This is a genomic window from Paenibacillus rhizophilus (assembly GCF_003854965.1).
Classification (GTDB): domain Bacteria; phylum Bacillota; class Bacilli; order Paenibacillales; family Paenibacillaceae; genus Paenibacillus_AQ; species Paenibacillus_AQ rhizophilus.
Genome location: NZ_RQPI01000004.1, coordinates 225,034 through 282,704 on the forward strand (window position 1 = coordinate 225,034; position 57,671 = coordinate 282,704).

The window sequence follows — 57,671 nt, forward strand, 5'->3', positions numbered from 1 at the left end:
TCCCATATCCGGAGGAGCGGCATCAGACATTAAGTATAGTGGTTCCCTGAGCGGGGTGAACGACAAGGATATTTTATTTAGGCAGCCCGGGACATACAGAGCTACGATTACCGTGGAAAATACGGCGGGCTATACGGGAACAAGTTCAACTACTTTTGTCATTGTTCCTGATGAAACTCCAACCGTCTTAATTTCCGTTCCGAGAGAATCCTACCGTGATCCTAGCAATGGAAACAAAGCGTCGTCCACAATAGACGATCTTTCATTTTCCCCGGACTATGACTATTTAGCTAGACGTTTGTGGGAATATCGATATGATTCCAATAACAATGGGAGTTTTGATGATGAGTCTTGGGTTATTTTAAGCAATGACAACGAAAACAGACTCACCTTTATGCCTACTCAGGTAGGCCGATACGAAATCAAGCTGACGGTATTTGAAGAATTCGGCCAGCCGACGATTAATGAATTTGTAACGGATGCGGACCGGAGATCCGCCGATTCCGGAACGCAAAACAGCATTGAAAAGATTATTACGGTCTATAACCGCGCTCCAGTTACGGATTGGACATGGTAGAGGGTGAAAAAAGATGAAGCATAGACGTACAAATAGAGGGCTTAAAATACTCCTTTGTTCCGTAATTCTGATGATGCCATTGCTGAATCAGTGGGGAGACAGAAAAGCTTTTGCCACAGATACTTCAATAGTTAATTATATGGATTATACAGTCCCAGCAACTGACGTGATGGGGCAATTAGCGGACATTGCTCCAGACCCGAATGATGAATCATGGTTGTTTGACTCTGCCCTTGCTGCAAAAAATGCAAAAATAAATCTTTATATTTCAAGAATGGAAGCTAAGAGCTACGTACATCGAGATGAATACAAAGTAACTAATATCCGGTTCAACCGAGTTACCCGCACTCTTACCTACGACACCAGTCCGTATGTCACAACGATTCGTTCTTACCGCACATACAAACCTGGAATGCCCACCGGATGGGCTGTAGCAGCGCCATCTCTAGGTGTGTTCTATTGGATAGAAGGTGATGTATGGGATAATCATGGAAATAACCTTCAAGATGATCAATTCCCTTTTTTGTTTGAAAATCGCATATATGTATTTGGTGAAAATTCTTATTATAGCAATGAATTTTCTTATACTGAGCGTACCGTAACCGTACCTGGGGGTAGTCATAGTTATTCTTTCGCCGATTATACAAATGCGGTTAATATAAGTTATACCATCAATGGTGACCCATCCAGCATAATAATTAATACTAAATGGGAGGATGAAATTTTTGGTGGTTCATTTGTATCCTATCCTGTAAACGATAAACAACAGATCCCGCTTGCTGTTAATTCACCACCCAGTCTTAATCTGATTAGCCCCAATAATGTCACTCTTTATAATGAGAATGGTCAAAACATTCTAAATATCGAAGGTTTTGCTCAAGACCCGGATAATGAAGATTTGGATGTAACGGTGGAAGTACCTAATGTCTTTTACCGCAAGACCAAAGTGTACGGAGCATTGACGGCGAAATATTTCTTGGTTCCAATTGATGTGATCGCCGATTCGGTCCCTCCGGGAGATTACCAGGTGAAAGTGTCGGTAGTTGACCGTTACAATTTTAAAGCAGAGTCGTACTTGAATTTTTCAGTTCGGAACCACTTGAAGAATAAAGCCTTTTATCTGATCAACAGTCCCGTAGAAATCAATAAAACATATGGAGACTACGAGAACGACCCCCAACACTCCGAGCGGTACAGGTACGATCAAGACCCAGACTTTTTTGATAACTCAATGGGGATGATTTGGGACTCCGGATTATGGCGATCCAGTAAGTATACTTCTTTCCCTTTTAGTGGAGCGTACACGGCCAGAGTACAGGTGCGGGACAACCCGCAGAATGATAATCGGTTCGATGCATTTCGGATGTGGAGCGGTGACAATCTTTCTTCGATGACTTTTTTGGTTCACCGGAAACCGATTGCGCTGTTCTCGGCCAAACTAGTGAACGGCAGCTTGCAGCTTTCCGACAGTTCATACGACCTAGACCACGTTTCAAGCCCCAATAAAGGCTTAATTAATCGGCAATGGCAATGGCGAAAAAGCGGGATGGAAGTATGGAACGATGGACAACCGCCATCGCCATTACCAACGAGTGACCCTTACGATATGCGGCTGCGGGTAAGGGATGTTGACGGGCCGAACGGAATCGGATTCTGGAGCGATTGGTTCCAGCAAACCGTTGGTAGTCCGGGTAATCTTCCTCCAGTGGCTTTGTTTACCGTCGATCCGAATAATGTCAGTTACCGGAAAGCTACCACGATTACAGATAAATCCTTCGACCCGGATAATGATTATCTGGATACTTACGAATGGAGAGTAGTCAAGGATGGCTGGCAGGAGGTTTGGTATTATTACGGTGGAGTGGCGACCCCGCCCAACATCGCCGGGTTCGGCACAGGCAGTTACCAGGTTACTCTCAAAGTGCATGATAACCGCGGGCTTTGGTCGGCTCCATATAGCCAAGCTGTACAAGTTTTGAATCACCCTCCGGTCGCTGATTTTAACATGCCGAATGAAGTGTACCGCGACACCGTAATCACGATGGAAAACCTAACTCCCGATCCGGACCAAGACGGTGATTGGCTTTCATATGAGTGGTATGGGCGATTAAACGGGGGTTCCTATTACTGGACAGGAAATAGTCGGAATCCGTCAATGACTATTAAAGGCTTAATTAATAGCAATGGCATTTCCGACAAGGACGCTATCTCTGATAATTGGGAAATGCGGCTTAATGTATCGGACGGCAGCCGGACATCCTATGCAACAGAAATGTTCGTAGTCAAAAATCATCCTCCAACCGCTGATATATCCGGGCCGTCTACTGTGTATCAGTACGATACGAGAACCTTTAATTCAGCGGATGAAGATCTGGACACCTCCGACCAGAGCAGCTTGCAATACTATTGGCGCGTTACGAACAGCGATGGGAAAATATCCGTGTACCGTACTCCCAACATCGATCTGACGTTTAACGAATTTGGCACCTACACCTTGGAACACTGGGCAATAGATCAAATCGGTGATAAGTCCAACATTGCCACCCTAAAAGTCAACGTCATCGAGAATTTGCCCCCATCCATGACGCTTACATCCCCTGCCGGAACCCCTGGCAATCCAACCATCATCGATGCCGAAAAAGACGGAGATCCGCTTATAAAATGGTCGTACGCCGATCCGGAGAGTGATGCACAGGAGAAGTACCGGTTGGAATTTTTCATGAAAGACGGGCTGCTTGCCAAAAGTGTAGAGAATACGGACAGCACGGGCGGCACACGTCAATTCAAGATGCAGGATCAATCCTTTGAGCGGTTCCTATTCTATTCCGTACAGGGCCGGGCCTTTTCGAAGAATAACTGGTCTGACATATCCAACGAAAAAGCCTTCATCATTGATAACCCGCCGGTTCCTGGTTTCTCTTTAGTAACAGACACCGGAAAGGATGCAAGCCTAACACCGATTTATCGGACAGATGTCTTACAAATTACAAGCACGGCTCATGACGACGATCAGCTGAAGGGTGACAGCCTGACCTATAAATATTATTTGAAACCGAGTGCGGGAATCGAAGGCTTAATAAGCGCATCCGATAGCTTTACAAAGCAATTCACGACCAACGATACGTTTACGATTCGTCAAGTAGTAACCGACTCGCTGGGTTTATGGCGGGAAGTCTCTCATGCGATCACTGTGAAAAACCGGCTTCCCGTGGTGAATCTCACCTTTCCGACCAGCGACACGGAAGCCAAGCCGACCATCGCCAGCACGATGACGCCGATTATGAAATGGAGCTATTCCGATGATGACGGCGATGAGCAGCAGCGTTACCGGGTGCGTATATTGGATGCAGCAACAGGGGGCATAGTGGTTCAGTCCGGGGATCAAGCGTCCAGTCAGAAGCAGTGGACCGTACCGGCAGGAGCCCTTGTGGAAAACCATAAATATGCAGTTGAGGTTGAAGCATATGATGGCTTTGATTGGAGCGCAGCCTCGGCGCGGAAATATTTTATGGTCAACCTGCTGAGCGTAAAGGGCGGCGTGAAGCACACCGCGGAGTGGAACGCTAACCGGCAGAGCTACAATCTAAAAATATCGGGAGACAAAGAGCAGCCGCGTAATTATAATGTATTTTGGGCCGGAGAGAAATTCATGCTTCAGGCTGACGCTACAGGGCTTCCGGATACGATTGACGTAACCATGGACGGCGGATTTACGGCGAAGCTTAGTCCTTCGGACAGCGACAAGACATTTTGGACGGGAGAACTCTACAATTCTTCTTTTGAGAATCTACCAAACGGGCCGGTGACCTTTACTTTCACAGCGAAGAACGAATATAATACGAAAATCGACAAGGTAACGGTTGTCATCTCGGAGAATTGGAGCCAATATTTCCGCAGCCATCGGGTGAAGTAGCAAGTAGGATTATGATCTGATGTCAGCCTGTATAGATTGTGTATAAAAATATTTCCAAGTTGCGAAACATAAAGGGCTGAAGCGCCTGGTTCGTAAAAACATTGGAAATGCTTCCACATTAGTGATACAATAATAGTCAAAATGACATTCTTGAGACTTAGAGGAGGACTATTTGAATGACTGAACAACAGGCAAAAGAGCAAGCGATCCAAAAGGATGAGAACTCAACGGTCGACAACCTGGCGATTACGACGATCCGCACTTTGTCCATCGACGCGATTGAAAAAGCCAAGTCCGGCCATCCGGGTATGCCGATGGGTTCCGCTCCGATGGGCTATCAACTCTTCGCAAAGACGATGAACCATAACCCTGAGCATCCGACCTGGGTCAACCGCGACCGGTTTGTCCTGTCCGCCGGCCACGGCTCCATGCTGCTGTACAGCCTGCTGCATCTTAGCGGTTATGATCTGCCGATGGAAGAACTGAAGCAGTTCCGTCAATGGGGCAGCCTCACGCCGGGCCACCCGGAATTCGGCCATACGGCGGGCGTCGACGCCACAACGGGTCCCCTCGGCCAAGGTATCGGCATGGCGGTCGGCATGGCGATCGCGGAAGCTCAACTCTCTGCCACGTACAATAAGGATCAGTTTAATGTGATCGATCACTATACTTACGCAATCTGCGGCGACGGCGACCTCATGGAAGGCATTTCTTCAGAAGCCGCTTCGCTTGCGGGTCATCTTAAGCTTGGCAAGTTAATCGTGCTGTATGATTCGAATGACATTTCGCTTGACGGCAAGTTGAATCTTTCTTTCTCCGAAAATGTTGCGAAACGCTTTGAAGCTTATGAATGGCATGTGCTGCGCGTGGAGGACGGCAACGATCTTCCGGCAATCGGCAAGGCCATCGCGGAAGCGCAGGCTGTCACGGACAAGCCTACGCTTATCGAAGTGAAGACCGTCATTGGCTATGGCAGCCCGAACAAGCAGGGCATAGGCGGGCACGGCGGCACGCACGGCTCCCCTCTCGGCTCCGAAGAAGCGAAGCTGACCAAGGAATTCTACAAATGGGTATATGAAGAAGACTTCTATGTGCCGGATGAAGTTCGCGCTCGTTTTGCTGAAGTGAAGGAAAAAGGCATCGCCGCAAACAACGAGTGGGACGAGAAGTTCGCAGCGTACAAGAAGGCTTATCCGGAGCTGGCTGCGCAGCTTGAAACCGTGCTGAGCGGCGACCTTCCTGAAGGCTGGGACGCTAAGCTGCCGTTATATAAAGCGGAAGATAAAGCTGTATCCACGCGCGTCGCTTCAGGGAATGCACTGAACGGATTGGTTGCTGGCGTACCTCAGCTGTTCGGCGGCTCAGCTGACCTGGAAAGCTCCACAATGACCCATCTGAACGGGCTGGCTTCCTTTACGCCGGAATCGTACGACGGCCGCAATATTTACTTCGGTGTCCGCGAATTCGGCATGGCTGCGGCTATGAACGGTATTGCGCTGCATAGCGGACTGAAAGTGTTCGGCGGCACATTCTTCGTCTTCACAGATTATCTGCGTCCAGCGGTCCGTTTGGCTTCCATTATGAAGCTGCCGGTCACTTACGTGCTTACTCATGACAGTATCGCTGTCGGCGAAGACGGACCTACGCATGAACCGATTGAACAGCTGGCTTCCCTGCGCATCATTCCGGGGCTGACCGTTATCCGCCCTGCCGATGCGAATGAAACCTCCGCCGCTTGGGCCTACGCGGTGGAGAACAAGGAGAATCCGGTGGCGCTCGTGCTTACTCGCCAAAACCTGCCGATCCTGTCCGGAACGGTGGACGGCGTGCGCGAGAACATCAAGCGCGGCGGCTACGTCGTATCCGATGCCAAGAACGGCAAACCTCAGGCGCAAATTATCGCAACGGGTTCCGAGGTGCAGTTGGCCGTCAAGGCTCAGACCGCACTCGCTGAAGAAGGCATTGATGTTCGCGTTATCAGCCTTCCAAGCTGGGATCTGTTCGAAAAGCAGGATAAAGCGTACCGCGATTCTGTCATCCTGCCGGATGTCAAGGCGCGTCTTGCGATCGAAATGGCTCAAACCTTCGGCTGGGAACGCTATGTCGGCGACCAAGGCGATATTCTCGGCATCACAACGTTTGGCGCTTCCGCACCTGGCGACACAGTCATCAGTGAATACGGCTTCACTGTGGGAAATGTCGTTAACCGCGTGAAGGCTTTGCTGTAGAATAATGTTGGGACAATCGGGAATTAAGGGGGAAGAAAAAAGAGATGAGTCAATTTAACAACGCGACAATTCAAAAAGAAGCTAATGTTTACTATGATGGGAAGGTAACCAGCCGTGCGGTGATTTTGGAAGACGGCCTCAAGGTTACGCTTGGCATCATGCTTCCGGGTGTGTATGAGTTCGGCACAGACGGCCCGGAAACCATGGAAATTCTGTCCGGAAAGCTTAAAGTACTGCTGCCCGGTTCGGAAGTATGGCAGGAAATTGACGGGGCGGAGACCTTCCATGTGCCCGGCAATTCGAAATTTTCGCTTGAAGTATTTACAGTGACGGATTACTGCTGTTCTTACCCGGCGACTTTGTAATTCGTGAACAACGAGTATCGCAATGGAGAGAGCATCCTAGCCTAAAGCAGGCGAAGGATGCTTTTCTTCATTTACTGGCGTTCAAACAAAGCGGACGCATTTTTATCATTTCGAAAAACTGTTTGTGAAGGCCGTTCTCCTCCGTTCCTCGCGATCAGATTCATACATCGATCTAAGGGGCTGGAAGCGCTGAAACTAACGCCGTATAAGTCAATCTATAAGCACATGGCTGCGGGTCGCTTTAGGAGAAGGGCAATGGTGGATTGACGGCCGTGAAGCGGTTCTACGGTGGCCTGTGAAATCCACAGGGATGGACAATACGGAGGAGGGAGCCGCCGCTGCCCCTGAAAGCGCCGAACCAGATGGCGCGGCACCGGATAAAACCAAACCGGATAGCCCATCACCGGAGTTGACGCCGGCCCCCTAGTCTGCCGCTGCAGAGCCGCTTTGCGCTAGGCGCCGACGATGGCACACCGTAGATATGCCCCGGCACACAGCTCTTCCGCCGCCGAACCGAAATATAACCCAAACAGCCTGCCCTCATGCAGATACGAATACTGCATAGAGGCAGGCTGTTCTTGTACCTTATTGAAAATTCGGCGACCTTATTCGCCTATCTTGCGGCCGATCCAGGCTTCGTAGGTTTTCACGACAGCGGAAAGGTCTTCCTCGCTGCTGCCGCTGTTATATCCCGCTTGGAACAGACTCTTGGCGAGTTCCAAGGCCGGTGTAGGTACGCCGCTCGCGTCGCTCAGCGCGGATGCAAGTTTCAGATCCTTCAGCATCAGCCCCAGCGAGAACTGGTTACTGAAGTCGCCTTCGATAATTTTGCGGCCCTTCAGTTCAACCTGTTTGCTGCCGGCCGAACCGTTCCGCACCAGTTCCAGAAATTTGTCGGCAGGCACGCCGGACTTCACAGCGATGGAAAAGCCTTCGGCAAGCGCGATATTATGAATGCCGACCATCGCGTTGTGCGCCAGCTTCGCCGCGGCGCCGCTGCCATTCTCGCCCATGTGAAGCAGCAGCTTGCCCATCGCGTCGAACAGGTCGCGGTTTGCTTCAATAATATCGGCGCTGCCGCCGACCATGAATACGAGTGTTCCTTCCACAGCGCCCGGCTTGCTGCCGGTCACCGGAGCGTCGAGGAAATGCCCGCCCTTGCTTTCGACGGCGGACGCGATTTCCTTCACCAGTCCCGGTGAGATCGTGCTGGAATCGATCACAACCGCTCCCGGCTTCAGAGCTTCCAGAATCCCAGCCGGGCCGTAAAAGATTTCCCGGATCGAATCATCGTTGCTGACCATGGTAATAATAACGTCCTTGCCTTCTGAGGCGGCCTGCGGAGTAGCGGCGGTTGTAGCGCCTTCTTTTACCAGCGGATCGCCTTTCGAAGCCGTGCGGTTGTACACTGTCACCTGAAACCCTGCGCGCAGCAGGTTGGAGGCCATAGGCGCCCCCATCGTTCCGAGTCCGATAAATCCGATTTGTTTCATAAAATTTCACACCTTTGCTATGAGGTAACTGAAGAACGGAAAAAACGCCGGAAAAAGGGTTTGCCTATTCCAAAAGTAGTGTTTATCCCCAGACTTCCAGCCTAATCTTTTATAATTCTAGCACGAGCCGAAAGGAGGTTCCACCTTACTAAAGCCGCATCTGACAAAGGAAACGCTTCCGAAACATTCCTGAATTATCCCAATTGATACTTTTGCCTGTGTCATAGGACCTTGCCAGCCCAGTGAAATTAAAGTATCCTATTATAAAGTTGTTACAATTCGTGTCAAATCGATAGCTAAATAGGAGGGTTCCATTACCGATGTCCAAAAAAATCAGTTTTGATTACAGCAAAGCCCTGTCCTTCATTAACCAGCACGAAATCGACTATTTTGCAGCGCCAATTAAACTAGCCCATGAGCAATTGCATACCAAAACTGGCACGGGTTCCGACTATACCGGATGGATCGATCTTCCCCACAACTACGATAAAGAAGAATTCGCCCGCATTCAGGCGGCCGCGAAGAAAATTCAAAGCGACTCCGATGTGCTGATCGTTATCGGCATCGGCGGTTCTTACCTGGGAGCCCGCGCAGCGATTGAATCGCTGACACATTCCTTCTACAACAATCTGGAGAAGGGCAAGCGGAAGACGCCCGAAATTTATTTTGCGGGGAACAATATCAGCTCGACTTATCTTACCCATTTGATTCAGCTTATTGAAGGCAAGGACTTCTCGGTTAACGTTATCTCCAAGTCCGGAACGACGACCGAACCTGCGATTGCTTTCCGGGTGTTCCGCGCCGAGCTTGAGAAGAAATACGGCAAGGAAGAAGCTCGCAAGCGTATCTACGCCACAACCGACAAGGCAAGAGGCGCGCTCAAGACACTGGCTAACGAAGAGGGCTATGAGTCGTTTATTATTCCGGACGATGTGGGTGGACGCTATTCCGTACTGACCCCGGTTGGCCTGCTGCCGATTGCCGCTGCCGGCATCGATATCGAAGAAATGATGAAAGGGGCCGCAGCCGCAGCTGACGAGTTCAACAACCCGGATGTGGCGACGAACCAAAGTTACCAATATGCAGCCGTCCGCAACGCGCTTTACCGCAAAGGCAAAACGACGGAAATCCTCGTAAACTACGAGCCGTCGCTCCATTACGTATCGGAATGGTGGAAGCAGCTGTTCGGCGAGAGCGAAGGCAAGGACTTCAAAGGCATCTACCCTTCCTCCGTGGATTTCTCGACGGACCTGCACTCGATGGGACAATTCATCCAGGAGGGCAACCGCAACATTTTTGAAACGGTTATCCAAGTGGATCAAGTTCGGGAACATATTACAATTGAGAGCGATCCGGACGATCTGGACGGACTCAACTTCCTGGCCGGACAGACCGTGGACTTCGTGAACAAGAAGGCGTTCCAAGGCACGCTGCTTGCGCATACCGACGGGCAAGTTCCGAACCTGGTTGTCACGATCCCGGATCAAACGGCTTACAGCTTTGGTTATCTCGTATACTTCTTTGAAAAAGCCTGCGGTATCAGCGGATATCTGCTTGGCGTCAACCCGTTCGACCAACCGGGCGTAGAAGCGTACAAGAAGAACATGTTCGCGCTGCTCGGCAAGCCGGGATATGAAAAAGAAAAAGCGGAGCTTGAGGCCAGACTTACCGAATAGATTATCGTTTCTCACCTCATATCACACTACAGTAATTCACCAGGGAGCAGTCCATAGGTAATCCAATACCGCGGGCTGCTCCTCGTATATATCAAGATCACAGCGAATAAGGAATGAATGAACAATGCTGGAACAATACCGGACGGTGCGGTCTTCCGGTTCCAAGGAAATCGTTATCCGCAAGTCACGTTTTATCGGACATGTCATGCCGGTGGAGACGGAAGAAGAAGCGGTTCAATTTATTGAAGACGTTAAGAAGAAGCATTGGAATGCCACGCATAACTGTTCCGCGTATATGATTGGGGAACGGGACGAAATTCAGAAGCAGTCCGACGACGGGGAACCGAGCGGTACCGCGGGAAAGCCGATTCTGGAAGTCATTCGCAGCCAAGGCATCAAAAATGCGGCTATAGTCGTTACACGTTACTTCGGAGGAATTTTGCTTGGGGCGGGAGGCCTGATTCGGGCCTACACGGACGGCGCCGTACTGGCGCTTGAAGCCGGCGAAGTCATCACCCGCGTTCTGCGCCGTGAAGTGTTTGTGGAATTGGACTATACCTGGCTCGGCAAGGTCGAGAATGAACTGAGGGGCCGGGGGACTAAAGCCGGCGAAACGGAGTTCACCGACAAGGTCAAGCTGACATGCCTGCCGCGGAATGAAGAAGCCGATGCCTTCAAGGCTTGGATAACGGATTTGACCCAGGGACAAGCGGTTGTAACGGAGGGAAGACAGCTTTACTATAGCGAAGGGGAATAAAAATTATGGCTAGAAGAGCAGTGGAACAGGAGTTGTCGAGGGAAAGGATTCTGGAGGCGGCAAGGCACCTTTTCATTACAAAGGGTTATCGGGCCATCTCCATGCGCAGCATAGGTCAACATTTGGGATACAGCCATGGATCCCTCTATTATCACTTTAAGGAAAAAGCAGAGCTGTTTTATGCCATTGTGGTAGAAGATTTCAACCGTGTGGCAGAATTGTTGGATGAGACGATGAACAGACCTCCGGAAGAAGGAGTAAGCAAGGTGGAACAGCTGATGCTGGAGTTTATCCGCTTCGGGCTTGATCATCCGTATCAGTACGAAATTATGTTCATGATCCGGGATGAGGAGCTGCTGGCTTACTGTAGAGCGGAACAAGGGAAATGTTTTGATTTGTTCTCCGGTATGGTGCGCCGCCACTTAAAAGAAGAAGGCTATGTGCCGGAAGACTGGCAGAGTGTGCCGCTTACGTTGTTCCTGTCTGCTCACGGCTTTATCTCATACTACATCCAGGACAAGATCAAGTTCGACGATGTGAAATCGGCAGCGCAGGCGCATGTCAGGGTGTTATGCCGCAGTTTGTAGGCGGATATTTTTTCATCCTTTTACGCTTTATGGCTGTAAATTGGTAATCAGGTGCTCCTCTGCCACGTAAAAGTGGAAAGGCGCAGCAAGTAAAAGGCCGATTCGGCGTTTTGTTCCGAAAGCGGCCTTTTACTTGTGTCCTGCTGCTACCCTTCAATGATTTTTACATAATACTGCCGGCGTCTGGGGCCGTCGAATTCGCAAAAATAAATTCCCTGCCACCGTCCCAGCAGCAGTTCGCCTTCGTGGATAATAATGCTCTGGGATGGCCCCGCCGTTATCGATTTGAGATGCGATGCCGTATTGCCTTCCGCATGGCGATACTTTGGATGCTCCCAAGGATACACCTCGTCCAGACGCATCAGCACATCATGCTTCACATCGGGATCGGCGTTTTCGTTGATCGCGATGCCGGCTGTTGTGTGGGGGCAATATACAACTGCTATTCCGTTCCGGACGCCGCTTTTTCTCAGATAAGAAATAACCTCTCTGGTAATATCCCGCAGCTCATCCCGCTTGCTCGTAGCAATCTCGACCGTATGCAGCACTAACGGATTCCCCTTCTTTAGTCGATTTCCACCCTTTCACAAACTATTTTACCCTAAAATGATTCGAAAGTAATTGACGATGGCAAGAGGAGGGTGGTAAAGTAGTAATAATTATTAAACCCAGTATGTTAATAGGAATTAAAGATCGCCAAATTGCTAGTATACCGACCCGTCAGCCGGAGGTAGGAGGATATATCTGTTGAATTCGCTGCTAAGACACAAAGGATGGACCTGGGGATTCCGAACCACGATTCTGCTTTACTTCGTCGTATTGATCGTGCTTCCGATTCTCGGCGTCTATTACAACTCATTTTCACTCGGCTTCAAAAATTTTGTCGAAAGTATATCTGATCCCATTGCCTGGAAATCAGTACTGCTCACGCTCCGGCTTGCGCTCATTGCGACTATTATTAATGTCGCTCTGGGAACTATGATCGCCTGGGTGCTGGTCCGCTACAAATTCCCCGGAAGGTCGCTGCTCAACAGTCTGGTCGACCTGCCATTCGCTCTGCCGACGGCGGTCGGGGGACTGATGATTTTGCTGCTGCTCGGTCCGGGAAGCCTGATCGGCGGAGCGGCGGAAGCGCTCGGGCTGGAAATCGTCTTTCATCAGCCGGCCATTGTCATCGCGATGGTCTTTGTAACCTTTCCGTTTGTCATCCGGGCGGTACAGCCGCTGCTGGAAGAGCTTGACCCTTCCGAGGAAGAAGCGGCCTACACGATGGGAGCCGCGGGCAGCCGGGTGTTCCGGAAGGTTATTCTACCGTCCATGGCGCCCGGCATGATCGGTGGAGGTATGCTTGCCTTCTCCCGGGCGCTTGCCGAATTCGGGGCCGTCGTATTGGTGGCGGGCAATATTCCTGGGCGAACGCTTGTCTCGTCGGTATTTATATATGGCGAGGTGGAGAGCGACAATCCGACTGGCGCCGCGGCCGTCTCCATTATTTTGCTGACTCTCTCCTTCTTGATCCTCTGGCTGATCAATATGGCGCAGATGAGGGGGAGAAGATCATGAGAAGGCTGTGGATTGGACTCACCTATATCGTTTTCTTTCTGCTGATAGCCGCTCCCCTGGGTAAAATAATCTCCAATGCCTTCAGTCAAGGTCTTCCCGGATTCCGGGATGCCCTGACAAGACCGGAGGCGCTGCACGCGCTGATGATGACGGCGCTGGTCGTCGTAACGGTGACGGTGCTGAACACAGTGTTCGGGATAATGACGGCCCTTTATCTGGTTCGAGCCGAGTGGCTCAGCTCCCGGCTGAAGAACCTGCTCAACAGTATCGTCGATCTTCCATACGCGGTGTCACCTGTCATCGGCGGATTGATGATTGTCCTGCTGCTTGGACCGGACAGCGCGCTTGGGGCGGTGTTTGAACATATCGGCTTCAATATCGTTTATGCTTTTCCAGGGATGGTCATCGCCACCCTGTTCGTAACATTCCCGCTGATGGTCAGGGAAGTGATGCCCGTTCTGCAGGAAATCGGCGGGCAGCAGGAGGAGGCCGCTTCGACGCTCGGAGCGTACGGGTGGAAGACCTTCTGGAAGGTAACCTGGCCTTCGATTCAATGGGCGGTGACCTATGGCGTCATTCTTACGGTCGCCCGCTCGCTGGGTGAATTCGGGGCCGTGCTTGTTGTATCAGGCAACATTATGAACAAGACTCAGACGGCGACGACGCTGGTCTACCAGGATGTCGAGAACTTTAATGTAACGGCGGCGGGCGGCGTCGCGCTCGTATTGGCCGCTTTTTCGGTAGGACTTCTGCTGCTCATGGAATGGAGCAAGAAAAGAAAGGAAGTGCGTTGACATGCATGTGGAAGTACGCGGACTTAACAAGCATTTTGGCAATTTTCATGCGGTGAAGGATGTCAGCTTTGAAATCACAAAAGGTCATCTGATCGGCCTGCTCGGCCCGAGCGGAGGCGGCAAAACGTCCATCCTGCGGATGCTGGCGGGTCTCGAAACGCCGGATGCCGGCGAAATTGTCTTCCATGGGCAGGTGGTCAATAATCTTCCGCCGCAGGAACGCGGCATCGGCTTTGTGTTCCAGAACTATGCGCTGTTCAAGCATATGACGGTATATGATAACATTGCCTTCGGGCTTAAAGTGAAAAAAGCGAACAAAAGCTTCATTCGCGACCGTGTGATGGAATTGGTGGAACTGACGGGGCTTAAAGGCTTCGAGAAACGGTATCCGCAGCAGTTGTCCGGCGGACAGCGCCAGCGGGTGGCGTTCGCCCGGGCGCTTGCGCCAGAGCCGCAGCTGCTACTGCTCGACGAGCCGTTCGCCGCGATCGACGCCAAGATCCGCCAAGAGCTGCGCTCCTGGCTGCGTGAACTTATTGAGCGCGTCGGAATCACATCCATTTTCGTAACGCATGACCAGGATGAGGCGATTGAAGTTGCGGATGAAATCATGATTATTAACCAGGGCCGTCTGGAACAGAAAGGCACGCCGTGGGATATTTACAAGGAGCCGAAGACGACATTCGTAGCGACCTTTATCGGCGAATCGACGTTGATCGAGAACGCCGCCGAGCTGAAAGGATTCAAGCCGGCTGAAGACAGCAGGTCGACTAAAGCACTGATCCGCCCCGAATACATCGAAGTAGGCGACCGCCAAGAGTTCAAAATGGCTTCGGCAACCGAGAAAGGTATTGTCAAGCATCTGCAATTCCGAGGCAGTGAATGGCTGGTCGAGGTGGAAGTGAACGGTCACAAGCTGGTTACCTACCGTTCGCTGGAGAAGGAAACGCTGCAGGTGGGTCAGGAAATTGCCGTGCTGGTACACCGCGCCTACCTGTTCAACGACGAGCGCAGCTGGATTCAGGAGAACAGCCTGAAGGAAGATCCGATGCCGGTTTACATTTAAGACCAGTTCCCCGCAAAGTAATCGGAATAGACATCGGAGCTTGAACTTCACTTTGCGGGGTGTTTTAGATGAGTATGGGGGCCCCGCAAAGTAATCGGAACAGGCATCGGAGCTTGGACTTCACTTTGCGGGGATTTTTTACTTGGGAAGGAATGAGGCTTGGGAATGAAGCTTTTCAGAAGGAGCAGACAACTGCACGGATGGCTGGCCGTATTGCTGCTGGCGCTGACACTCACCGCCTGCGGGACGGAACAGAAAGGCACGGCGGCTAATGCAGCGGCAAAAGGCGATGTAACCTTGGTTATTGGCGCGTACAGCGTGGCTAAGGATGCGATGGCGGATATTTTGCCGCTGTTTGCGGAGAAGTGGAAGGCTGAAACCGGACAAACGATAACGTTTCAGCAGTCGTACGAGGCTTCGGGGACTCAGGCCCGCGCGATTGCCGGCGGGTTCGAGGCCGATGTGACGCTTCTGGCGATGGAGGGCGATGTGGGCAAGCTCGTCAACGCGGGGCTTGTGGACCCCTCATGGAAGGAACGGAGCGAGAACGGCATGGTGACGCGTTCGATCGTCGTGATGGGCACGCGCGAAGGCAACCCGAAGGGGATTAAGGATTTTACCGATTTGACGAAGCCCGGTGTTAAGGTTCTGTACCCCAATCCGAAGACCTCGGGCGGCGCCCAGTGGGATATCAACGCGATCTATGGCGCTGGACTGAAGCGGTCGGAGGAGAAGGAAGGGCATAAGGAACCGGAGGCGGCCAAAGCCTTCCTGGCTAACGTCCACGCCAATGTGGAGTCGCTGGACAAGAGCGGACGCGCATCGATGGCTGCGTTCGAGTATGGTGTCGGAGATGTGATCGTAACCTATGAGAATGAACTGCTGGCGCGGATTGCCCAGGGCGTGAAATATGAGGTGGTCATTCCCAAGGATACGATTCTGATCGAGAATCCGGCGGCGGTGGTCGATAAATACGTCGATAAGCATGGCACCCGGAAGGCGGCCGAGGCCTTCGTCGATTTCCTGGTGACGCCTCAGGTACAGGAGATTTTCGCCGAGCATGGTTTCCGGCCTGTTGACCGGCAGGTGTACGAGGCAAATAAGAGCCGTTTCCCTGTCCCCTCGGGGTTATTCGATATCGGCTATTTGGGTGGATGGGACAAGGTACGCAGCACGCTGTACTCGAAACGGGGCATATGGTATCAGGTGCTTGCGGGAATTTAACATTTGTTCAAGAGGCAGACAATCCTTAAAGGGCGGTCTGCTTTTTTAATGCTCCGCAAAAACTGTGCATAAGCTGTGCGCTTAGCGCTTCTTCTTTTACCCGGAGAATAAACTTCTGTCACATTAGGCAGACAGCGCTTTCCTATTTTATAATAGTAGACAGACTGAACTTTCCGAGCGAGATTAGAAGGGGGAGTAGAGAATGGATACATTGATGTTCCTGGGTACGGGCGACGCCATGGGTACGCCGAGGGTCTACTGCGATTGTCCGGTATGCGAAGAAGCGAGAACAAGCGGAACGAACGCGCGGCTGCGGTCCTCCGTACTGGTCGAGAGCGGGGACGATTTCTTCGTGATCGACTGTGGGCCGGACTGGCGGCGGCAGATGGAGAACCTTGGCATCCGCGTTATGCGCAGACTGCTGGTAACCCACGCCCACTTTGACCATATCGGCGGCCTGCCGGAATGGGCGGATGCCTGCCGCTGGGTAGGGATCAAGGGTGAACTGTATGCGCCGGCGGAGGTCATTCCGGTCATTTTGCGGCAGTATCCCTGGCTAGGAAGCCATATCGAGCTGATGCCTCTTGATGAAGGGATAATGCTGGACGGATGGCAAATCGCCGCCTGGAGGGTAAACCACGGCAAGAACGGCTACTCTTACGCTTTTCGGCTGGAAAAGGAAGGCTACGCTTGGGTATACTGCCCGGATTCGATCTCCCTGGGAGACGAGGAGACCCGGTTAATGCGGGAAGCCGATCTGCTCGTCCTGGGCACAAGCTTTTATAATGAGGAAGCCGAACTGTCGACCCGTTCCGTCTATGATATGACCGAGGCGGCGGAGCTTCTTGAGGACATACAGCCGCGTCGGGCCGTTTATACGCATATGTCGCATGATGTGGATCTGCGGAAGACTTATGACCTGCCTGGGAATGTGGAGCTGGGGTATGCCGGGAAGACAGTGCCGCTTGGGCACCGTAACGAAGAATGAAATTGGCGCTGGAGTTCCGCCGATTTGGGGTAAGATAGGATGACCGACTTCCATCGGATAATGGACAGGCATTACGTTTTGCATTCGTAAGACGAAACAAAAGTTTAACAAGAGCCGTCACATTTGTGTGACGGTTTTTATGCGTTTTTTCGAGTAATTATCCATATACCACCAAGGATTCTAGTTAAATCATTTACATTGTTAATTACGCAAAATTTAAATAATAGCCTTTTGACAGACTGTCTAGTGTTCCTGGAATTGAAACAATGCTAAGGTGTGATTAATTCTGACAAGCCTAATAATGTGCGTCATTTTAACTGACATGACGGAAGTGAGGGGTCAGCATATTTATACAAAGAGAGGGGGACATGTCGGATACGGTCGCAATCGTCGTTGCTTGCTGAACTATGAATATAAGGAGGCATTTAATGAAGATCAAATGGGCGAAAACAATCGGGACAGGCATGCTAGTGGCTGCGATGGTCGCAGTTTTATCGGCTTGCGGACAGTCTAAAAGTACGGACAACGCCTCCGGCCAATCGGGCCAAGCGGAGAAAGAGCCGACTGTACTTTCCTTTATGACGACGTGGTCGGAGACAGATCCTTTTACAGGCGTTTATTATAAAAATGCAATGGCTTTCCAGGAAGCCAATCCGGATATTAAGCTGGACATTGAAACGATACCTTATAATGATTACCCGGTAAAATTAAGTACGACCGCGGCTGCGGGCAAATTGCCGGATTTGATTCTAATGATCGACGGAAGCGCTACGTTCCAGCAGATCGCCCGCTCGGGCGCGTTGATGCCGATTGACGATATGATGGGCCACTGGAAGGAAGACTTCCTGCCGTCCTCCAAGATTCAGGAATACAACGTGGACGGCAAGCAGTATGGCATTCCGGGCGAGATTTCCTATACGACAGTCATCTATTACAACAAAAAAATACTTAGAGACGCGGGCTATACCGAGTTTCCGAAGACCTATGAAGCATTTAAAGCGATGGTCAAAGATTTGAAGTCGAAAAAGATTACACCGATTTCCTATGGCAATAAAGTAGGCACCGTCGTGCAGGCGTCGCTTCTGTCTCCTGTGAACGAAAGAATTTCGGGCTCCGGTCTGTATGAGGAGATCAAGTCGGGCAAACAGAAGTTTACTGACCCGGAATTTATGTCCGCTCTGAAGGAAGTCAAGGAACTTTCCGATCTGGGGGCGTTCAATGTCGACCTTAACAGTATCGACAATGTGCAGGCGACCAATCTGTTCCTCTCCGGCAATTCCGCCATGTATGTAGACGGCAGCTGGGGCGCCAAGCAAATTTCCAAAGACAAATCCCCGGACTTTGAACTGGGCTTCGCCATGTTCCCCGAGTTTGAGGGTGGCAAGGGCAGCTTGTCCACGACGATCGGCTCGACGAATCAGGGGGTTTCCCTGAGCGCGAAGCTGGATGACGCCAAGAAGGCGGCAGCCGAGAAGTTCCTGCAGTTCATGTACAGCAAAGAATCCTACCAGAATATTATGCGGGACGGCAACATGGTGCCAGCCAATGTAGAAGCGCCTGCCGATGTTAATCCGTTGTTCAAAGAGATGATTAATGAATTCGCCGGTGTAAAAGAGGTGATTCCGCCATTTAACATTGTGATGCCCGCTAACGTGACAACTGTGGCCAAAAACGGGCTTCAGGGACTGACTACGCCAGGCGGAAGCGCTCCGGAAGCGGTAGCGGAGGAACTGCAGAAGGAACTGGGCCAATAATGTTCTTCTGGCGGAGAGCAGGCTTTGGAGCTCTCCGCCTTCACTTCTATCGGAGGTAGTGCACATGCAGATTTTTCTTCGCCGTAAATGGATTATAGCCGCCGGACTCCTTCCGGCCGTGCTGATCTATACCATGTTCTCGATCTATCCGATTCTCAGCTCCGTCTATTACTCGTTGTTCAAGTGGGACGGTTTCTCCCCAAAACAGTGGCATGGGCTTCAGAATTACGTCAATTTGATCGGCGACGGCGTGTTTTGGCAGTCCATCCGGAATAATCTTTATTTCGTGCTCTTCTCCGTACTTGGAGAAATCCCGCTTGGCTTGTATCTCGCTATCATGCTGAACGGAAAGCTATTCAGAAGAAACGGCATTTTCCGAACGGTCTTCTTCATGCCTGTCGTCATATCCACGATCGTTGTCTCCCTGATCTGGAATATGTTTTACAACTATCAATTTGGCCTCGTCAATACGGCGCTTCGGGCTTTCGGTCTGGAGCATTGGGCGCAGAACTGGCTTGGCAATCCCAAGCTGGCGATCTTTGTACTGTGTATTGTCGTGGTCTGGCAGTATACCGGGCTGTATATGGTGATCTTTCTGGCCGCGCTGCAAAATGTGCCGTCGGAGGTGCTGGAAGCGGCGGAGCTGGATGGCGCCGTCGGTCTAAAACGGACGTGGAATATTGTGGTGCCGATTATCGCAGATACCATTTTTGCTTCAGTAGTCTTGTGTATCAGCGGTGCGCTCCGCGCATTCGACTTGATCTATATCATGACGAACGGAGGACCGAGCCATTCCACGGAAGTGGGGGCCACCTATATGTTTACGCAGACATTCAACTCGACGAAGTACGGTTACGGAAGCGCGATTTCCACGGCTATCATCATCATCAGCTTCGGCTTGATTATGATAAGCCAGTTCATTATGCGATCTCTGAAGAGGTGAATAATTCCATGATGCAACAACTGCAGACGAAGCGTTCCCTTTCGGCTTATATGGTGCAGCGGCCGCGAACGAAACGTCCCTTTTCGGCTCATATCCACCGCCTTGTCCTCTTGCTGCTGCTCGTTATTAACATTTATCCACTTCTGTGGATGATTCTCAATTCGCTGAAAACCGAGCAGGAGCTGTCCTTGAATCCGTTCGGAGTAGCCCGCAAGCCCATGTGGAGCAACTATATTGAAGCTTGGAAAGTGGCAAAGCTGGGTCCGTATCTTGTCAACAGTATTACGGTTACCCTGGCCTCGGTCGTTCTCACGCTGCTGGTCGGAGCTTTGGCCGCATTCTTTTTAAGCCGGTTTGAGTTCAAAGCGAAAAGCTTCATGCTTGTCTATTTCACCTTCGGCATGCTGATTCCGATCCACGCCACACTCGTTCCTTTGTTCATTGAAATGCGCACTTTGAATCTGATGGATAATCGGCTGACCCTGCTGCTGCCCTATACGGCCTTCAATCTGCCGATTACGATATTTATTCTGGCCGGCTTCATGAATGCCTTTCCGAAAGAAGTGGAAGAGGCCGGAATTGTGGATGGCTGCAGCGTTATGGGTATTTTTGGAAGGTTGATTCTTCCGATGCTGACGCCTGCGCTGGCGACGGCATTCATCATTAATTTCCTGAATAACTGGAATGAATTCTCCTTCGCGCTGGTACTGATCAGCGATAGCGCGCTAAAGACGCTTCCGCTGGGTCTCGCCAATTTTGCTGGTCAGTATAACCGCAGCTACACGCTGCAAATGGCGGGGTTGACTATTGTACTGGTCCCCACGCTTCTCTTCTATCTCTCGGTACAAAAATATCTGACCGCCGGTATGACCGCGGGAGCGGTTAAAGGATAGCATCGTCCGGTTCCCGGCCAGGCTTGGAGTGAAAAAAATAATGAAACGAAAGATAATTATCGATTGCGATCCCGGTCATGACGACGCGATTGCCATCCTGGTTGCCGCTGCTCATCCCGGCCTCGATCTTATGGCCATTACCACGGTAGCCGGGAACGCGGAACTGGAACAGACAACCCTCAATGCGCTAAAAGTATGCGAAATCGCCGGCATTGGCGAAGTGCCGGTCGCTCCGGGCGCCGGGCGTCCCCTGGTGAGAAACCGGGAGGCGGCGCCGGCCATCCACGGCAGCTCCGGCATGGACGGGCCCGTACTGCCCGAACCTTCTCTTAGAGCGGCCGAGGAGCATGCCGCCGATCTGATGATCCGCAAGCTTATGGAGTCCGAGGGCGATATTACTTTGGTTCCGGTAGGCCCGCTGACTAATATTGCCCTGGCGATCCGCCGGGAGCCCCGCATTGTGCCGAAAATTCAGGAAATCGTCCTGATGGGAGGCGGAACGTTCGGCAATTGGACGCCGGCTGCGGAATTTAATATATGGGCCGATGCGGAGGCCGCGCAGATCGTATTCGAAAGCGGAGCTCCGGTAACGATGATCGGACTGGACGCCACCCACCAGGCGCTGGCAACTCCCGAGATTAATGAGCGGATATGGGCACTCGGCAACCGCGTGAGCGACTTTGTCGGAGAGCTGCTTCTGTACTTCGGCCGGACGTACAAGCAGTTTTTCAATTTTGACCATCCGCCCGTACATGATGTATGCAGCGTGGTGTACTGTATCGATCCGGTGATCTTTGACTGCAGGTTCTTGAACGTCGCAGTCGAGACCAAAGGCGAATTAAGCTACGGTATGACCTTGGTGGACATTCACGGCGTCACGGGCCGTCCGCCCAATATGACAGCTGCGCTCGGCCTCGATCATGGGAAGCTGTGGGACGTCATTATCGGCACGTTGAGCCGGTATGGAGAAGGGGAGGGTTAACGAGTGATATAATGGCATTACTTTGGAATTCTGGAGGGACTGCCATGACTCATTCTGTTGATCCTATTATGCTTTCCATTCCCGAAAGGTTAGAGACCGATCGGCTGCTGATCCGCGCTCCCCTATGGGGTGACGGGGCCGTGATAAACGAGGCGATCCTGGAAAGTCTGGAGGAGCTGCGGCCGTGGATGCCTTTTGCCCGAACAGCCCCCACACAGGAGGAATCCGAAAAGCATATACGGCTGGCCAGGCTGGAGTTTCTGAAGCACTCGGAGCTGCACATGAATATTTTCAATAAACTCACGGGAGAATTTATCGGGTGCAGCGGCTTGCACCGGATCGACTGGGATATCCGCAGCTTTGAGATCGGCTACTGGATCAGAACCTCCTGTTCAGGGAAGGGGTATATCACGGAGGCGGTGAACGGAATTACCGATTTCGCAATCCGCGAGCTTGAGGCGAACCGGATCGAGATTCGTTGCAATGCGAAGAACGTCAAAAGCGCGGCGGTTGCGGAGCGTGCGGGCTTTAAACTGGAAGGCATTTTCCGAAACAACCGGCGAGCGGAAAGCGGAGAGTTAGGCGACACTAAAGTGTATGCCAAAGTGAGGGGCATCGAATACGAATAGGTTCATGCCAGACAACCGGAGCCTGCTGCCGTTCTCCGGATCGTGAAATACCGGAAACGCAGCAGTAGAGCGAAAGGTGAATGGTCGGAACGGGCGCCGCAAACCGATGTCATCAGCTGAAAAAAAAGAGCGAACAGACCGCATGCCGCGGAAGATTCGCTCCTTTTTTTGCGTTCAAATATAAGACTTTATAAGCCGGGCGCTTATCATTTTGACTTATATTTCTACGAGAATCGGTGCCGTCCCTAAAAGGACGCCGAAGCCGTTTCTTCTTGCATTACGTACTACCCGTACCGCATCACGCTTCGCCTAATTCATGGTCATGCCGCCTGTCACATTGATCGCCTGTCCGGTCATGTATGACGCAAGGTGGCTGGCCAGGAAAAGCACGACATTCGCAACATCCTCCGGCTGCGCCGTCCGGCCCAGCGGCACCTGCGAACAGTCCTCGGCCAGAATGTCCTCCGGCGTCATGCCGCGCAGCTGCGCCCCTTCGACGCGTTCGCGCCGCTTCATGTCCGTTTCGACTATGCCCGGACAGACCGCGTTCACCAGGATTTGCTTGCGGGCAAGCTCCAGGGCCATAACCTTCGTAAATCCGAGCACGGCATGCTTGGAGGCGACGTAGCTTCCCATACAGCGATATCCGTTCTTGCCGGCCTGCGAGGCGATATTGATGATCCGTCCGCCGCCGCCCTGCCGCAGCATTTGCGCTGCGCCTGCCTTGGAGACGAGAAAGACGCCCTTGGCGTTGACGTCCATCACCTTGTCCCAGTCGCTTTCCTTGATATCCACCGCATAATCCATCGTTGATATTCCGCTGTTGTTCACCACGAAATCGATTCTTCCGAATGTCCTTACGGCAAAGTCGATCAGTTTATCGGCGTCTTCCTCCCGGGTAACATCGCAGCGGATAACCGCCAGCCGTTCCCCCCGCCGCTCCTCACCTTCACAGGCGATATCTCCGATAACGACATTGGCTCCGGCTACCAGAAACAGATCCGCGATACCTTTGCCGATTCCGGACAGACCTCCGGTTATGACCAGCGTCCTGCCGGTCAAATTGATCGTCAGCATACTTTTTCCGCTCCTTGCTTAACGCGTGAAGGGATCGTCGCTGATGCCCGCCTCAAGTACGAGCTTCGCATATTCCTTCGCTCCGAAGAGGGAATGGTCCTTGTAGTTGCCGCATTCCAGCGCGCTGACCGCCGGTACGATCTCCGTCTCCAGAACCTTGCGCAGAACTTTGGTCAGCGCCGCCGCGACTGCAGCCGGCTCATGCTCGTCCCAGATGATCAAATAGAAGCCGGTGCGGCATCCCATGGGCGAAATATCGATAATTCCGGGCAGCTCATCGCGAAGATAGGTTGCCAGGAGATGCTCCAGCGTATGAAGGGCCGCAGTCGGCAGCGCGTCGGTATTCGGCTGCAGCAGTCTCAAATCATATTTTTGCAGGACGGCGCCTGTTCCGTTTCGTTCTGTTCCGGCAACGCGTACATAAGGAGCTTTAACTTTCGTATGATCCAATTGAAAACTTTCGACTTTAGCCATAGGTCTCTTCCTTTCACATGTTGATTCTATGATTCTATGAGTCGTACTCTTATTTCAAAGTAACATACTCGGAATTTAATGTAAACCAGCAATTCATACTTATTCGATAGAATTAATAAACACAGCTAAAACCGCAGTTTCTGACGTATTGACAGTAATAAAGATGCATACTATGATATAAAAAAATTAAAATCCGATTAATTTAATGGGAAAAGTTATAAAATCGGACAATCTATCAAAGTAGATATTTAAGGGGGAAACTGGAATGAAAAAAAGAAAGATTCAATGGATGTCGCCGTTATTCGTAATTATGGCTGTTGCACTTCTAATATCGGGCTGCGGTGAAAGCTCCAATGCCGCTTCGTCAGGAAACGGTTCGGAGCAGGAAGCCAAAACGCTTCGCATCAGCTTTAATCCGGGGCCTTACAGCGATCAATTCAAGAACGGCGTTGCGCCTTACCTTGAGAAAAAGGGCTACAAGATCACCTATAAGGAGTTCACGGACGGCATTCAACCGAATGTGGCCGTAGCGAACGGGGAGATTGACGCCAATGTGTTTCAACATTCCCTTTACCTTGAATCGATCAACAAAAGAGAAGGCATCAGCCTGATTGGCGCAGTTCAGGTTCCGACGCCTCCGATGGGCCTGTATTCCAAGAAGCACAAGAGTCTGGATGAAATCACCGACGGCGCCCAGGTCAATCTGCCGAACGAACCGGTCAACATGCTGCGGGCGTTGACGATTCTGAAAGAAGTAGGCTGGATTACGCTGAAGGATAATATTGATCCGCTGCAAACCTCGCTTAACGACGTAACTTACAATCCGCATAACATTGAATTTGTGGCGACGGAGCCCGCGCAGGGTCCCCAGGCGCTTCAGGATGTGGATTTTGCCGCCATTCAGGGCAACTTCGCCATAGCGAATAACATCAAACTCACTACGGCGCTGAAGCTTGAAAATATGACGGACCCGTTCACCAACATCGTCGCTGTGGACGGCAAAAATAAAGACAAGCCGTTCGTGAAGGATATCATCGAGGGATATCATTCACAGGAATTCAAGGACTACATCAAATCCAATCCGGCTTATGAAGGCTACAAATTGCCGGCCTATTTCAACGAATAAAGATTAGGAGGAGGTGTCATCATGGCGAATTTTAAACCTTCGGCAGTCATCGGCCGGCTTCCCGAGCACTATTTCAGGGCACTCAAGGAAAAAGTGGCCGACTATCGCAGCAGAGGAATAGATATTATCGATCTGTCCAGCGGCAATCCGGATCAGCCGACCCCGGAGCATATTGTCCGCAGCTTGAAGGAAGCGGCCGACAGGCCGGAGAACCATGGATACCCTCCTTTTTACGGGAAAAAGAGTACCCTTGAAGCCATCGCCGCCTTTTACAAGCGTGAGTATGACGTTGATCTGGACCCGGAAACGGAAATCGCCGTATTTCACGGGTCGAGCACTGGAATTATGGGGATTGCACAAACATTGCTCGGAACCGGCGATGTTCTGCTGACGGCCAACCCGGCCTATCCTCCTTATTATGCGGCCGCCGCGCTGGCCGGGGCGGAGGTGCACGTGATTCCGGTATACGAGAAGGACGGATTTCTTCCGGATTACCGCACGGTTCCCGAAGAAATCGTTCGCCGCGTCAAACTTCTGCTGCTCAATTACCCGAACAATCCTACCGGAGCAGTAGCGACGCGGGCATTCTTTGAGCAGTCCATCGCCTTGGCTGCCGAGCATCATTTTCCGGTGGTGAACGATTTTGCATACGGCGCGTTCGGTTTCGACGGGCATAAGCCGATTAGTCTTCTGCAGATCCCCGGGGGCAAGGAGTACGGCGTGGAGATCAATACGCTATCCAAGACCTACAATATGGCGGGATGGCGGTTCGGGTTCGCCGTCGGTAACGCTTCGGTCATCGCCGCTCTTAAGTTGTATCACACCCATGCGTACAGCACGATATTCGGAGCAGTGCAGGATGCGGCAGCAGCCGCTCTGCTTGGGCCTCAGGGCAATGTGAAGCAGCTGGTCGATTGCTATGAACGCAGGCGCGATTCTTTAGTATCGAAGCTGCGCAGCATTGGATGGGACGTTTCCGCTCCTAAAGGAACCTTTTTCGCCTGGTTTAAAGTGCCGGAAGGCTATCGTTCGCGGGAATTTGCCGAGAAACTGCTGGAAGAGGCCCATGTGGCGGTCGCTCCGGGCGAGGGATTCGGCTCGCAGGGCGATTCCTATGTGCGGATCGGACTGGTCAATAGCGAGGAACAGCTTCTGGAAGCCGCCGAGCGGATCGCCAAGACGGGAATCTTCCACAGGTCTGCCGTTCAGTCAAGCGAAGGGAGCCGACGAGGATGATCGAATTACAGGACATTCACAAAACGTTTAAACGCAAAGGACAGACGATCGAAGCGCTGAAAGGCGTAAACTTACGGGTGAATAAAGGCGATATTTTCGGAGTCATCGGGTACAGCGGCGCCGGCAAAAGTACACTGATCCGGATGGTAAATTATCTGGAGCGGCCGACGAAAGGCCGGGTCTTCGTGGAAGGTGAACCGCTGGATCAATTCTCCCCGGCGCAGCTCCGCAAGGCCAAGAAGAAGATCGGCATGATCTTTCAGCATTTCAACCTGCTGGAATCGAAGACAGTATACGACAACATCGCCATACCGCTCGTGCTGCTGAAGCAGGACAAGAATCGTATCCGGGAGCGCGTGACCGAGCTGCTGCGGTTTATCGGACTAAGCGACAAAGCGGACAGTTATCCGAGAGAGCTGTCGGGAGGCCAGAAGCAGCGGGTGGGCATAGCCAGAGCGCTGGCGAGCAATCCTTCGATTCTTCTGTGCGACGAAGCCACCTCGGCGCTTGATCCGCAGACGACCAAATCCATTTTGGATCTGCTGAAAAAGATCAACGAACAGTACCATATCACCATTCTCATCATCACGCATGAAATGGCCGTCATTCAGCAAATTTGCAACAAGGTGGCCGTTATGGAAAAAGGCGAGATCATCGAGCAGGGCGAGGTGCTGGAAGTCTTCGGCAATCCGCAGCATCCCACTACGGAGAGCTTCGTGCGGACCGTTATCCAAACCTCCGTTCCGGAAAGTGTACTGCGTACGCTGAGTCCCGAAGGAGCGGGGCGGCTGTTCAAGCTGAAATTCGTAGGCGGAAACGCCTCGGAGCCGATTATCGACAGCCTGATCCGAAAATATAACGTCAGCGTCAATATCCTGTTTGCCAATATGAGCGAAATCCAGAATACCACGCTTGGAACCTTGATCTTACAGATAGAGGGCGAGGATAAGGATATTTTCCGGGCAGTGGAATTTCTCGGAACACGGGGCGTGGAAATTCAGGAGCTTCGGGAGTTTCAGAGCTTTTCGGAAGCCGGGGATGTCGAAGAGGGTGTAAAGCAGAGAAAGATTAAGGAGGTGAAAGCCGTATGAATACGATTATCACCGCCGATCAGCTGTTTCAGGCGCTGCGCGAAACGGTGGTCATGGTGGGCGTATCGCTTTTTTTCGGGGCATTGCTTGGCATACCGATCGGCATTGTGCTAGTTATTACCCGGCCCGGAGGCATTTTGCAAAACAGATTCGTATACGGGGTGCTGGGTCCGGTGATCAATGTGGTCCGGTCGCTGCCGTTCATTATTTTGCTGGTCGCCATCATTCCGTTCACCCGGATGCTCGTTCATACATCCATAGGAACCAGTGCGGCCATCGTTCCGCTGGTTGTCTATGTGGCGCCGTATATCGGCCGGCTGGTCGAGAACTCCCTGCTGGAGGTCAGTCCCGGCATTATGGAGGCCGCCGAAGCGATGGGAGCGACGACGTTTCAGGTGATCTGGCATTTTCTGCTCCCCGAGGCGTTCGGTTCCCTGATCCTGACGATGACCACCGCGACCATCGGACTCATCGGCGCTACTGCGATGGCCGGAACGGTCGGCGGGGGAGGCATCGGCGATCTTGCCATATCCTACGGCTACCAGCGATTTGATACTTTCGTCATTCTAGTTACGGTTGCTATTCTTATCGTGTTTGTTCAGGGTATACAATCCGCTGGTAACCGGCTTGCCCGCAAGGCGCGCCGGGATTAGCGGCAGGCGAACAGCAAAATCTTGAACGGTGAACTTGAACGGTGGAAAACGAAGGAGGAATGAGAAGAGTGGAAGATACAATGATCGTTCGCGCGGCTCCGCAGGAATATATTTGCGGGCAGGGCTGCTGGAACTTACTTGAGCATCATCTGGAGCGCAGGGGGATTTCCTCCGCACTCGTCGTGCGCGGCGGGCGTTCATGGGAAGCGGCGAAAGGCTATTTTCCCGATTTCAAGCGGCTTGAGCTTCAGTTTTATCGTTACGGAGGAGAGTGCACCTACGCCGAGCGGGACGTGATCGCCTCGGAGGTGACCAGGCTCGGACTTCAGGCTATTATCGCCGTTGGCGGAGGCAAGGTCAGCGATTCGGCGAAGGCAGCGGCGGCTCTGCTGCGGATTCCCGTTATCATTCTGCCCACCTTGGCGGCAACCTGCTCGGCCTGGTCTTCCCTCAGCGTCATGTATGACGAGGCTGGAACGATGGTGGGCTTCGAAGTGTTTCCGGGCAGCAATGCGCTGGTTCTGCTGGACCCGCGGGTGATTCTGGATTCGCCTCCAGAGCTGCTGGTGGCCGGCATCGGGGATACGCTGGCCAAATGGTATGAAGCCGACGCCATCATCTCCCATTTGTCTTCACCGTCCGAGGAAATCGCGTTGGCTCATTATGCCGCGCGCCGATGCCGCGACAATCTGATGGCCCACAGCGCCGAAGCGCTAGCCGCGCAGGAGTCAGGAGAGTTGAAGGACGCATTCGTAAGGGTCGTGGAGACGAATATTTTGACCGCGGGCCTTGTGGGCGGTTTCGGCGAGGACTACGGCCGTACCGCGGGCGCGCATTCCATTCACGATGCCCTGACGATTCTGCCGGAAACTCACCGGCTGCTGCATGGGAGCAAGGTAGCTTACGGAGTGCTTGTCCAGCTCGTTCTTGAAGGAAAACTGGAGGAGATCGGCCGTCTTCTTCCGTTCTATGAAGAGATTGGGCTGCCCGCCACCCTGAAGGACATGGGACTGAGCGGTCTGACCCGTGAGGGGCGGCTCAGCGTCGCTGCCCGCGCGGTCGAACCAAGCGCATCCATCCATCGGATGGAGGGAACGTTCGACGCGGTGAAAGTGGCGGATGCGATGGAAGAGCTGGAGAGTCTTGTTTCGGCGCTTCGCGCACGCGAAACCGCGGCTGCCTGCCGCTAAGGGAAGACATGCCGGGGGAAGCGAAATCGCTGCCCCGGGCTGAAGGAGAGAAACGATGAGCATAGCGATCATTGGCGCAATGGAAGAAGAGGTTGAAGTCTTGCGAAGCCGGCTGGAAAATGTCCGGAAAACGGAAACGGCTGGAGGCATCTACTACAGCGGAACTTTGGAAGGGCGGGACATTGTGCTGCTGCAAAGCGGCATCGGCAAAGTCAACGCGGCGCTGACGACGGCGCTTCTGATCGAGAGGTACCGGCCGGAGCTGATTATCAACACCGGCGCTGCCGGCGGGATTGGAAGCGCCCTGCGGATTGGCGATGTCGTCGTCGGGACGGAACTGGCCTACAGCGACGTTGACGCGACGGCTTTTCGACAATACGAATACGGGCAAGTGCCGCGCATGCCTTCCCGTTATCCCGTGCCGGAGGAATTTCTGGCGCTTGCTCGGCAGCTGGCCGCCGCCCGGAAGCCGGACGGGAGAGTTTTGACGGGCCTGATCACGACCGCCGATTCTTTTATCGGCAGTAAAGAGGCAGTCGACTTCATCCGCGAACGGTTTCCGGAATCGCTGGCGACGGATATGGAAGGTGCCGCGATCGCTCAAACCGCGTACCGTTTCGGTGTACCGTTTCTGGCGGTGCGCGCCATTTCCGACCTCGCCGGCAGCGAGGCGGAAGGGCTGTTCACTTCCCATCTTGATCTGGCGGCTGCGAACGCCGCCGAGTTTGTTCTGGACTGGCTGAATCTTTATCGTCCGGCGCTTCAAGCCGAAATTTAAGATTCAGCAGCGAGCACTAAATACAGGCAAAGGGAGCGCAGGACCCGTACGGCTTTGGGTTCGCGCTCCCTTTGTCTTTTTTTTAAGGCTCATTTCGAAAATATAGTTGCTAAACATTCCTTCACCGCGTTTTTCTCTTACAATGAATACGAACGTCAGTTTGTATTCAGGAGGGTGCTAACAGTGGATTGGGCAAAGGTATATGAACTAGTAGTCCTCCCTGTATATAACACAAAGCGATAATTTTTATGAAATTACGTGAAGTATTAGGACAATGATTAAAGGCTGCCGAAGCTAGCGGTAGTGGACCACTTCATAACCGTGGCCTAGAATTGCCGAACCCCATAAGGTACAGTTTGCGTAAAAGCGAAAGGATATAGTTCTGGAGACATCAATGCTACTTCGGGTAAACTTGATTCTTTTCAAATAAATTCCTAACCTGATCGGCCATAAATTGTGTGGAATGCGGCATTTGATGACGTATCCACCACTCCACAATGCCAATAAAAGCAGAGGCCATGAATTGGGCTTTTAACTCATTGTCGATAACGGGCTTATTTTCAGGACTTTCCATTTTATCCATAAGATTGACTGAGATAAAATTCAGCAATCGGTCCCGGAATATAAAGGCTCTTTGATTGGAAAACATAGCAGAGAAAAACGGGAAATTGTCACGCAAATAATCAAAAACCGGTTTGGGCTCATGTACCATTTCTTGGCTAACCGGATTGGCCTCCCGTTTCTTGCACAACGAGATCAATTCGTTGATGTGATCTTCAATGCATTTGTCCAAAAGGTCGTATTTGTCACTGTAATGCAGATAAACGGTGCCGCGGTTAACATTGGCACGCTCCGCTATCTCGTTAATAGTGATTTGTTCAAAATCTTTTTCCGAGAAAAACTCCAGAAACGACTTCGTTATGGACTGCTTGGTTCGGAGAATGCGTCGGTCGGTTTTAATAGCATTTTCCATTCCTTTCGTTACCTCCTTCAGCTAATCAACAATTCTGAGGGTGTTGTTGTATATAAAACAAATACATATCCATTAACCATTGAGTAATCGGGGCTTCTGTCTATAATATTAATCAACGGCCGTTAAATATTCAACACACATCTCAAAGAAAAATTTTGGGTAAAGGAGCATTTAACAATGGAAAATATACGAGATAAAGTGGTGATTATAACGGGAGCCTCTAGCGGAATAGGAGAAGCTACAGCGAAGTTGTTGGCACAAAATGGCGCAAAGGTGGTATTGGCAGCCAGAAGAGAGGAACGTCTGCATGCGATTGCTAATGAAATTAAACAGGGTGGCGGCGAGGCCGTTTCTGTAAAAGCAGACGTCGTTTCTGCCGAAGATATGCAGAATTTGGCCAAGTTTACCTTAAGTGTGTATGGCCAAATTGATGTATTGGTGAACAATGCAGGGGTCATGCCGAGTTCCAGGCTGAATGAACTAAGAGTAGAAGAGTGGGATCAAATGATCGATGTGAACATCAAAGGGGTTTTATACGGTATTGCAGCGGTATTGCCTACCATGCGGGAACAGCAGTCCGGTCATATCATCAACCTATCCTCTACTTCCGGTTATCATGTGTCCCCGACATCTACCGTATACGCGGCCACAAAGTTTGCAGTTAGAGCCATTTCGGAAGGACTGCGCTTGGAAGAGTCTTCGACTTCGCGTATTAGATCTACCGTGATTGCTCCAGGTCTGACGAAGACCGAACTTTTTGACAGCATTACCAGCCCGGAAGTGCAGACGATAGCCAATCAACTAAGCGGCAAAGGGATTTCTCCTTACAGTATTGCTAGAGCCATCGCGATTGCCATTAATGAACCTGATGACACCCTAATCAGCGAAATTATGGTTAGGCCGACCGCGTTGTCTTGAACATTTCCAAACAAGATGATCGGGAATTATCCTTATGGCTGCGGCAATGCCGGAGAAACTTTCAATCGTTTGTTGCGACTTTTGAAGGGTAAGCTATCGGCACAGGATTACCTATCATGAAGATAGAAGTATGGTCCGACTATGTTAAACGACTAGCAATTTAATGCCAAGGGTGAATGATAATGTTCATCCTTTTTTTATTATTCTAAGGAATCTTCATGATGTAAGCCCTAAGTTTAGAAACTGTCGGGAAATGTACCCAAGTTCTTGTCATTTATGTATCCAAGTTCTTGACACCCGAAAATCCGTTATTGTCGGGTGACAAGAACATATATCGTTTCCCGATTAAGGACAAGAACACGTATCGCTTCCCGCAGTTGAGAAGTGGCAGATGAGTTTTTATATCGAGGGATGTTAAATGAAAAAAACTTAAGCGGAAGGGAACTTGATTTCGAAACAGTGGTTAATATGCTTTCATGCAGGATTCCACTATGCCCTATCTGTTACATTGTTTTTTCAACTAACGGAGACGTTCTCCCATTATATCGGCAGGATCACCGCAACCAGGAACCGAATGACGGAAAATCTCCGGGATGCAGGATTCCATGTCATTGATTCGAGTGCGAACTTTCTAATGATGTCCCCTCCGGTCATCCGGGCGAAGATGCTGTATGAGGCTTTGCGGGAGAGAAATATTTTCGTTCGCTTTATTCCCAAACCCCGGATTGACAATTACCTGCGTGTGACGATCGGGACAGATGAGGAAATGGATATTTTTTATGACTGCTTCTGGACATCGTGAAGATAACGCCATAATCTCCCTTAAAAAAGGTTCCAAGCCCGGACCCGATGTAGAAAGAAAATAAAGTATTAGGCTCATGCCGCTAACTCGGCACTATCAGATGATGAAATAAAGTTATTTCAGGATAGACTGAGAAAATAAAGCCATTAACGAGGAACGATAGTTTAATGGATAAGGGCTGCCGCGTAACAGCTCTTCGCTCAACTAACGGGCAGGTTAACGTGGAAGCATATTTCACATACTTAAATTCCATGTTATGGTAATCTAGAGTTGGATTTATGAAAAGTGTACAAGGGAGTGTAAGCGAAATGGCTAAGAACCGTTCATCTTTCTAGCGTGTATAATATGTTTTCTCGTTAAGAATGGATGAATGTAAATAGTACATATGGAGGGAATTAAGTTTGAAAACTCACTACTATCTCAGTTGGTTTAATGATTTTTTTCCAGAGAAGCTGGTCAAATGGTTGCATGAGGATATAAAAGACAGAAAATCGCTTGTTATGATTAGCGCTCAACCGTCCGGTAATAAAGGTGAGCAAATTAACATTGATGATGTTTCTGAAGCGACATGGTTAACTCAGGCTAACATTATTTTTGATGAATATCATTTCATTGATTACCGCATGCAGAAGGAAGATGCCCAGCGATTAATTCACAACGCTTCTGTCATTTTTTTATGCGGTGGAGATCCTGTTTTGCAGAACGATTTTTTGGCGGAATATGAATTATCGGATGTTATTAAGAACAGCAAAGCCGTTATAATGGGTGCCAGCGCCGGTGCGTTAAACATGGCTGCAAAATGGTTATGCTTGAAAAACACTGGCTATGAAGTTGAAACAAGTACTATTTATAATGGTATTGGATTTGATCATTTTGCCTATGAATCTCATTCTAAACGCGACTACGCCACGTTTGTTCAAGGCTACCTGTTTCCCTTGTCTGAAGAGATTGATGTTTATGCGGCAGAACAGGAGAGCGCTATGCGTGTAAAGGACGGTAAGATAGACTTAATGGGTCCTGTATATTTAATTTCCCGCTCAAAGATTCAGAAATTGGTTGAGACGCTCTAATTAGGCTTACAGCGAATCATCTCAGGTTTCCTCTCTATGATTGGAATACTGTTTATAAACAGGTGCAATCTTAATATCCCCAGGACTTATTGTTGGGCAGAAATGATGTATTTTTTAGACCACCTTCAATGGCGGTCTTTCTATGCTCAGCGGATGCTAGCTGCTCATTTTATTGAACTCCCTCGAAATGATTCAGTTTCCTCACTCAGACTCATGAATTCGCAGGATTTCACCCTTAGCTAAGTGTCAGATAAGAAGGGAACAGAGGAGGCGGTAGTTTGAGGCAGTGTAAAGGGCATGCAGGAACAGAGGTGAGAGATGATTCACCTAATTTGTTCCATATCCTGCACGTCTCCAGTCGCCCCTGGCGATTCTCACTCCCATGTCTCAACGGGTCTAAGCCCTTTCATTCCTTCGTCACATCTAACTAAGGGGTGGAGGTCGGTTTTTCTAACGGAACGGGTCCGAGCCCTTTTGCTCAACGTATCCCGATACTCCGTGCTTCTTGTAAATCCTGCGAGATATGGGAAATGGACCCTTATCATAGATATTACACAGGGATTCCAATTAGCGAAGCGTACGAGCCCAAGTGGATTAAACTTCTCCGTAGGTTATTAACCTAACGAAAGAACGCTAGTTTAATACATTATGCAGATTAAAATCTCTCCTTAGAAGCAAACTAGATTTAATAGCTTCTAAAGGGAGGTTTTGTTTATGAAGTTAAGTGAGTTGTGGAGGTTGTATGAAGCTGACAAACGTATTCAAGGGTTCAGTCCAAAAACATTAAAAGCATACTCGCTTCAGCACAAAATGTTGATGTCGGAGCTAGGCGACCTGGCTATAACGGAAGTAACGTTAACAATGCTGAAGGAATATTTAGCAAGACAATCAAACCGGTTGAAGCCAAGCAGCCTAGGCCATCGTATTCGGTTTGTTCGTTCTCTTTTCCGTTACGCTTATGAAGAGACGTATTTGACTACGAATCCATCTTTAAAATTAAGAGAACCTAAACTAGATAAGCGTATTCCTAAGTTCTTAATTGAGGAAGATGTTATACACTTGAAGATCTCATGCCAGTCACTCAGGGAAAGAGCTCTGCTTGAGTTTCTCTACTGTACCGGCTGCCGGGTTGGCGAGGTGGAGAAGGTAAACATCGAGGATCTGAACTGGGAGAACTGCTCAGCGATCGTTAATGGCAAGGGATCAAAGCAGAGAGAAGTTTACTTCACGACAGAGTGCAAAGTATGGTTAAAGAAGTATCTGGCCAGCCGTGAGGACTCCTGTAAAGCCTTATTTGTAACCGATACCCATCCAACAAAACGAATGGCCATACCTACGATTAGATGGGCATTAAAACGGCTGGCAGATCGGGGAGAAATTGAAGCGAATGTCTACCCACATCGATTTCGGCATACCTATGCGTGCCAACTACTTGATAACGGTGCCCCTCTGGATTTCATCCAAGGAATGCTCGGTCATGAGAAGGCATCGACCACTCAAATCTACGCACAGCTACGCGGCGAGCGCCGGAGAGAACTTTATAGACGATTTTTTTAGTGCTTATTGGCGGCGGATACCATCTTTAATCCGCCGCTGTTCAACTAAAGGGCAGGTTAGTTGAAAGTCAATCGCGCTGAACCATACCACAAGTAACGGCGAACTATATTGCGGAAGATCACATGAGAAGCCCCTCCCAAAAAATGATCGAGAGGGACTTGCTTATTCAGGCTATTTCCGAAGGCATCCCCTTTCCCCCTCGGATCTATTGCACGGGAGCCGAAATTATAGCTTTCAGGTTGTCTTCCTGGTACTTGTCCATGCCAGAGAAAACGGCAGTATAATAAATATCGTCCTGCTTCCACAAGTAATAAGGCAATTTTACTTCTTTGCTGGGTGCGAAGTAAACATGGTTCTTGTCTTCATAAGCCGAAATTTCGACGCCATTAATCTTCAGCATCCGAGTGAGCGAGAGCTTGGACGTGTCGAAAAGCGGCTCCTTGCTCTGATAAAGCGAGAAATTATCGTTTACATCGTAGATTGAGGAATCGTGCGGTGCGCCATAGTCTGTCCATAGAGCGTCCGTTGCTTGTCTGAACGCATACGCGGTATTCTGATCGCCAGCCCTGAGCAATCTCGAACCACTCAGCTTAAGCCCGGGCAATTCCAACGGGATTTTCACCTTAAAGCCGAGAATGTTCTTCGCTGCAAGCAAATCCCTTTCATCATAAAGAGGAAATGAATTTCCATCTCCGTCGTAGCGGACATGCTGAACTTGCTGCGGGAAAACAAAGGATTGCACCATTTTTGTGAGCTCTTCTTGCGACATATGCTCGCTATAATAATCGATTGCGTACCATACATTGTCATCCTGCCAGTAGAAGCTTTTGCCCGTTTCTGGCCTTTTCTTGTAGTGTCTCCTATCCGTGAATAAAGTGCCTTCGACATTGCCGATCGTAACAGCTTCCTGTCGGTATTCAGGAGTCTTGTTTGCACTTTGGGGATAGGGAGCCCCCCGCAATTGGTCTTCTTCCAACAAATTGCCGCTGCCCTTGGAAGCCTTCACGTCTATGGTTTGTTCATTTTTTTGGCCAAAATTAGATACAAAAGTAATGGATGCTACATCGATAAGATTAGTATTGTTGGAGCTAGTGAAATTTGTATAATATAATACACTCTGCAACTGATAACCTTCAGGAAGATAGTCAGGTATTTTAAAGTTATATTTCGGAAAATCGAGCGCCCGATCGAGACTGTGAAACCATCTGAACGAATCGTTGTATATAGGATATAGATCCAGATTAGGGTTTGCTACTTGGGCAGCAGTATCCAACTCGGTCGCCTTCCCGGCATCCGATGCATTGGTGAGCAAGATGGCGCTCAAGACAATAATCAAGAAAATAGCAGCGGCGGATAGCCTATACGAACCCTTCTTAAACTTTGTGATCATCATCATTCTCCGTTTCGCTTCATATTTGTTGTCCCCAAAATGCGATAGGTTGATCTGAGGAGAGGGTTGCTGGGAAAATGAACGAGACAGCATGAGTAAGGTCATGCCATAGGACAAAGCTTCACGCTCGCCTAGAGTTTCAAGAACACTGGCATCGCAGGCCACCTCCTGGTCTGCTTTCATCTTTCTTACGGAAAGCCACACCAAAGGGTTGTACCAATGAATTCCAACGGAAAGAGCCCACAGGGAGTTGATCCATAAATCCTTACGTTTGTAGTGAATCAGCTCATGCATAAGGATATGCGTTAGCTGATTTGAATCGGCGATTGTGCCGATATCTTCAGGCAAATAAATCTTCGGCCGCCATAAACCATGAAGGCAAGGGCTGCGAAGATGGCTTGTTTCATAGGCGTATATCCGTTTTTTAATGTTCAGCCTCTGTTTGCAAGCCTCAAGAACGGTGAGTACTTCAATGTCCTCGATCTTTATGGAGTTTCCGACTCTTTTTCTGAAAATCAGCGCGCTAAACAGGTAATATCCACCCAAGCATAGAAGCCCTCCAAGCCATACCCACGAGCCAATCGAAAGCCAAGTCAGTCCATCCGTGATCCCTGGGAAATGGTCTTGAGAAGAACGAATTATGACTGAAGATCCTGGTTCGTCCGCCCGGTTCAGGGTGAACTCGGGAAGCTGTTTTTTTACATCAATATAATTAGATTGAATTTCCGTGCTGGAACCGGTCTCAGTAAAGGGAGTGGGTTGCTTACTCTTCTGAACTGAATTCCATTCCATCGGGAGCGTTTGCGGCAGCACATTAAACAGGCTTATCGGACTCTGCGGAGCAATGGGAACCAGAAGCTTAATCAACACAAGAAACCACAATATATGAACAACTCTAGGTTTAAGGTTCTTTTGGAACAGCTTCCGAATCAAGAGTAATAACAATAGGATTACCGTCGATGCCACTGACGCAGTGAACAGAAGAGAGAAGACCGTTTCCAGATACTTCATGACTTCTTCTTGTTCTCCAAGATTTGTTGAAGCTCCTCAATATCTTTCTCCGAGAGTGTCTCTTCTTCGAGAAATTTCGCGCACAGCATCCCTACGGCTCCTTTATAAACTCTATTCAGGAATGAACGATTCTCGGCTTTTAAGTATTCATCATGCGAAACCAGCGGATAGTAGAGGTAGTTCCGGCCGGACTTTTCGAATCGAATCGCTTTTTTCTTGTGAAGCCTATTCAGGAAGGTTTTAATCGTCTGATCCGACCATTGCATTTTATGGGTTAATTTGGAAATGATCTCACTGGCGGACAAAGGCTCCTTTTGCCAGAGGAGCTTCATCACTTCGCTTTCGGCCTCGGTAATGTGTGGGGACTCATGCATCGTATTCACCCTTCTTGATTTTCTTTGTTTACACTTGTAAACGATATATAAAGTTTACAAGTGTAAACGTAACATGTCAAGAGTAAATCGAGCTCCCCGAACATAAGAAAGCGTCGCGCACAGTCACAGTTGCAGAAACGAAAGTGGTATGGATTTATTTCTTATAAGTAAAACCTTGCAATTACAAACTTATTTTTCGCCGATAGATCCGTTAAGCTGAACCGTATCATAACCGCGCAGAACTAACGGGTAACGATAGTTCAATAACCGAGCATAACCCCACCAACGAATGGTGGGGTTATGTATTATTTGGAAAACAATAAAGGAACATTATTTTAGAAAAGAGCCTTTTTAAAGGATGAATTTATCGATAACCTGCTTGACGCCGTCCTCGTTATTGCTTGCCGTTATATAGTTCGCAATCTCTTTCAGCGCCGGAATCGCATTGTCCATCGCTACGCCCAGACCGGCGGTCTCCAGCATTTCGTGGTCATTCCAGGAGTCGCCAACGGCGATTGTCTCGGACAGGTCGCAGCCGAAATAATCTGCCAGAAATTCAAGCGCCAGCCCTTTCGTGCCTTCGCTGTGCATGATCTCGAGAAAGTGCGGCTTCGATTTGGTAATGTGAACCTCGCTGCCGAGCAGTTCCCGGAGTTTGGGGGCCAGTTCGTCAAGGAAGTCTGGATCGTCGATAATCAGCAGCTTAGGTGTCTTGATCGAGGCAAGCTTTTCCCAATCCGGTTCAATATAGTATTGGGTCTTGTTCAGCTCGGCATAATCAAGCAGCTTCTGGTTCTCCTCGCGGGAATACAGCTTGTCGTCAATATAGGTTTGCAGATGCAGGTCGTGTTCAATGCAATATTCAAAAACTTTATGAACCGCGTTCTGAGGCACATAGCGCTCGTACAGCACTTTCTCGTCAATCAGGTTCTTAACCAGGGAGCCCTGATACGTAATAATCGGCACGTTAAGCCCGGTCTGGCGGGCAATGGCCTGGGCGGATGCGTAGGCGCGTCCGGTGGCAAGCGTAACGACTACACCAGCGGCAACTGCCGCTTCCAGCGCCTGCTGTGTGGCGGGGGTTACTTCCTTGTCGTCATTGATCAGCGTATCGTCAATATCGATGGCAATCAGCTTGTACATTCGGTTTCTCTCCTTAGTAAGTCCGCTGCTTGGGAAACGGACAATTTGACTAAATTGTATCCTAAAAATAAGGGGAGAACAATCGCGTAAATACGGACTGGACAAAAGGAAAGAGGCTTGTTATACTGCGATAGCCGCACATTTGTTCGCGTTTGTGAGAAATGGTGCTGTCCCGTTTAGAGGACGGCGCAGCCGTTTCTTCATAGCATCTTAGAAAGGGGCGTTGCATAGCGATGATGGGCAAATCCCACCTGGTGATCAGCACCGGGGTCACTCTGTCGGCCATGCAGCTGGCCGGCTGTCATATCACAGTTCCCGCCGTCGCCGTAGCGGCGCTCAGCTCGCTGCTGCCCGACATCGATGAACCGAATTCGCTGCTCGTACGCAAGGCTGTTCCCGCCTTTTTGCTGCGTGCGCTGCAGTTAACGTTAATCGCCGCCGCCGTTTTTCTTTATTTTGCGGATATTGCGCCATATCCCTGGAATATCGTGCTGGCGCTGCTCATTGGCAGCGTGGCGTTTCTGCCGGGACGAAGGCTGCGCAAGCTCATCATGCTGCTGATCGCAGTAGGACTGATCGCTTTTGGGAGCGCCTATGATCCGTGGAATACGATCGCCGGTTGTATTCTGGTCATTGCCGCGCTGGTTCCCCACAGGGGGCTGACCCATACCCTGTACGGCATGGCCGGGTGGACGGCGCTGCTTTATTTTGCCGGGAGGGGAATAGAAGGCGGGGACATCCTGTGGATTGCCGGCGGTCTGTCCTACGGGCTGCATCTGCTGGCGGACTCGCTCACCCAGCGGGGCATCACACCGCTGCCACCCCTGCCCTTTAAGCTTCGTCTGAAGCTGATGAGCACCGGCACGAAGAAGGGCGGGGCCGTTGAAGGCATCTGCGTGACGCTGACGCTGGTGCTGGTCGTCTTGACTTTTGTTGTTGGCCGTTAGCGGTTAGCTTTGGACCATTGAAGTTCCACAGGGTCGTCTAGCGCGAACTAAGGCGCGGAGAGCTTTTCATCGTCCGGATTCATCGGAACCTTGAAGCCCTCCGCGCTTTTTTGTCAAAATAATTTGACTTTCTTTAAAGGAGCACAAATAATGAAACACAGCTTGAGTTGAGTGGATCAGTGAATGCTATGATTGAATGGAAGCCGGCGTACATTTTGCAAGCGCAATCAAGGGGAAGGTGGTATGGGAGTGCGAAACGGTATATCGGAATGGTTCGGAAGACTGCCGATCCGCAGAAAGATCGTCCTTATATTTTTGCCGCTGATCATTTTTCCCCTGCTGGCGCTTGGTCTGCTGTCCGGCGAAATGTTCAGCCGCTCGGTGATTGAGAAGACCAAGAACAACGTCCGGGACGAGTCCCGGCTCATTCTCTCGCAGATTGACTCCATTGTGAAAAACACGGAGAGCAGCGCAAATATCATGACGACCGATATCATCCGTCTCTATGATGAACGCTCGGCTTCGCCCGAGGCGATAGAAGAGGAAAAGTTCCATAATCTGATGGAGAGCCGTCTTTCCATTGACCTTGTGTTGTTTCCCGATGCGGACTCGGCCGTATTCGTTGATGTAACCGGAAGGGTGTACTCGTCCTACCCTCCCCAAGAGAGCCGGGATAGGAGGGTATTATACAGCGGCCTGCCGGAAAAGGTAAAATTGATGGGCAGCTACGGCGTGGGCCGCTGGATGCCGGTGGAACGGCGGGATTTCATGGTAAGCGACCCCGCTGTTCCGGTGCTGACGCTGGGCAAGATCGTATTCAACCTGGATACCGGCAGCCAGCTGGGTACGCTGTTTGTCAATGTCAAGGAGACAACCTTCGCTTCGATTCTCCAGGTCATGGGCGAGAGCTCGTCTTCCAAGCAGTATTATATTGTTGACGGCTCCGGCAGAATTGTCTCTTCGCCCAATGAACGGCTGCTGCTGACGCCGTTTGCGGCGAGTGTAGCTCCGGGCCTTCTGGAGCGTGAAGCTCCGGTTTCCGACATTGTCGGCTCGGGGGAGGGGAGCAGCCTGGCAACGCTTATCGCTTACGACAGGTTGAACTGGAAGCTGGTGAACATCGTTTCGCTTCAGACGCTGAACGGCGATATCCGCCGGAATTTTGCCCTGACTTTCGCATTCGGCGCCTTGTGTCTGCTGCTGTCGCTGCTGCTTGCGGGGAAGCTGTCCCAGATCATCGTGAATCCTTTGCTTCAAGTTACAAAGGCGATGCGAAAGGTGAAGGAGGGCGACATCAATGTCTCCTCGCCGGTGACGACGCAGGACGAAACGGGGCTGATCGCCACGGTCTTCAATTCAATGGTGCAGCAGATCAAGGAGCTGCTTAAAGCCATAACCGAGGAACAGGGCCGTAAGCGGGAATACGAGCTGGCCCTGATTCACGCGCAGATCAGGCCGCATTTTTTATATAATACGCTGGATACGATTTATGTTCTTAACGATTTGGGACTGAACGAGGAAGCTCGGGATACGACCAAGGCGTTGGCCGACTTCTACCGGGTGGTGCTGAGCAAGGGCAGTGAGCTGATACCGCTTGCAGACGAGATTGACAATGTCCGGGATTATCTTAACATTATGCAAGTCCGCAACCCCGACGTGCTGCGCTATGAAATCGATATTCCGATTGAACTGGAGAACGTGATGGTGCCCAAGCTGTCGCTTCAGCCGCTGGTGGAGAATGCCATTTACCATGGTCTGAAGACCAAAGGCAGTCAGGGATTAATTGTCATCCGGGCAAGGAGAGACGGCGGCGATGCGGCGATTGCCGTTATAGATAATGGGGTAGGAATGTCGCCGGAGCAGGTGCTGCGGGTTACGCAGTTTACCTTCGGGAACGGCAAGCCCGCATCAATCGGAATATACAGTGTATACGAGCGTATCAAGCTCTATTTCGGCGAGCCGTACGGACTGACGGTGCGGAGCAAGCCGGGAGCAGGGACGATAATGGAAATGAAGGTGCCCGGAAAGGAGGGGAAGGATGGCAATGTATAAGGTGATGATAGCCGACGATGAGCCGCTGTTCCGTTATTACATGCGCAGCAAGCTGGACTGGAGCGGACACGGCTTTACGATCTGCTGCGAAGCCGCCAACGGCCGGGAAGCGCTGGAGGAGGCGAAACAGTACTTGCCCGATTTGGCGCTGATCGACATCAGCATGCCCTATATGAACGGTTTGGAGCTGGCCGAGAAGCTGAAGGTGAATGTGCCCGGACTGCTGATCGTTTTCGTAACCGGCCATAATGAATTTGAATATGCGCAGAAGGCGGTCCGGCTGGGTGTCCACGATTATCTGCTCAAGCCGTTCGACCAGCGGGAGTTCGACTCCATGATGGGAAAAGTAAAAGAAACCCTGCGTCTTCGGGGGGGATTTACCCCATCGTATCGGGAAGCCGGAGGGAATGAGGCGTCTTTGCGTAACAATGTGAAGCAGGCAGCGCAGGAGGTCTTTGCGCTGTTCAATGAAGTCTCCTCCCCTTCCGGACAAGGAACTTCACCGGTTCGGCATGAGTTTCATCCGGGAACCCACGAAACGCTTCTCATGGCGCTGAAGATGCGCGATCATGAGGCCGCTATGGACGAAATTGGCCGGACAATCGCTCTGTTTCGGCTTCAGCGTACCGGGGACCGGTTTGCTTTTACCGTTCTGATGGGCTATGTCTCGTTATGCCTGTCCTACGCGGGCGAAATCGGAATGAACCCGGAGAGCCTGTGGAAACCGGCGGCTTCGCCAGAGCAGCGTCTTCGGGAAATGTCCTCCTGGGAGGAGACAGAGGACTGGATTGCCGGCCTGTACCATAAGGTCATCGAGTACAGGCCGGACGCGCGTCCGTCCAAATCGTATAATTTATTTATGGCCGCCAAAGATTATATTCACAGGAACTACTCCGATCCAGAGCTGACGGTGGATCAGGTTGCAAGCGGCATGTATGTTGATTCCAGCTATTTGCGCAAGGTATTCCGAAAGGAAGGGGCCATTGCCGTTCTCGATTATATCACCTATACGCGGATGAAGCAGGCCAAAGAGCTGCTGGCCGAAGGCAACGTCAAGCTGGCGGAAATCGCTGAAAAGGTAGGCTATGCCGACCCGAATTATTTCAGCAAAAGCTTTAAAAAGCATTACGGTATGCCTCCGTCGGAGTTCGAACAGCGGGAAATCCGCATTCGGCAGACCGGGAAATAGTTGTCTAAAGGCTATCAAGGAGCGGTCCGCACTGGACCGCTTTTTACGATTTCCCCCGCATTGTCCCGTATATTACCGATTATGCCCGGTTTAACCCTTATCGGTAATAGCGGGCTTCTCTATAATAAGAGACATCAACCAACTGGAAGCGCTAACAAAAAGCGGTTTCAGAATGAGGATAAATTTTGAGAAGAAGAAAAAGAAAGGGGATTCAATATGAAACGGAAATATGTGAAAGCGCTTAGTGTACTAGCTGCTCTATCCCTGACGATATCGCTGACGGCTTGCGGAGGGAATAAATCGGACAATACAGCCTCCTCTGCAAACAGCGGCGGCGCGAACGACGGAACGAAGAAGATTCAAATTAAGATATATGCCCAGCATTTTGACGAAGATACCTCTAAGCCTTTCGACTATGCGGTGGAAGAGCTGAAGAAAGAAATGCCGAATGTGGAAATTGTGCTGGATGAAGCGGTTCAGGACGGATACCAGAAATTGAAAACGTATGCTGCAACCGGTAACATGCCCGATATTTACGAGACGGATTGGACGACGCTCCAAACCTTTGCCAAATCCAAGAACGTGGAGCTGCTCGACAGTTATCCGGAAACCGCCGATTTCAAATCCAAGCTGAACACCGGTCTGGAATCCCGGCTTACCGCTCCGGACGGACATGTGTATGCTTTCCCTTATACGGGAATTGAGTTCCAGCTCCTATACTACAACAAGGATATCTTCCAAAAGGTCGGTATTCAGACGCCAATCAAAACGATCGATCAGTTGGCCGACGCCTCCAAAAAGCTGTCCGCCGCGGGCTACACGCCAATGGCTATATTCGCCAAGGAAAAATGGATTACGACCGCCTTCTACGCCGGATTGGTAACCCGGGAAGACGCTAAAGGCTTCGGCGATCTGGAAGCGGGCAAACCAAACGCACTGCCTACGGCGTTTGTAACGGCTGCCGAGCAAATGAAGAAGCTGCAGGAAGCGGGCCTCTTCGACGCCAACGCCACCAACACCAACTATGACCAAGCTTCGTCCCAATTCTTTTCGGGCAAAGCGGCCATGTTCGTCAACGGGCAATGGGAGATTTACAGCAGTACTGAGAAACTGGGCGACAAGGTGGACTGGATGTACTGGCCGGCCAAGGATGAAGCGACATACGACAGCAGCAAAGGCTTTATCAACGGCGCGGGCTCTCCCGGCGGATTCTCGGTATCCCCAAGCAGCAAGAACAAGGAAACCGCTGTTAAAGTGGCAAGCTTCCTTGCGCAAAAATACAGCGAATACAAGTATTCCGTACTCGGCAGTCCCATCGTATCCGTTAAAGTTGATAAGCCAATGACCGGCGAAGTGCCCCCTATGATGAAGCGGATTGCGGATGAAGTTCTGCCGAATGTTAAGAGCTACGCTACAGCGGTCAACAATGTGCAGATTAAAAACGTTGTTGATGATAATACCCAGAACCTGCTGGTCAGCGGATTTACGGTGAAGCAATTTACAGATAATGTTAACCGCATTCTAGCCAAGGAGAATAAATAACGGGTTTAAGAAAAGTCTGTTCGGAGCAGCCTGAGGCTTCCCTCTGGGGAAAACGGGGCTGATTTCTGAAAAAAAGGAGTGGAATCATACTGCATGAACAGATATTTAAGCAATAAAAAAGCCATTGCGCTGTTTTTGCTTCCGGCCCTGCTAATCTATAGTGTCGTCATTATTTACCCGGTGCTCCAGACCGTATACCGAAGCTTCTTTAACTGGGACGGGCTGAGCACGGCAACCTGGAACGGGCTTTCCAACTATAGAGATCTCTTGGAAGACCCTCTGCTTATTACTTCTCTTCGCAACGGCCTTCTCTTCGCGCTTGTGCTTGCGGTGTTTCAGATCGGACTGGGAACGGTGCTCGCACTGGCCTGCGCGGACCCGCGCATCAAGGGACGCAAGTTGCTGAAGACGTCCTATTTTATCCCGGTGGTGCTTTCCGTTACCGTTGTCTGCCAATTGTGGATTGCCATGTACGATCCAACCAACGGGCTGATCAACCGCCTTTTTAACCTGCTGCATATTCCTTACCAGCAGAACTGGCTTACATCGCCGACCGTTTCCATTATTGCGATTGCGTTCGTCAATGCCTGGCAGTTCATGGGGTATCAGTTCAGCCTTCTGTACGCGGGCGTCAAGTCCATTCCCGAACAGTATATGGAAGCGGCTACGATCGACGGCTGCTCCAAATGGATGGCGCACCGCAAGGTGACCATTCCTCTGATGAAGGAAACCTACAAGTTCTGTCTGATCGTTGCGATTACCTCCGGAATCGGGGCGTTTGTGCAAATGCTGATTATGACAAGCGGCGGACCGGGAACGAGCAACTATACCCTGACATACATGATTTACCGCTATGCCTTCATGGAAAGCAACTATGGCTATGCCTGCGCCGTTTCCGTCGTGTTGGTCAGCTTGTCCCTCTTGGCAACGGTTATCATTAACAAGACGTTTGACCGGAAAGAAGCGTAAATAGGGCGCTGTCCGGCAAGGAAGGAGTGCAATATGAATAAGCTGAGAGCGGTCCTGGTTCAGACTCCGCTATGGATATATTTTGTTATTTCTGTCTACCCCCTGGTATGGATGATTTCTTATTCGCTCAAAAACAACGACGAGATTTTCGTTACCAATCCGTTTGGCTTTCCGACGCATTTCAGAATCGAGAATTATATTGCAGCCTGGTCGCAGTTCAATATTCCGCGCTATTTTATCAACAGCTTTATCGTCTCATCCGTTTCCACATTGCTGATTATTGTGCTGGCCCTGATGTTCTCATTCGCCATAGCGCGGATGCGCTGGAAGTTCCGCGAGAGCGTCAGATTGTATATGACAATCGGCATGTTCATGCCTCTTCAGGTCATTATGATTCCCCTCGCCATTCTGGTTCGCGATTTCCATTTGACGAATACCTATGGCGCGCTGATCGTTCCCTATGTCGCCATCGGTTTGCCGTTCTCCTGCCTGATATTCTACGGCTTCATGAAAAGCATCCCCGGCGAACTGGAGGAATCGGCCTGCATGGACGGCGCGAATATTTACCGGATGTTTCTCCAGATCATCGTCCCGGTTGTAACTCCAGCCATCGCGACTGTTGCGATTTTCCAATTCTTAAGCAACTGGAACGAATTCATGCTTGCCTATATTCTGATTTCCGACGAAGCGATGAAGACGCTCCCGCTCGGTCTGCTCTTCTTCCAGGGGCAATACAGTACCGATTGGGGCGGCATGGGCGCGGTTATGACGATTGCGAGTCTGCCGATGGTCATTGTCTATCTGTTCTTCAGCGAACAGGTCGAGAACGCTATGACGGTAGGCTCGGCTGTAAAAGGGTAATCTTTCAGGGACTCGTGAAGCCTAGCTTTATAATTCCTACGGTGAAAAATGCTGGCGGCTGCCGCTTCCTCGCTGACAGCATTCGGCGGCACCTTTGATCCCTGGAACGCGATAACCGGGTGTGTTCTGGTAATAGCCGTGCTGGTGCTCCACCGCGGTTTCATAATAACGGATGCCTGTTCCCTAGGAACAGGTATCCGTTTTTTTTGTAACCGATTCGACCTTTTAGGATGTATACTTTAAAGAAAATTCAATCTGGCCTGAAAAGCGAGGCGAAGCCCATTTATAAGAAAAGCCTGTTTGTTAAGCTGTTGGTCTGGATGCTTTTGGTGACAACGATTCCTTTTATTTTGTCCAATATTATTTCCTACAGGTCAAGTTATCGTTCACTGCAGCATCAAGTCATTGAGTTGAACCGCGGCACGCTGCTGATCGGTATGGAAAATATGAAAAAGTATCTGCAGGAATTAAATCTGTTGTCGGTGTCATGGTATTCCGAAGAGGACATGGCTGCCTTCATCAGGAAAAATACGGATTATTACGAGCGATATACCTTTATCCAAAGAAATCTGGCCGATTTATACAGCCGGCGGCATGAAATCAAAATCGTCAATTTCTACGGTGCAGATGCCGAACAGCAATACGAGACGGATGATTCCATTTCATATGATGCTCTTGGCGCCGTTCTCCCGTCCGCCGATACGGGGCAGTGGGGCAGGTTGCCCGGCTATGAAGTGCGGCAGCTAGGCGGCGAGCGGCTTCTGGCAGTCCATAAAAAGCTGATTGATTATCCTAAATCCACTTTGCTGGGATTGCTGTCCATTTATGTTTCTTTGGATGAAATCGAAAGTTTGAACCAACTGCTGTTCGATCCTTCTCTCGAAACAATGTTTATGTATATTAATACGGACAACCAGCTGCTTTACACATCATCGGCATCCTTGCCAAATCAATCGTTGATCGGTGAAAACATCACTGCTCCGGATAACGAAAACGCCAAGCAGGGCTATTGGTCCGGAGAATGGGAAGGAAAACAAGGGGTATATGTTTATGTGAGCGATCATTATCTGAATCTTCCCCTGACGATCATCAAATTTATTCCATCGACTGCCATGAACGAGTCGGCCAAGCAGACGTTGAGCCGATCGATCGCGATTCAGTTGGTTGCCTTGGCCTGTATTGTGTTATCGGCCTTTGTCCTTTCCTATTCCACCATCGTGCCGATAAAACGCCTCGTGCGCAGTATTTCCCATGTGGAGCTTGGGATTTTTGATATCGCCCCTACCGGCAGGCGGGAGGACGAGCTCGGCATTCTGGAGCGCCGGTTTGAACTGATGGTGCATAATTTGAAAAGGTTAATCATCAACGAGTACCATCAGAAGCTGGAAATCTCGACGGCGAGGATTAAAATGCTTCAGGCGCAAATTAATCCCCATTTTCTCTATAACGCGCTGCAGTCCATTTCGACCGAGGCGATGCGGCATGAAGCGGAAGAGGTCAGCGACCGGATCACCGAGCTGGGGTTCATTTTAAGGTACAGCATGGATATGAGCACGGAGACCGTCCCGCTTGAGCAAGAGCTTAACCATATCGGGCATTATCTCTCCCTTCAGGAGAATCGGTTCAGAAAAAAACTCACATACCGGATTTCCTGCGACCCTGCCGCTCTTTCTGCAATTGTACCGAAAATGATTCTTCAGCCTATTGTGGAAAACAGCATTATTCATGGAATCGAAAACGGTACAGGCAAGGGCAGGATTGAGGTTGACATTACCAAGGGCTCCGAGCTGGCGATACGCATCAGTGATAATGGCAAAGGAATGAAGCAGGAGGAGATCGAAGTCATGAAAGCGCGTTACGCCAAGCATAAGGTACTGGAGCAGGAAGAGGGCGGCATCGGATTGATGAATGTATTGCAGCGGCTGTGGCTTCAATTCGGCGACGAGTTCCAATGGGATATGACAAGCCTCCCGTACGAGAAAACGCAAATTCGGCTCATGATTCGCTTGAAGGAGGAAGAAGGGCATGAAAGTATTGATTGTTGACGACGAGGAGCATGTAAGAGAAGGGATCGAGTTTTCCGTTTCATGGGAAAAATTCGGCGTTAAAGAAAGGCTTTCGGCGGACAATGGAATCGAAGCGCTGGATCTGATCCGGATTCATCATCCGGCCGTTGTCTTCTGCGATATGAAGATGCCTGTGATGAACGGAATCGAGCTGCTGGAAAAATTGAGAGAAGAACAACTGAATACCCAGGTCATTGTAGTAAGCGGATACAGTGATTTTGAATTTACCCGGGCTGCGATCAAGGCCAATGGAATCGATTACATTCTCAAGCCCATTCGAAGAAAAGAATTGGAGGAAGCTTTGCAAAGAGCCGTTGACGCCTGGAACAAACTGGAGAACGGAAAGCAGGCGGAAGCCCGGATCGGGCATATCGTACGGAAAGCGGATGCCCTGCTGGAGGAGGAAAAACTTGTCGCGCTGGCTAAAGGCGACCGGTCGTCTGTAAACGCAGTCAAAAAAATGTTCCACAGAATCGGTCTGCCGGAATCTTCTTTGAACATCGTGATGATTCTGCCAAAAAACAGGCTGGATATAGTAAGCAACCGTTTTATGATGGACGATCAATTATTTTTCTTTGCCATAAACAATATTGTTTTGGATGCGATGGGGAAAGACAGACCTTGTTATTTGTGCAGATTGGACGAATATCAATGGCTGCTTGTTACAGCGATTCAGGGCAAGGATGTTGCTTTATACCTGAACCGGGTGAGACGGGCTTGGAAAGACACACTGGGTCTAGAGGTGCTGGTTGGCGAATGCAAACAGCATTATGCGCTTGAAAATATCTCCGAAGGCGTGGGAGAGGCCAGAAAAGAACTGCTGAACAGCAATGTGTTTTCCGGCAAACCGAAGGTTTCAGATTATGCAGGAGCAAAAGAGGCCGGAATGAAGAACCCTATGCTTTTGCTCAAGAATGCCATTGAAACGGGGAATAAACATCTGGTATCCGAGATCGTGAAATCCTATGCGGATAGCTTGTGCGCTGCGGGAGTGCTGCCATTGAAAGAATTGCAGCTGTGCTCGATGGAGGTTAATTTGCTGCTTGGACGATTGAGCGCCAAACAGAAGGAAACGCTTCCGATTCTCTATTTGCCCTTGTGGATCAGCGATCTCAATGAATGGGGAAAAATGCTCGTTCAGCAAATCTGGATCTTGATGGAAAGCATGAGCAAACAGCCTCCTCCCGGTTATGGAGGAATTGAAGAGATTCGCGACTATTTGCATGCGCATTTTGAGGAAGATATCTCATTGACCGGATTATCGGAGAAGTTTCATTTCAGCCCCCAATATATCTCCAAAAAGTTCAAGGAGACCTATCATTCCACCATCATTACCTATGTGACGGAGCTTCGGATAGAGAAAGCCAAAACGCTTCTACGCAATACCCAGCTAAGTGTTTCGGATATCGCCAGCCAGGTCGGCTATGCGGACGAAAATTATTTCAGCAAAGCTTTTAAAAAGCAGGTGGGCCTTTCACCGCTTCTTTACCGGAAGACCGATTAAAATTTTACCTGTAGAGGCGAGCATTTTCCCTCCAAGCTGCGATTGAAAGCGGTTAATATTAAGCTGTTCAAACAAACCACTACTGCTTAAGGGGGAATACAGAATGAAAAAATGGTTATCAAGCCTCGCAATTATAGCTCTAACCGGCACGTTACTGGTTGGATGCGGCAATAATGCCTCGGAGAATGCCTCCTCCGGCAACGGCAAGATCACCTTGAAGCTGCTGCAGAACAAGCCGGAAATTGCGGATAAGCTGAAGCAGATGCTGGCCGATTACAAGAAGGTAAATCCGAACGTCACCATCGAGCCTGAGGTTACTGCGGATGTTCCTACAAGGCTTAAAACCATGTTCGCCTCGGGCGATGAGCCGGACATCTTTACGATGAAAGGGTATGCGGACATGAAGAATTGGCAGGATAAGCTGGCCGATCTATCGGGCGAGCCGTGGGTGGAGGATGTCCTTTCGGCCGCCTCGCCGGGCATGACTATTGACGGCAAGAAATACGGCTTCCCGCTCGCTATTGAAGGCTATGGATTTGTCTACAACAAGGAACTGTTCGCCAAAGCGGGGATTGAAAAGGTACCGACCACACTGGCCGAGCTTAAAGAAGTGAACGAGAAGCTGAAAGCCGCAGGCATTACTTCCTACGCCGAAGCGTATCGGGAAAATTGGCCGCTCGGGCAGCACTTGCTCAGCCTTCCGTTCTCCTATGAATCCGACCCGGAGGGTTTTGCTAAGAAGCTGAACGAGGGAACGGCCCAAGTCAAAGACAGTCCATATATGAAAGGGTTCTTTGATGTCCTCGATATGACTGTCAACTACGGAAAGGGCCAGGAGTCGCTCGGAATCAGCTATGATGCCGAGGTGGCGAGCTTTGCATCCGGCAAATCGGCCATGATGCAGCAGGGCGTATGGGTTCTCCAGCCTGTAATGAAGATCAACCCGAATATTCAGATGGGCATGTTCGCCATTCCGCTTACGGATAACCCGGAGGAAACCAAATTGCCTGTAAGCGTACCGAACTATTATGTGGTGAACAAAAACTCCAAGCATCTTGATGAAGTCAAGAAGTTTCTGGCATGGGTGCACGATAACGGACAAAAATACCTGGTGGAATCGTTCCAGTTCACTCCGGCCTTCACCAGCATGAAAGCCACCGAAGACCTGGGGCCTTTGGCGGAGGATATGGGCAAGTATGTAGCCGGGAATAAGACACTGCCTTGGGGTTTTGCTCTGTGGCCTAACGGGGGCATCCGAGAGCAATTTGTGAAGCCGCTGCAGGAGTATGTCGCAGGTCAAATGACCCAAGAAGAGGCGCTTGAGGACTTGCAGAAATCCTGGACCGCGGCCGTAGAATAATAACCGCCGTTTTATACAGGAGGACAGCCACTGCGCGGAAACTGTTGTCCGGGGTTGCAGTGGCTGTCCTTTTCAAATCCATCACGAAAGAAGGAATCAAACATGAGGCAAGCTCTTTCTGGCAAGCTGTCGGGAGTCGCGGTGCGGCCGGCGGTGAAGCGAACGAGTCTCCGCAAGCAGTTGATCTACTTCGCTTTTGTCTCCCCTGCGCTTTTGCTGTTCACACTCATCATTGTGCTTCCTTTTTTCAGAGCGATTCTTTTCTCGTTTCAGGATTGGGACGGGATCAGCAGCAATATCGAATGGGCCGGATGGGATAATTACATCACCCTTTTCCATGATAAAGCTTTCCTGAAGTCATTTCTCTTTACGCTGAAGTATGTGGCGGTCGGAACGGTTTTGGTGAATATTGCGGGTTTTTTCCTCGCCTTTGCCATGAATTTCGCTTTGAAGAGCAAAAATGTGCTGAGAACGGTCTACTTCATGCCCCATGTCATCGGGCCGCTGATTATCGGATTTATCTGGCAGTTTATCTTTACCCAGGTATTCCCGAATCTGGCTGATCTGACGGGCTGGGGAGTATTTCAGAAAAGCTGGCTGGCCCTGCCGAACTACGCGTTCTGGGCGCTGATTATCGTAAACGTATGGTATACCGCCGGATATTTGATGGTTATTTACATTGCGGCACTGCAAGGGGTTTCACCCGATCTGCTGGAAGCGGCCGAGATTGACGGCGCCAACTCTTGGCAAAGACTCTGGTTCATGGTTCTTCCGCTTGTCCGGCCTGCCATCACGATTTGCCTGTTCCTGGCCATCACCAACGGATTTAAGGTATTCGATCTGAACTTTGCATTAACGAAAGGCGGACCGTTTGGATCGACGGAATCGCTTGCGCTGCAAATTTATCAGGATGCCTTCTCCAACAATCAGTACACGTTGGCTTCGACCAAAGCGATCGTATTCTTCGTCGTGCTCGCTTCTATTACGCTAATTCAAGTATTTGTGATGAAACGCAAGGAGGTTGAAATGTAATGAAAGAGCGCTACAGTTCCGGAAAATTTCTGCTTGAAATAGCCATGGCCGCACTGGCCGTACTTTTTCTTGCCCCTCTGTACCTTGTGTTCATCAATGCGTTTAAGCGATATGACGAAGTGTTAAGCTCCACGGCGTCCCTTCCCGAGTCTTTTCGGCTGAGCAACTTCGTCACCGTGTGGAAGCAGATTCATTTTCCAACCGCTTTCCTGAACTCCCTTACGATCACGGTCATCAGCGTACTCTGCATCCTGCTGGTCAGCTCGGCGGCTGCCTATCAAATTGTCCGCCGTCCGGGCAAGCTCAGCAATATTATTTTTCTGACGATTCTTGCATCCATGGTCATTCCTTTTCAAACGATGATGATTCCTTTGCTGCAGGTCGCCAAAGATTTTCATTTGATTAACTCCTTGTATGGAATCATCATCATGTATCTCGGCTTCGGCATTCCGCTGGCCCTGTTCCTTTATCACGGCTTTATCAAGGGGATTCCCATTGAACTGGAAGAAGCGGCGACCATTGACGGCTGCAATACCTTCGGCGTATATTTCCGCATTCTTCTTCCTCTGCTTGCGCCGATTACAACCACGATTGCCATCCTGCATTCGTTGTGGATCTGGAACGATTTTCTCCTGCCGTATATTGTGCTGGGCCAGAAATCCAATCAGACGATTCCGCTCGCGTCATATGTTTATTTCGGGGAGTATATGAACGAATGGCATCTGGCGCTGGCCGCATTGACCATGGCGGTCATTCCCGTCCTTGCCTTCTTTTTACTGATGCAAAGGTATATTATTCAAGGCATAACCGCAGGGGCCGTTAAAGGCTAGGCTGCGAATATTTTAGAGGGGTGTAGCCTGTATGAAGCACAGCTGGTGGAAGGAAGCCGTTGTCTATCAGATTTATCCGCGAAGCTTTATGGACAGCGACGGGGACGGAGTCGGCGACCTGCAAGGCATTACTATGAAGCTTGACTATTTAAAAGAGCTGGGCATCGACGTGATCTGGCTAAGCCCGGTTTACCAATCTCCGAATGACGACAATGGATACGATATCAGCGATTACCGGGAGATTATGAGTGAATTCGGTACGATGGACACGTTTGGCCGGCTGCTTCTTGAAGCCCACAAGAGGGAAATCAAGATTATGATGGATCTGGTCGTCAATCACTCTTCGGATGAGCATCCGTGGTTTGTAGAGGCCCGGTCTTCCAAAGACAGCCCGTACCGGGATTATTACATTTGGCGTCCGGCCGGGGAGGACGGCAGCCTTCCGAACAACTGGGGCTCTCATTTTGGCGGCTCCGTGTGGGAATATGAAGAAACGACCGGGGAATATTTCCTCCACCTTTATTCGAAGAAACAACCGGACTTCAACTGGGAGAATCCGAAGCTTCGACGGGATGTATACGACATTATGACCTTCTGGCTGGAAAAGGGCGTTGACGGCTTCCGGATGGATGTCATCAATATGATTTCGAAAGCGGAAGGTCTTCCGGACGGAGAAGTCTATGAAGGGTATAAATTCGGGGACGGCAATCCTTATTACAGCAACGGTCCGAAAATCCATGATTACCTTCAGGAGATGAACCGCGAGGTTCTGGCCAAATACGATATCATTACGGTCGGGGAAATGCCGAAAGTGGGCGTGGAGCAGGCCAAGCTGTATACGGGCTCGGACCGGGGCGAGTTAAACATGATCTTTCATTTCGAGCATGTTACGGTAGGCAACGGACAGTTCGGCCGCTGGTCCCCCATGGAATGGAAGCTGACGGAATTGAAAACGATCTTTAACCGCTGGCAGTACGGCCTGAAGGAAGACGGCTGGAACAGCCTCTACTGGAGCAACCACGATCAACCGCGCGCCGTGTCAAGGTTTGGCGACGACAGCAGCGAATACCGTGTGCCTTCCGCCAAAATGCTGGCCACCTGCCTGCATATGCTTCAGGGCACCCCATACATCTATCAGGGAGAAGAGCTCGGGATGACCAATGTCGGCTTTGCATCCGTTTCCGATTACCGGGATATTCAGACCGTGAACGCTTATCGGGATTATGTCGGAGAAGGGGCGCTGACGCATGAACAGATGATGGAAGCCATACATCAGCGCAGCCGGGATAACGGACGAACGCCAATGCAATGGTCGGGTGCCGAGAATGCAGGGTTTACTGACGGAGTCCCCTGGATCGCCTTGAATCCAAACTACAAGGAAATCAACGCCGAGCGCGCGATAAACGATCCGGATTCCATCTTTAACTACTACAAGAAGCTGATCGGGCTTCGCAAGGAGCATAAGATCATCGTCTATGGAGCCTTCGATATTCTCTTGGAGGAAGACGAATACATTTATGCTTTTACGAGATCGCTCGGAACGGAAAGGCTGCTGGTGCTCTGCAATTTCTCGCGCGAGACCCTGCCTGTCAAGCTTCCCGAAGAATTTCAAGGCTCCGGCAAGGAACTGCTTATAGGCAATTATAAGATCAATTCAGCGACTGACCATCCGGAGAAAAGCGGGAGCCTGCAGCTTTTGCCGTATGAGGCGCGTGTTTATCGGGTTAACGTATAACAAAAATAGGACGTGAACCGAATCTTGGCCGCTGTGAGCGATCAATCGGTCACGTCCTTTTGTTTGACAAAGCAAGTGGCGATAGCTGCCCCTGCCTACTCCTCCAGAAAAATCAAGCCAATAACATCCTCCGGCTCGATGCGTCCGAAATAATGCTTCAGATCGAGATGGGAGAGCGCCTGCCGAATCTCTTCCTGCTCATACCGCTTGCCGCGCAGCGCGTCTTCCACATCGGCCACATCGCCCACGCCGAAGAAGTCGCCGTAAATCTTGATTTCCTCGATTCGCGCGTCCTCGATTTCCATTCGGATATCGACGATGCCGCCGGGGAACTTGACCGCATGCTTCACGTTGCTCTTCGGCGACTTGCCGTAGTTCCAATCCCAGTTCTGGTAACGCTCCTCCGAGATTTTGTTGATCTGGAACCAGTCTTCTTCCGTAAGCTTGTACTGCGGCACCTCGGACGGCTCCATGCCGAAGATGGACCGCAGCAGGCCCGCGCGGAATTCCTCAATCGTCATATCCGTTCCGAGCAGTTCTTTAATATTGGCGACCCGGCTGCGGACCGATTTTGTGCTCTTGGACTTGAATTTTTCCGGATTCGCATTCAGCGACGCCTGCACGTCATCCAGATTCAGGTTGTACATCAGCGTGCCGTGGCTGAACATGCGTCCCCGGGTTGAGAACTGCGCGTTGCCGGAAATCTTTTGCTCCCCGACCTGAAGATCGTTGCGTCCGCTCAACTGGGCGTTAACGCCCATGCTCTTCAAATAGTCGATGACCGGCTGGGTGAATTTCAGAAAGTTATGAAAGGAATCGCCGTCGTCTTTCGTGATGAAGCTGAAATTCAGGTTGCCGAGATCGTGGTAGACCGCCCCTCCGCCGGACAGCCGGCGCACGACCTTGATATGTTGATCTTGAACATATTCCTGGTTGATTTCTTCTATAGTATTTTGATGCTTGCCGATGATAATGGACGGGCTGTTGATATAAAAAAGCAAGTAGCTGTCGTCCATGGGCAGAAACTTCAGCGCGTATTCCTCAATCGCCAAATTGATGGCCGGGTCCGTAATTCCGGCGTTATCGATAAAGAGCATAGTCCATTCCTCCGTTTAGGCTAATGAATACAGCTACTATTTTAAACCAGTTTCGCCTGTTTCACAAAAGAGATCCGGTCCCCCGGAGAACCGCGCCCGGAGGAAATCGCCGCTTGCGCGGTTCTTTTTTTGTCTGCGCAAATATGCCATGATAACGGTGGAGGAGATGCACGTATGTTCAATGATTTCAAGCTTGCGGAGGGGCGCCCGGTCTATCTCCAGGTCAAGGATTACATGAAACGGCTGATTGTCCAAGGGGCGCTTCAGGCGGACCGGCGGCTTCCCGCGACAAGAGAGCTTGCCGGGCTGCTCGGCGTCAGCCGCAATACGGTCATCTCCGCCTATGCGGAACTTGAGGAAGACGGCTTCGCCTACACCGTTCAGGGCAAGGGCAGCTTCGCCGCCGAGGTGACGCCCAAGCGTGCAGCCGATGAGGGAACAGCCGGCGGTTGCGGAAAGCTGGACTGGAGCGAACGCGTCAGCGAATACGCCCTCCTTGCGGAGGAACTGGACCTGATGAAGCGCGGCATCCGGGGCGCGAAAGGGATCATCTCGTTTACGAGCATTGCGCCCGACGAGAAGCTGTTCGATCTGGACAGCGTAAGGCGCGCTTTTTCGGACCGGATGGCCGTGGAAGGCAATGTGCTGCTGAATTACGGCTATGCCAAGGGCTACAAGCCGCTGATCGACTATTTAATGGACTATATGGCCCGCAAGGGCGTGGATACTCAGAATAAAGATATGCTGATTACGAGCGGCTTCACCGAAGGCTTCGACATCGTGCTGTCTGCCATCAGAAAGAATAGCGGAACGGTGCTGTGCGAGAACCCGACCCACAATACGGCAATCAAAAACTTGAAGCTGCACGGCTTCGGGATCAAAGGCATAGCGATGGAGCGGGACGGCATCAGCATCGGGGGGCTGGAACAGGCGCTTGAGGAAGGGGCTTACGACCTCGCCTATTTCGTTCCGTCCTACCATAACCCGACGGGCATCGTGACCTCCCTGCAAAAAAGGCTGGAGCTGATGACCCTGATGAACCGCTGCGGGATTCCTGTCATCGAGGACGGCTTCAATGAAGAGCTGCGTTACTCCGGCTCGCATGTGGCGCCGCTGGCGGCCATGGCGGGTGCAGGAAACAGCGTCATTTATATCGGCAGCTTCTCCAAGGTGCTGTTTCCGGGTCTCCGAG

49 protein-coding genes (2 of these 49 only partly in view) are annotated in these 57,671 nt (G+C 50.7%); 40 read left to right on the top strand and 9 right to left on the bottom strand.

Translation table 11 applies throughout. The features are described 5' to 3' along the window. From EH198_RS10285 to ppnP, 4 genes are all read left to right on the top strand, one after another. Positions 1 to 577: the end of a hypothetical protein gene (locus EH198_RS10285; RefSeq protein WP_124695437.1), read on the top strand. Its footprint begins 1,730 nt before the window's first position; the window shows 577 of its 2,307 coding nt (coding positions 1,731-2,307); its start codon lies beyond the left edge, outside the window; it ends in the stop codon at positions 575 to 577. Between the two features lie 70 nt (positions 578 to 647). Further along, the gene (locus EH198_RS10290) at positions 648 to 4,490 is read left to right on the top strand and encodes a glycoside hydrolase family 78 protein (protein WP_148091495.1); all 3,843 of its coding nucleotides are present in this window, start codon (positions 648 to 650) and stop codon (positions 4,488 to 4,490) included. A 176-nt stretch (positions 4,491 to 4,666) separates the two neighbouring features. Further along, positions 4,667 to 6,718, top strand: a complete 2,052-nt coding sequence (tkt, locus tag EH198_RS10295; protein WP_124695439.1) for a transketolase — start codon at positions 4,667 to 4,669, stop codon at positions 6,716 to 6,718. A gap of 44 nt (positions 6,719 to 6,762) precedes the next feature. Next, on the top strand, positions 6,763 to 7,083 hold the full coding sequence (gene ppnP, locus EH198_RS10300) for a pyrimidine/purine nucleoside phosphorylase (protein ID WP_124695440.1): 321 nt from the start codon (positions 6,763 to 6,765) through the stop codon (positions 7,081 to 7,083). A gap of 605 nt (positions 7,084 to 7,688) precedes the next feature. On the opposite strand, the gene EH198_RS10305 is transcribed toward ppnP, so the two are convergent. Next, positions 7,689 to 8,576: an NAD(P)-dependent oxidoreductase gene (locus EH198_RS10305; protein ID WP_124695441.1), complete on the bottom strand. Its 888-nt coding sequence runs from the start codon at positions 8,574 to 8,576 to the stop codon at positions 7,689 to 7,691. A 320-nt stretch (positions 8,577 to 8,896) separates the two neighbouring features. On the opposite strand from EH198_RS10305, the gene EH198_RS10310 reads away from it, so the two are divergent. From EH198_RS10310 to EH198_RS10320, 3 genes are all read left to right on the top strand, one after another. Further along, on the top strand, positions 8,897 to 10,252 hold the full coding sequence (locus EH198_RS10310; RefSeq protein WP_124695442.1) for a glucose-6-phosphate isomerase: 1,356 nt from the start codon (positions 8,897 to 8,899) through the stop codon (positions 10,250 to 10,252). Positions 10,253 to 10,376: 124 nt separating this feature from the next. Continuing rightward, complete coding sequence (locus EH198_RS10315) at positions 10,377 to 11,009, top strand: YigZ family protein (RefSeq protein WP_124695443.1); 633 nt, start codon at positions 10,377 to 10,379, stop codon at positions 11,007 to 11,009. A gap of 5 nt (positions 11,010 to 11,014) precedes the next feature. Continuing rightward, entirely contained in the window at positions 11,015 to 11,596 is a 582-nt protein-coding gene (locus EH198_RS10320; protein ID WP_124695444.1) for a TetR/AcrR family transcriptional regulator, read from the top strand. Positions 11,597 to 11,742: 146 nt separating this feature from the next. Here the strand turns inward: EH198_RS10320 and EH198_RS10325 are convergent, their stop codons facing one another. Further along, positions 11,743 to 12,144 carry a secondary thiamine-phosphate synthase enzyme YjbQ gene (locus tag EH198_RS10325; RefSeq protein ID WP_124695445.1) on the bottom strand — a complete coding sequence of 134 codons (402 nt, stop codon included), beginning with the start codon at positions 12,142 to 12,144 and terminating at the stop codon, positions 11,743 to 11,745. 199 nt (positions 12,145 to 12,343) lie between these two features. Here EH198_RS10325 and cysT point away from each other — a divergent pair, with 199 nt between their 5' ends. From cysT to EH198_RS10375, 10 genes are all read left to right on the top strand, one after another. Beyond that, positions 12,344 to 13,159: a sulfate ABC transporter permease subunit CysT gene (cysT, locus tag EH198_RS10330; protein ID WP_124695446.1), complete on the top strand. Its 816-nt coding sequence runs from the start codon at positions 12,344 to 12,346 to the stop codon at positions 13,157 to 13,159. Continuing rightward, a complete protein-coding gene (locus EH198_RS10335; RefSeq protein WP_124695447.1) occupies positions 13,156 to 13,953 on the top strand; it encodes a sulfate ABC transporter permease subunit in 798 nt (265 codons plus the stop codon). The genes cysT and EH198_RS10335 overlap by 4 nt, the downstream gene beginning before the upstream one ends. A gap of 1 nt (position 13,954) precedes the next feature. After that, entirely contained in the window at positions 13,955 to 15,019 is a 1,065-nt protein-coding gene (locus EH198_RS10340) for a sulfate/molybdate ABC transporter ATP-binding protein (protein ID WP_124695448.1), read from the top strand. Between the two features lie 165 nt (positions 15,020 to 15,184). Then, positions 15,185 to 16,243 carry a sulfate ABC transporter substrate-binding protein gene (locus EH198_RS10345; protein ID WP_124695449.1) on the top strand — a complete coding sequence of 353 codons (1,059 nt, stop codon included), beginning with the start codon at positions 15,185 to 15,187 and terminating at the stop codon, positions 16,241 to 16,243. A 202-nt stretch (positions 16,244 to 16,445) separates the two neighbouring features. Beyond that, a complete protein-coding gene (locus tag EH198_RS10350; protein ID WP_124695450.1) occupies positions 16,446 to 17,231 on the top strand; it encodes an MBL fold metallo-hydrolase in 786 nt (261 codons plus the stop codon). Positions 17,232 to 17,659: 428 nt separating this feature from the next. After that, the gene (locus EH198_RS10355; protein ID WP_185702836.1) at positions 17,660 to 18,985 is read left to right on the top strand and encodes an ABC transporter substrate-binding protein; all 1,326 of its coding nucleotides are present in this window, start codon (positions 17,660 to 17,662) and stop codon (positions 18,983 to 18,985) included. Between the two features lie 64 nt (positions 18,986 to 19,049). After that, the gene (locus tag EH198_RS10360) at positions 19,050 to 19,928 is read left to right on the top strand and encodes a carbohydrate ABC transporter permease (RefSeq protein ID WP_124695452.1); all 879 of its coding nucleotides are present in this window, start codon (positions 19,050 to 19,052) and stop codon (positions 19,926 to 19,928) included. Between the two features lie 8 nt (positions 19,929 to 19,936). Beyond that, complete coding sequence (locus EH198_RS10365) at positions 19,937 to 20,821, top strand: carbohydrate ABC transporter permease (protein WP_246014183.1); 885 nt, start codon at positions 19,937 to 19,939, stop codon at positions 20,819 to 20,821. A 37-nt stretch (positions 20,822 to 20,858) separates the two neighbouring features. Next, entirely contained in the window at positions 20,859 to 21,803 is a 945-nt protein-coding gene (locus EH198_RS10370) for a nucleoside hydrolase (protein ID WP_379310622.1), read from the top strand. A gap of 44 nt (positions 21,804 to 21,847) precedes the next feature. Continuing rightward, on the top strand, positions 21,848 to 22,432 hold the full coding sequence (locus tag EH198_RS10375; protein WP_124695454.1) for a GNAT family N-acetyltransferase: 585 nt from the start codon (positions 21,848 to 21,850) through the stop codon (positions 22,430 to 22,432). A gap of 309 nt (positions 22,433 to 22,741) precedes the next feature. On the opposite strand, the gene EH198_RS10380 is transcribed toward EH198_RS10375, so the two are convergent. Both EH198_RS10380 and EH198_RS10385 read right to left on the bottom strand, forming a co-directional pair. Further along, complete coding sequence (locus EH198_RS10380) at positions 22,742 to 23,509, bottom strand: SDR family NAD(P)-dependent oxidoreductase (RefSeq protein ID WP_124695455.1); 768 nt, start codon at positions 23,507 to 23,509, stop codon at positions 22,742 to 22,744. A gap of 18 nt (positions 23,510 to 23,527) precedes the next feature. Then, the gene (locus tag EH198_RS10385) at positions 23,528 to 23,983 is read right to left on the bottom strand and encodes an S-ribosylhomocysteine lyase (RefSeq protein ID WP_124695456.1); all 456 of its coding nucleotides are present in this window, start codon (positions 23,981 to 23,983) and stop codon (positions 23,528 to 23,530) included. 265 nt (positions 23,984 to 24,248) lie between these two features. On the opposite strand from EH198_RS10385, the gene EH198_RS10390 reads away from it, so the two are divergent. The 6 genes from EH198_RS10390 to EH198_RS10415 all read left to right on the top strand — a co-directional run bounded on the left by EH198_RS10390 (position 24,249) and on the right by EH198_RS10415 (position 30,057). Next, positions 24,249 to 25,109, top strand: coding sequence for a MetQ/NlpA family ABC transporter substrate-binding protein (locus tag EH198_RS10390; RefSeq protein ID WP_124695457.1), 861 nt, complete (start codon positions 24,249 to 24,251; stop codon positions 25,107 to 25,109). Positions 25,110 to 25,130: 21 nt separating this feature from the next. Then, positions 25,131 to 26,345 (top strand): aminotransferase class I/II-fold pyridoxal phosphate-dependent enzyme, encoded by a 1,215-nt coding sequence (locus tag EH198_RS10395; protein WP_124695458.1) that lies wholly within the window; start codon positions 25,131 to 25,133, stop codon positions 26,343 to 26,345. Continuing rightward, positions 26,342 to 27,436, top strand: coding sequence for a methionine ABC transporter ATP-binding protein (locus tag EH198_RS10400; RefSeq protein ID WP_124695459.1), 1,095 nt, complete (start codon positions 26,342 to 26,344; stop codon positions 27,434 to 27,436). The genes EH198_RS10395 and EH198_RS10400 overlap by 4 nt, the downstream gene beginning before the upstream one ends. Next, positions 27,433 to 28,089: a methionine ABC transporter permease gene (locus EH198_RS10405; RefSeq protein WP_124695460.1), complete on the top strand. Its 657-nt coding sequence runs from the start codon at positions 27,433 to 27,435 to the stop codon at positions 28,087 to 28,089. The genes EH198_RS10400 and EH198_RS10405 overlap by 4 nt, the downstream gene beginning before the upstream one ends. Positions 28,090 to 28,169: 80 nt before the next feature. Next, positions 28,170 to 29,279, top strand: a complete 1,110-nt coding sequence (locus tag EH198_RS10410; RefSeq protein ID WP_246014197.1) for an iron-containing alcohol dehydrogenase family protein — start codon at positions 28,170 to 28,172, stop codon at positions 29,277 to 29,279. 55 nt (positions 29,280 to 29,334) lie between these two features. Next, positions 29,335 to 30,057 (top strand): 5'-methylthioadenosine/adenosylhomocysteine nucleosidase, encoded by a 723-nt coding sequence (locus EH198_RS10415; protein WP_124695462.1) that lies wholly within the window; start codon positions 29,335 to 29,337, stop codon positions 30,055 to 30,057. Between the two features lie 397 nt (positions 30,058 to 30,454). On the opposite strand, the gene EH198_RS10420 is transcribed toward EH198_RS10415, so the two are convergent. Beyond that, on the bottom strand, positions 30,455 to 31,030 hold the full coding sequence (locus tag EH198_RS10420) for a TetR/AcrR family transcriptional regulator (RefSeq protein ID WP_124695463.1): 576 nt from the start codon (positions 31,028 to 31,030) through the stop codon (positions 30,455 to 30,457). Positions 31,031 to 31,207: 177 nt separating this feature from the next. Between EH198_RS10420 and EH198_RS10425 the strand changes: the two genes are divergently transcribed. From EH198_RS10425 to EH198_RS10440, 4 genes are all read left to right on the top strand, one after another. After that, entirely contained in the window at positions 31,208 to 31,948 is a 741-nt protein-coding gene (locus EH198_RS10425) for an SDR family oxidoreductase (protein ID WP_124695464.1), read from the top strand. A gap of 508 nt (positions 31,949 to 32,456) precedes the next feature. Then, a complete protein-coding gene (locus tag EH198_RS10430; protein ID WP_281278002.1) occupies positions 32,457 to 32,750 on the top strand; it encodes an aminotransferase class I/II-fold pyridoxal phosphate-dependent enzyme in 294 nt (97 codons plus the stop codon). A 401-nt stretch (positions 32,751 to 33,151) separates the two neighbouring features. After that, positions 33,152 to 33,820 carry a Type 1 glutamine amidotransferase-like domain-containing protein gene (locus EH198_RS10435; protein WP_124695466.1) on the top strand — a complete coding sequence of 223 codons (669 nt, stop codon included), beginning with the start codon at positions 33,152 to 33,154 and terminating at the stop codon, positions 33,818 to 33,820. 714 nt (positions 33,821 to 34,534) lie between these two features. Next, positions 34,535 to 35,377 (top strand): tyrosine-type recombinase/integrase, encoded by an 843-nt coding sequence (locus EH198_RS10440; protein WP_124695467.1) that lies wholly within the window; start codon positions 34,535 to 34,537, stop codon positions 35,375 to 35,377. Positions 35,378 to 35,582: 205 nt separating this feature from the next. Here EH198_RS10440 and EH198_RS10445 read toward each other — a convergent pair whose 3' ends face one another. From EH198_RS10445 to EH198_RS10455, 3 genes are all read right to left on the bottom strand, one after another. Continuing rightward, the gene (locus tag EH198_RS10445) at positions 35,583 to 37,778 is read right to left on the bottom strand and encodes a M56 family metallopeptidase (RefSeq protein ID WP_124695468.1); all 2,196 of its coding nucleotides are present in this window, start codon (positions 37,776 to 37,778) and stop codon (positions 35,583 to 35,585) included. Then, positions 37,775 to 38,152 carry a BlaI/MecI/CopY family transcriptional regulator gene (locus tag EH198_RS10450; protein WP_124695469.1) on the bottom strand — a complete coding sequence of 126 codons (378 nt, stop codon included), beginning with the start codon at positions 38,150 to 38,152 and terminating at the stop codon, positions 37,775 to 37,777. The genes EH198_RS10445 and EH198_RS10450 overlap by 4 nt, the downstream gene beginning before the upstream one ends. A 351-nt stretch (positions 38,153 to 38,503) precedes the next feature. Further along, a complete protein-coding gene (locus EH198_RS10455) occupies positions 38,504 to 39,295 on the bottom strand; it encodes a Cof-type HAD-IIB family hydrolase (protein WP_124695470.1) in 792 nt (263 codons plus the stop codon). A 233-nt stretch (positions 39,296 to 39,528) separates the two neighbouring features. Here EH198_RS10455 and EH198_RS10460 point away from each other — a divergent pair, with 233 nt between their 5' ends. The 12 genes from EH198_RS10460 (at position 39,529) to EH198_RS10515 (ending at position 55,382) form a co-directional block, all read left to right on the top strand. Beyond that, on the top strand, positions 39,529 to 40,242 hold the full coding sequence (locus EH198_RS10460; RefSeq protein ID WP_124695471.1) for a metal-dependent hydrolase: 714 nt from the start codon (positions 39,529 to 39,531) through the stop codon (positions 40,240 to 40,242). Between the two features lie 243 nt (positions 40,243 to 40,485). Then, positions 40,486 to 42,294 carry a cache domain-containing sensor histidine kinase gene (locus tag EH198_RS10465; RefSeq protein WP_124695472.1) on the top strand — a complete coding sequence of 603 codons (1,809 nt, stop codon included), beginning with the start codon at positions 40,486 to 40,488 and terminating at the stop codon, positions 42,292 to 42,294. Then, positions 42,281 to 43,483, top strand: a complete 1,203-nt coding sequence (locus tag EH198_RS10470; protein WP_246014184.1) for a response regulator transcription factor — start codon at positions 42,281 to 42,283, stop codon at positions 43,481 to 43,483. The genes EH198_RS10465 and EH198_RS10470 overlap by 14 nt, the downstream gene beginning before the upstream one ends. 216 nt (positions 43,484 to 43,699) lie before the next feature. Then, the gene (locus EH198_RS10475) at positions 43,700 to 45,025 is read left to right on the top strand and encodes an ABC transporter substrate-binding protein (RefSeq protein ID WP_124695473.1); all 1,326 of its coding nucleotides are present in this window, start codon (positions 43,700 to 43,702) and stop codon (positions 45,023 to 45,025) included. Positions 45,026 to 45,118: 93 nt separating this feature from the next. Beyond that, the gene (locus EH198_RS10480; protein WP_124695474.1) at positions 45,119 to 45,994 is read left to right on the top strand and encodes a carbohydrate ABC transporter permease; all 876 of its coding nucleotides are present in this window, start codon (positions 45,119 to 45,121) and stop codon (positions 45,992 to 45,994) included. Positions 45,995 to 46,027: 33 nt separating this feature from the next. Continuing rightward, positions 46,028 to 46,855: a carbohydrate ABC transporter permease gene (locus tag EH198_RS10485; protein WP_124695475.1), complete on the top strand. Its 828-nt coding sequence runs from the start codon at positions 46,028 to 46,030 to the stop codon at positions 46,853 to 46,855. A 320-nt stretch (positions 46,856 to 47,175) separates the two neighbouring features. Next, positions 47,176 to 48,900 carry a sensor histidine kinase gene (locus EH198_RS10490; RefSeq protein ID WP_185702837.1) on the top strand — a complete coding sequence of 575 codons (1,725 nt, stop codon included), beginning with the start codon at positions 47,176 to 47,178 and terminating at the stop codon, positions 48,898 to 48,900. Continuing rightward, a complete protein-coding gene (locus tag EH198_RS10495) occupies positions 48,881 to 50,425 on the top strand; it encodes a response regulator transcription factor (RefSeq protein ID WP_124695477.1) in 1,545 nt (514 codons plus the stop codon). The genes EH198_RS10490 and EH198_RS10495 overlap by 20 nt, the downstream gene beginning before the upstream one ends. A gap of 103 nt (positions 50,426 to 50,528) precedes the next feature. Continuing rightward, a complete protein-coding gene (locus tag EH198_RS10500; RefSeq protein ID WP_124695478.1) occupies positions 50,529 to 51,785 on the top strand; it encodes an ABC transporter substrate-binding protein in 1,257 nt (418 codons plus the stop codon). Between the two features lie 102 nt (positions 51,786 to 51,887). Beyond that, a complete protein-coding gene (locus EH198_RS10505; RefSeq protein WP_124695479.1) occupies positions 51,888 to 52,817 on the top strand; it encodes a carbohydrate ABC transporter permease in 930 nt (309 codons plus the stop codon). Then, complete coding sequence (locus EH198_RS10510) at positions 52,817 to 53,647, top strand: carbohydrate ABC transporter permease (protein ID WP_124695480.1); 831 nt, start codon at positions 52,817 to 52,819, stop codon at positions 53,645 to 53,647. Before EH198_RS10505 ends, EH198_RS10510 begins: the two co-directional genes overlap by 1 nt. A 31-nt stretch (positions 53,648 to 53,678) precedes the next feature. Then, entirely contained in the window at positions 53,679 to 55,382 is a 1,704-nt protein-coding gene (locus tag EH198_RS10515) for a glycoside hydrolase family 13 protein (RefSeq protein WP_124695481.1), read from the top strand. A 95-nt stretch (positions 55,383 to 55,477) separates the two neighbouring features. Here EH198_RS10515 and lplA read toward each other — a convergent pair whose 3' ends face one another. Then, positions 55,478 to 56,479: a lipoate--protein ligase gene (gene lplA / locus EH198_RS10520; protein ID WP_124695482.1), complete on the bottom strand. Its 1,002-nt coding sequence runs from the start codon at positions 56,477 to 56,479 to the stop codon at positions 55,478 to 55,480. 174 nt (positions 56,480 to 56,653) lie between these two features. Here lplA and EH198_RS10525 point away from each other — a divergent pair, with 174 nt between their 5' ends. Next, a protein-coding gene (locus EH198_RS10525; protein WP_124695483.1) for an aminotransferase-like domain-containing protein crosses the window boundary here: on the top strand, positions 56,654 to 57,671 show its 5' portion. It continues 482 nt past the right edge of the window; 1,018 of the gene's 1,500 nt are visible here — the first part of the coding sequence; it begins with the start codon at positions 56,654 to 56,656; the stop codon falls past the right edge of the window.

Coding starts and splice junctions, on each gene's coding strand:
- EH198_RS10340 (WP_124695448.1), top strand. CDS start 13,955: ATGCATGTGGAAGTACGCGGACTTAACAAGCATTTTGGCAATTTTCAT.
- EH198_RS10385 (WP_124695456.1), bottom strand. CDS start 23,983: ATGGCTAAAGTCGAAAGTTTTCAATTGGATCATACGAAAGTTAAAGCT.
- EH198_RS10405 (WP_124695460.1), top strand. CDS start 27,433: ATGAATACGATTATCACCGCCGATCAGCTGTTTCAGGCGCTGCGCGAA.
- EH198_RS10415 (WP_124695462.1), top strand. CDS start 29,335: ATGAGCATAGCGATCATTGGCGCAATGGAAGAAGAGGTTGAAGTCTTG.
- EH198_RS10350 (WP_124695450.1), top strand. CDS start 16,446: ATGGATACATTGATGTTCCTGGGTACGGGCGACGCCATGGGTACGCCG.
- EH198_RS10450 (WP_124695469.1), bottom strand. CDS start 38,152: ATGCATGAGTCCCCACACATTACCGAGGCCGAAAGCGAAGTGATGAAG.
- EH198_RS10315 (WP_124695443.1), top strand. CDS start 10,377: ATGCTGGAACAATACCGGACGGTGCGGTCTTCCGGTTCCAAGGAAATC.
- EH198_RS10290 (WP_148091495.1), top strand. CDS start 648: ATGATGCCATTGCTGAATCAGTGGGGAGACAGAAAAGCTTTTGCCACA.
- tkt (WP_124695439.1), top strand. CDS start 4,667: ATGACTGAACAACAGGCAAAAGAGCAAGCGATCCAAAAGGATGAGAAC.
- EH198_RS10310 (WP_124695442.1), top strand. CDS start 8,897: ATGTCCAAAAAAATCAGTTTTGATTACAGCAAAGCCCTGTCCTTCATT.
- EH198_RS10425 (WP_124695464.1), top strand. CDS start 31,208: ATGGAAAATATACGAGATAAAGTGGTGATTATAACGGGAGCCTCTAGC.
- EH198_RS10490 (WP_185702837.1), top strand. CDS start 47,176: ATGCTTTTGGTGACAACGATTCCTTTTATTTTGTCCAATATTATTTCC.
- EH198_RS10320 (WP_124695444.1), top strand. CDS start 11,015: ATGGCTAGAAGAGCAGTGGAACAGGAGTTGTCGAGGGAAAGGATTCTG.
- EH198_RS10335 (WP_124695447.1), top strand. CDS start 13,156: ATGAGAAGGCTGTGGATTGGACTCACCTATATCGTTTTCTTTCTGCTG.
- EH198_RS10480 (WP_124695474.1), top strand. CDS start 45,119: ATGAACAGATATTTAAGCAATAAAAAAGCCATTGCGCTGTTTTTGCTT.
- EH198_RS10375 (WP_124695454.1), top strand. CDS start 21,848: ATGACTCATTCTGTTGATCCTATTATGCTTTCCATTCCCGAAAGGTTA.
- EH198_RS10355 (WP_185702836.1), top strand. CDS start 17,660: ATGAAGATCAAATGGGCGAAAACAATCGGGACAGGCATGCTAGTGGCT.
- EH198_RS10470 (WP_246014184.1), top strand. CDS start 42,281: ATGGCAATGTATAAGGTGATGATAGCCGACGATGAGCCGCTGTTCCGT.
- EH198_RS10455 (WP_124695470.1), bottom strand. CDS start 39,295: ATGTACAAGCTGATTGCCATCGATATTGACGATACGCTGATCAATGAC.
- EH198_RS10420 (WP_124695463.1), bottom strand. CDS start 31,030: ATGGAAAATGCTATTAAAACCGACCGACGCATTCTCCGAACCAAGCAG.
- ppnP (WP_124695440.1), top strand. CDS start 6,763: ATGAGTCAATTTAACAACGCGACAATTCAAAAAGAAGCTAATGTTTAC.
- EH198_RS10510 (WP_124695480.1), top strand. CDS start 52,817: ATGAAAGAGCGCTACAGTTCCGGAAAATTTCTGCTTGAAATAGCCATG.
- EH198_RS10410 (WP_246014197.1), top strand. CDS start 28,170: ATGATCGTTCGCGCGGCTCCGCAGGAATATATTTGCGGGCAGGGCTGC.
- EH198_RS10380 (WP_124695455.1), bottom strand. CDS start 23,509: ATGCTGACGATCAATTTGACCGGCAGGACGCTGGTCATAACCGGAGGT.
- EH198_RS10485 (WP_124695475.1), top strand. CDS start 46,028: ATGAATAAGCTGAGAGCGGTCCTGGTTCAGACTCCGCTATGGATATAT.
- EH198_RS10440 (WP_124695467.1), top strand. CDS start 34,535: ATGAAGTTAAGTGAGTTGTGGAGGTTGTATGAAGCTGACAAACGTATT.
- EH198_RS10445 (WP_124695468.1), bottom strand. CDS start 37,778: ATGAAGTATCTGGAAACGGTCTTCTCTCTTCTGTTCACTGCGTCAGTG.
- EH198_RS10495 (WP_124695477.1), top strand. CDS start 48,881: ATGAAAGTATTGATTGTTGACGACGAGGAGCATGTAAGAGAAGGGATC.
- EH198_RS10465 (WP_124695472.1), top strand. CDS start 40,486: ATGGGAGTGCGAAACGGTATATCGGAATGGTTCGGAAGACTGCCGATC.
- EH198_RS10345 (WP_124695449.1), top strand. CDS start 15,185: ATGAAGCTTTTCAGAAGGAGCAGACAACTGCACGGATGGCTGGCCGTA.
- EH198_RS10390 (WP_124695457.1), top strand. CDS start 24,249: ATGAAAAAAAGAAAGATTCAATGGATGTCGCCGTTATTCGTAATTATG.
- EH198_RS10475 (WP_124695473.1), top strand. CDS start 43,700: ATGAAACGGAAATATGTGAAAGCGCTTAGTGTACTAGCTGCTCTATCC.
- EH198_RS10400 (WP_124695459.1), top strand. CDS start 26,342: ATGATCGAATTACAGGACATTCACAAAACGTTTAAACGCAAAGGACAG.
- EH198_RS10515 (WP_124695481.1), top strand. CDS start 53,679: ATGAAGCACAGCTGGTGGAAGGAAGCCGTTGTCTATCAGATTTATCCG.
- EH198_RS10365 (WP_246014183.1), top strand. CDS start 19,937: ATGATGCAACAACTGCAGACGAAGCGTTCCCTTTCGGCTTATATGGTG.
- EH198_RS10505 (WP_124695479.1), top strand. CDS start 51,888: ATGAGGCAAGCTCTTTCTGGCAAGCTGTCGGGAGTCGCGGTGCGGCCG.
- EH198_RS10305 (WP_124695441.1), bottom strand. CDS start 8,576: ATGAAACAAATCGGATTTATCGGACTCGGAACGATGGGGGCGCCTATG.
- EH198_RS10395 (WP_124695458.1), top strand. CDS start 25,131: ATGGCGAATTTTAAACCTTCGGCAGTCATCGGCCGGCTTCCCGAGCAC.
- lplA (WP_124695482.1), bottom strand. CDS start 56,479: ATGCTCTTTATCGATAACGCCGGAATTACGGACCCGGCCATCAATTTG.
- EH198_RS10360 (WP_124695452.1), top strand. CDS start 19,050: ATGCAGATTTTTCTTCGCCGTAAATGGATTATAGCCGCCGGACTCCTT.
- EH198_RS10460 (WP_124695471.1), top strand. CDS start 39,529: ATGATGGGCAAATCCCACCTGGTGATCAGCACCGGGGTCACTCTGTCG.
- EH198_RS10500 (WP_124695478.1), top strand. CDS start 50,529: ATGAAAAAATGGTTATCAAGCCTCGCAATTATAGCTCTAACCGGCACG.